This is a genomic window from Nocardioides sp. F233 (genome assembly GCF_057813895.1).
On the sequence record NZ_JBVASH010000001.1, the window covers coordinates 916,241 to 971,546 of the forward strand.

Here is a 55,306-nt window from a genome sequence, read left to right on the forward strand (position 1 = left end):
TCTTGGCGATCTTGGAGGTCATGCCGGAGGGGAGCACGACGACCTCGTCGCCCGGCTTGAGGATGCCACCGGCGACCTGGCCGGCGTAGCCGCGATAGTCGTGGAACTCGTCCGACTTGGGCCGGACGACGTACTGCACCGGGAACCGGGCGTCGATCAGGTCGCGGTCGGAGGCGACGTGCACGTGCTCGAGGTGGTGCATGAGCGTGGGACCGGAGTACCACGGCATGTTCTCGGAGCGGGTCACGACATTGTCGCCCTGCAGCGCCGAGATCGGGATGACCTCGAGGTCGGGCACGTTGAGCTTGGTCGCGAACTGCGTGAACTCGGCGTAGATCTTGTCGTAGACGGCCTGGTCGAAGTCGACGAGGTCCATCTTGTTCACGGCCAGCACGAGGTGCGGGACGCGGAGCAGCGACAGGATCACCGCGTGCCGGCGGGACTGCTCGGTGAGGCCCTGGCGGGCGTCGACGAGCACCAGGCCGAGGTCGGCGGTCGAGGCGCCGGTGACCATGTTGCGCGTGTACTGCACGTGGCCCGGGGTGTCCGCGATGATGAACTTGCGGTTGGGCGTCGCGAAGTAGCGGTACGCCACGTCGATGGTGATGCCCTGCTCGCGCTCGGAGCGCAGGCCGTCGGTCAGCAGCGCGAGGTCGGTGTAGTCGTACCCCTTCGCCTCGCTGGTGGCCTCGACCGCCTCGAGCTGGTCCTCGAAGATCGCCTTCGAGTCGAGCAGCAGGCGCCCGATGAGGGTCGACTTGCCGTCGTCGACCGAACCAGCGGTCGCGAAGCGGAGCAGGTCCATGTTGGTGCCGGCCATCAGAAGTAGCCCTCCTTCTTGCGGTCCTCCATGGCAGCCTCGGAGAACCGGTCGTCGCCGCGGGTCGCGCCGCGCTCGGTCTTGCGGGCGACCGCGACCTCGTCGATGATCTCGGCGATCGTGGACGCCGTGCTCTCGACGCAGCCGGTCAGCGTGATGTCGCCGCAGGTGCGGAACCGGACGGTCCGCTCCTCGACGACCTCACCCTCGCGCAGCGGGTTGAGCGGGGTCTCGCTCATCAGCATGCCGTCGCGCTCGAAGACGCGGCGCTGGTGCGAGTAGTAGATGTTCGGGATCTCGATGCCCTCGCGGCCGATGTAGTCCCAGACGTCGAGCTCGGTCCAGTTGGAGATCGGGAAGATCCGCATGTGCTCGCCCTCGTGCAGGCGGCCGTTGTAGAGGCTCCAGAGCTCGGGGCGCTGGTTCTTCGGGTCCCACTGGCCGAACTCGTCGCGGTGGGAGTAGACGCGCTCCTTGGCGCGGGCCTTCTCCTCGTCGCGGCGACCGCCACCGAAGGCGGCGGTGAAGCCGTTCTCCTCGATCGCGTTGAGCAGCGTCGGGATCTGGAGGCGGTTGCGGCTGATCTTCGCGGCGTCCGGGATGATCCCGTTCTTGATCGCGTCGTCGATGCTCGCCACCACGAGGTTCACGCCGAGCCGGCTGACCCAGCGGTCGCGGGTCTCCATGACCTCGGGGAAGTCCAGGCCGGTGTCGACCTGCAGGATCGAGAAGGGGATCTTCGCCGGGTAGAAGGCCTTCTCCGCCAGCCGCAGCATGACGATGGAGTCCTTGCCGCCCGAGAACATCAGCACGGGCTTCTCGAACTCGGCCGCGACCTCGCGGAAGATGTGGATCGACTCTGCCTCCAGCTGGTCCAGCTGGCTGAGGCGGTAGTCGCTGTGCGTCTGAGTCATGCCTTGGCGACCTGTCCTTTCAGGGTGCATCCGGTGCCTGGGAGGTCATCTGTACCCCTCGGGCCCGGTCATCGTGCCACGCATTCCCTGTCAGCGGGACATCGCTGGCGGTTCGATAGACAAATCGACGAGTTTGGCAGCGGGAGGCCCTAGGCTTGCTGCCCGTGGCCGCCGACTTCGTCGCCCGTCTGGGCTCCCGGGGAACGGTCCCGGGTGACCTGCGGACCGCCTGGGACCTCGAGCGGTACGTCGCCGCGACGGCCCGCGCCGTGACCGACGACGAGCTGCAGCGGATCGCCCGGCGGGCCCGTGCGGTCCGACGTACCGACCCGGCACGGCTGGCTGCACTGCTGTCAGCGCTGGCGGACCCGCCGATGGGCGAGCTCAACAAGGCCCGGCTCGGTGCAGCGGCGGGCATCCCGCCCACCACGCTCCAGCCGTACGTCGACGTGCTCGTCGAGATCGGCGTGCTCCGCCTGCTGCCGGGATCACGCTCGTCGGCGGCGAAGCGCGCCATCGGCCGCCCCCAGGTGGTCTTCGAGGACCCCGCCCTGGCCCGGCACCTGGCCGGCCACACGCCCGCCGACCTCGTCGCCTTCTCCGGCCGGAGCGAGCTGGCGCCGCTGCTGCTCACGATGGTCGCGGCCGAGCTGCTGCGCCAGCAGGAGACCAGCGCCGTCGAGCACCGGGTCGCCTACCTGCGCGAGCGCAACGGACTCGAGGTCGACCTGGTCGTCGAGCTGCCCGACGACAGCCTCTTCGGGATCGAGGTGCGCACCGCCGCGAGCCTGCGCCCCCACCAGTTCACCTCGCTGCACGCGCTCGCCCGGCGCGCCGGCGGACGGTTCCGGGGCGGGGTCGTGCTCAACACCGCGCACCGCGGGCACGTCTACGGGCCGCGGCTGTGGAGCCTGCCGATCGCGACCCTGTGGGACCAGTGAACGGCTCGACACTGGTCTCCTGACCGTCATCGGGCGGCCACCCCCACACCCGCGTCCGTTCAGGGACCGCGCTCAGCCTCGAAGCATGAAGATCACCGTGGTGGGGGCCGGCTACGTCGGCCTGTCCAACGCCGTGCTGCTCGCGCAGCACAACGACGTGTGGGTGCTCGACGTCGACGCAGCCCGGATCGAGGCCGTGAACGAACGCCGTTCGCCGATCGTCGACACCGAGCTCGAGGAGCACCTGCGCCGCCCCGAGCTGTCGCTGCGGGCAACCCGGGACGCGAAGGCGGCGTACGCCGACGCGTCGTACGTCATCGTCGCGACGCCGACGAACTACGACCCCGAGACCGACCGCTTCGACACGTCCACCGTCGAGCGGGTCACCAAGGCGGCGCTGGCGGCGAACCCCGCGGCGACGGTGGTCATCAAGTCGACGGTGCCGGTCGGCTACACCAACACGCTGCGCGAGCGGCACCCCGGCGCGTCGATCCTGTTCAGCCCGGAGTTCCTGCGCGAGGGCCGGGCGTTGCACGACAACCTGCACCCGTCGCGGATCGTCGTCGGCTCGGACACCGAGTCCGGTCGGCTGTTCGCCAAGCTCCTGCTCCAGGGCGCGGTCGAGGACGACGTACCCGTGCTGTTCACCGGCTCGACGGAGGCCGAGGCGATCAAGCTGTTCGCCAACACCTACCTCGCGCTCCGCGTCGCGTACTTCAACGAGCTCGACACGTACGCCGCCACCCACGGTCTCGCGACCCGGCAGATCATCGAGGGCGTCGGCCTCGACCCGCGTATCGGCGGGCACTACAACAACCCTTCGTTCGGGTACGGCGGCTACTGCCTCCCGAAGGACACCCGCCAGCTGCAGGCCAACTACCGCGACGTCCCGCAGAACCTGATCAGCGCGATCGTCGACGCCAACACCACCCGCAAGGACTTCATCGCCGACGACGTGCTGCGCCGCGACCCGAAGGTCGTCGGGATCCACCGGCTCACCATGAAGGCGGGCTCGGACAACTTCCGCGAGTCGGCCGTGCAGGGCGTGATGAAGCGGATCAAGGCCAAGGGCGTGAAGGTCGTCGTGTTCGAGCCCGAGCTGGACCAGAAGCGGTTCTTCGGCTCGAAGGTGATCAAGGACCTCGACACCTTCAAGGAGAAGGCCGACGTGATCATCGCGAACCGCCGTACCGACGCCCTCGACGACGTCGCGGACAAGGTCTACACGCGGGATGTGTACGGGCGCGACTGACCCCCCGATGTGACTACGGGGTGTCCGCCGATCAGAGGACGGAATCGCTCGGACCGCGGGAGTACCGTGGAGGCAGTTCTAGGGGGACTGCCATGGAGATGCTCATCGGAATCGCGGGCGGCGTGTGGGTCGCCGCGGCCGCCGTGCTCACGCTCGGGCTGGCGCGAGCCGCCGCCCACGAGCGGCCCTTCTTCGCCGAGGAGCAGCGCCAGCTCGGTCTGGTGGGCTGACCGCTCAGGCGCGGGTGCGCTTCTTGTCCTGGCTGCCGAAGGACTCGATCTCGGCGACCGTGGGCGCGCCGAACATCGACATCCCGAGCTGCTTGCGCAGCAGGCCCCACACGAGCGGGACCAGCACCAGCATGGCGACGCCGACCGCGGCGACCAGGACGGCCTCGAGGGTCTCGTGGCCCTCGCCGAACGGGTGCAGGCCGGCCTTGAACAGCAGGGCCACGCCCGACATGGTCAGCACGATCACGATGCCGCGGCGGATGAACGACTGAGGCACGCGCGGCGCGAGCCGGGACCCGAGCAGGGTGCCGGGGACCGAGCCGATGACCAGCGGGATGACCAGGTCCCACTCGAGGCCGTGGATCGCGATGTTGGCCAGCGCGGCGCTGAGCACCAGCGGCACGGCCTGGACCAGGTCGGTGCCGACCAGCCGGACGGCCGACAGCCCGGGGTAGAGCATCAGCAGCGCGATCATGATGACCGAGCCGGAGCCGACACTGGTGACGCCGACGAGCAGGCCGCCGAGCATGCCGACCAGCAGGGTCGGGATCGGCCGGATCCGCGGGTTGTCGTCGGGGAGCGCGCCGCCGCGGCGTACCCGCTTGAGGTTGATGTAGAGACGCAGGGCGTACGTCGACGCGGCGAACAGCAGCGCGATGCCGATGCAGAGCTTGAGCGTCTTCTCCAGCTCGGTCGGGTCGTCGGTGATCGCCTTGACCAGCCACGGGCCGAGGAAGGCCATCGGTACCGAGCCGAGGATCAGCCAGCCCGCGAGTCGCAGGTTGGGTGAGCCCTCCTTCGCGTGGGTCAGCGCGCCACCGGACTTGTAGACCGCCGCGGCGGTCAGGTCGGCGGTGACGATCGACGCGGTGTGGCCGACGCCGAGGAAGATCAGCGCGGGCGTCATCAGCGCGCCGCCGCCCATGCCGGTCAGGCCGACGACGATGCCGACGAAGAAGCCGGCGGCCGCGATGGAGAGCGCGGTCAGGGTGAGGAGGTCGTCCACTACTCGTCGCCTGTCTGTGCGGAGGTCGGGGCAGTCGCGGGCAGCGCCAGGCGGCGCAGCACGGACTGGAGGAGGGCGTCGATCTGGTCGGCCGAGACCTCGGCCGCCGCCTTGCCCCGCCGGTACGGGTCCCGGATGTCGTGGTGGTCGGCCGTGCCCGCCCGGCGGTGCCCGACGGCGGTCACGAGCTCGGCGCCGTGCAGGTCCGCGTCGACCCGCTCGACCGACTCGGCGAACTGGGCGAGCGTGAAGGCCTTGCGGAACGCGCCCGGCACCTCCTCGAGCACGAACTGCCGGTGCGACGCCTCGGCGGTCAGCACCAGGTCGGCCGCCTCGATCAGGTCGTCGGTGAGCGGCCGGCTGGCGAAGCCGTTGAGCAGGTCGGCGCTCACGCCGCGCTCGGCGAGCACCTCGGCCATGGTCCGGTCGACCCGGTGCGCGTTGAAGCCGTGGGTGCCGGCGCTGGCGAACTCGATGCCGCTGTCGGCGCCGGCGAGGGCCCGCGAGCGGAGCTCCATGTACGGCGAGCGGCAGATGTTGGCCGTGCAGACGAAGAGCACCCGCAGCGGGCGGGCACCGCCGGTGGCGGTGCGGGCGCCCGTGGGCTCCTCGTCGACGGGCTCGGGGGTGGCGTCCGGGCCGGCGGCGACGATCTCAGCGATCTCGGGCCCGGGCGCGGTGGGCGGTGCCACGGTCGCGGGCGGCTCGGGAGCCGTCAGGTCGACGTACCCGGCCGAGCGCAGCGCGAGCACGACGTCCTCGAGGGCGTCCTCGATCGTGCGGCCCGTGGTGTCGACGCGTACGTCGGCGTCGTCGGGCTCCTCGTAGGGCGAGGAGATGCCGGTGAACTCGGGGATCTCGCCACGCCGGGCCTTGGCGTACAGGCCCTTGCGGTCGCGCCGCTCGCACTCCTCGAGCGGCGTCGCCACATGGACGAGGAAGAACGCGCCGCCCGCCTGGTCCACCATCGCCCGCACCTGCTGGCGCGTCTCGTCGAAGGGGGCGATCGGGCTGCAGACAGCAATCCCGCCGTGGCGGGAGATCTCCGCGGCCACCCAGCCGATCCGGCGGATGTTGGTCTCGCGGTCCTCCTTGGAGAAGGTCAGGCCCGCGGACAGGTTGCGGCGTACGACGTCGCCGTCGAGGCTGGTCAGGCTCCGGCCGCCGTGCTCGAGCAGGCGGTCCATGAGTGCCTGGGCGAGGGTGGACTTGCCGCTGCCGGACAGGCCGGTGAAGAAGAGCACCAGGCCCTGCTGGTCCAGGCGCGGGCGCTCCGCCTCGGCGATGTCGGCGAGGCCGGGGAGCAGGTGACCGCCGTACGCGAGCTCGACGACCGGGTCGGTGTCGGCGTACGACGTCAGCACGGAGATGCGCAGCGCCGGATCGGCGAGCGAGGCGTGGTCGGCGAGTGGTACGGCGACCACGTCGGCGTCGATCGCGTCCGCCACCCGCAGCGTCGCGCGGAGCAGGCCGACCGGGCTGACCGCGGGGGTGCCGGCGCCGACGAGCGCGAGCAGCACCACCGGGCCGAGCCCGCGCAGCTGCTCGACCTGGACGTCGGTCATCAGGTCGGTGACGGGGACGAAGGTGCGCCCGGCGTACTGCTCCCGCACGGCGGCCGGTGACAGGTGCAGGCGGCGGAACGGGCCGTACTGGGCGTGCGTCAGCGGCGTCACCGCGAGGCCGCGCAGCACGCTGGAGACCCGGGCGAGAGGCAGGCCCTCGGGGTCGACCAGCTCGACCTCGTTGCCCTCGTCGAGGTGCGTGAGGAGCTCGTCGGGCAGGGAGAGCGTGAGGGGGCTGCCCGGCTCGTTGAACCCGTGGATCGGGTCGGCTGCTCCGGACGTCAGCAGCTCGAGGTCGTCGAGCTCACGCTGCGTGGGGCAGTGCTGGGGCAGGGGCGGGCGTGACACACGGGTGATCGTACAGAGTCGAGTGAGTTGATCCGATTTGAACAGTGAAAGGTGGGACCAGTCGGCCGTCCTTGAAGGCAAAGAGCTTGTGAACGAGTTCACGCCAGGAGTGCTTGCAACTGCTAACTATTGCTAGCACCATGGTGCCCATGGCCAAGGGCAAGGTGGGGAAGACCGTCGGGTCACTCGGTGACTACCTCAAGGAGCAGCGGGTGTCGTCCCGTCTCTCCCTGCGGCAGCTCGCCGACCAGGCGGGTGTCTCCAACCCGTACCTGAGCCAGATCGAGCGGGGGCTCCGCAAGCCTTCTGCCGAGGTGCTGCAGCAGATCGCGAAGGCACTGCGGATCTCCGCCGAGCAGCTCTACATCAGGGCCGGGATCCTCAGCCCCGATGACGGCGTGGGGGGATCGGTGGAGCTCGCGATCGTGAGCGACACCGGTCTCACCGAGCGACAGAAGCAGTCGCTCCTCGATGTCTACGCATCGTTCCTCGCGCTCAATGCGGCCGACACGGATGGCTCCACGGAGGCCGCGGCGGCGCAGGAGGACGCGCCAACCAACACCGAGACGGACTCTGACGCCGTCGCCAACGAAGGGTGAAACCAGCAATGCCGAAGCTCGAGCTCCCCAAGATCGAGATCCCGACCATCGACCTCAAGAAGGTCGACCTCCCCGAGATCCCCGCGGTCGCCGCGAAGCCGATCTACGCCGGCGTCGGCGTGATCGACCTGGCCGTCGAGGAGGTCAAGACCTACGTCGCCGACGTGCAGGCCAAGGCCATCGCCTACGTCGCCGACGTGCAGAAGGACGTCACCGCCCGCGTGGCCGAGGTGCAGAACACGGTCAAGGGCTTCGAGCTCCCCGAGCCGAAGAGCCTGCAGGGCAAGGCCGTCGCCTCCTTCGCCGAGCGCCGCACCCAGGCCGAGGCCCGCATCGCCGGCTTCCAGGCCGACGCCAAGGCCCTCCCGGCCAAGGTGCAGAGCAGCGTCAAGGGTGCGTACGACGAGAACGTCGCCACCGCCACCGCTCTGTACGCCGACCTCGCCAAGCGCGGTGAGGGCGTCGTCGTGAAGCTGCGCACCGGAGATGCCCCCAAGGCCGCCCCGGCCACGAAGGCCGCCGCGAAGAAGGCTCCCGCCGCCAAGAAGGCCCCGGCCGCGAAGAAGGCCGCTCCGGCCAAGAAGGCGCCGGCCAAGAAGGCTCCCGCCGCCAAGAAGGCTCCGGCCAAGAAGGCCACCCCGGCCAGCTGAACCCGTTGAGCACGAACGGCCCCGAGGCAGCTGCCTCGGGGCCGTTCTGCGTGTTCAGGCCCTCATCTACGCTGGGGACATGAGCGATGCCTTCGTCCCCCCGTTGCCGACCTGGCTCGGCGCGGGAGCCGACATCGAGGCGTGGATCTTCATCGGCGTCTCGTTCGCGCTGCTCGCCATCAAGATCTTCGCCTTCGTCAGCGCCATCCTGTACTCCGCCGAGTCGTACTCCGCGGCCGACAAGATGTCCAAGCCCGCCTGGTGCGCGATCCTCGGGATCGGGCTGCTGATCCAGGTGGTGCCGGTGCCGTTGAGCCTGGTCAACCTCGCGCTGCTGGTCGCGGCGCTGGTCTACCTCGCCGACGTACGACCGGCTCTCGCGGGCCTGCGCCGGCGTTGACCGGCTGACCCGGGGCCCGAGGGCGCCGGGCTCAGAGCAGGTCGAACAGCTGGCCGCGGGCGTCCGTGGCCGGCACGAACGCCTGGGCGATCTCGCCCGTCCCGGCGACCCGCAGCTCGCCGTCGCCGGCGTCGGCGTACGCCACGTCACCGCGGCGCAGGCGCAGCACCTCGTCGCGGCGGTTGGCCAGGGCCACCTCGCCGCCGGTGCAGACCAGCAGGCGCTGGCCCGAGGCCGGGAGCACGACGCCGGCCGGGTCGGCCGGCGAGCTCTGGGTGACCGACAGCGCGAAGTCGCCGCACGGGCTGAAGACGTCGGTGGAGAAGTTGAACACGATCGGCTCGACGCGGGCGGCGCGGGACGTGCCCTCCTCCAGGCAACGGACCAGGCCCTGCGGGTCGACGTGCTTGGTCGTGAGCCCGGCGCGGAGCACGTTGTCGGACGACACCATGACCTCCAGGCACATCCCACGCAGGTGCGCGTGGATGATCCCCGTGGCGAGGTACGCCGCCTCGCCGGCCTGCAGCGTGAGCCGGTTCATCAGCAGCGAGACGATCACGCCCACGTCGCCGGGGTTGGTCTCGGCGAGCTCGACGGCGGTCTCGAAGGCGCGCTTGACGTCGAGGCCCGCGTCGAGCGCCTTCTGGCAGGCCTGCGCGACCTCGGTGACGACCTCGGCGCTCGGCGGTGCGGCGAGCAGGCCCTCGACCAGCCGCACGATGCCCGGGAAGCCGCTGTTCTCGACCAGCCCGGCCATCAGCTCGTCGGCGAGCGGGTGGTCCAGTGCGTGCAGGAGCCGCATGATCTCCGAGGTGCGTCGCAGCCCGACCAGGGTGTCGAAGGTCGAGAGCGCGTAGACCATCTCCGGCTTGGGGTGGGGATCCTTGAAGACCCGCTCGGGTGCGCTGATCGCGATCCCGGCCTCCTCCTCGGCAGCGAATCCGGCGGCGGCGCGGGGCGCGTCCGGGTGCACCTGGATCGACAGCGGCCGGTCCGCGGCCAGCACCTTGAGCATGAAGCCCAGCTCGCCGGCGACCTCGGTCAGTGGCCGCTTCTCGCCGGAGGCGTCGACCACCTGGGCCGTGCCGAGCGGGTGCGTGCCGACCCACACCTCGGCGACCCGTCGGCCGTCGGCATCGCGGCGCAGGAAGCCCGGGATGGCGTCGGCAGAACCCCAGTCGTAGGACTGGGTGGCGCAGTCGAGCGCGAGCAAGGAGACCTCCTGGGGGAGCGGCGGACACGAGGACTTTACTGGCGGGTCACGAACCGCGCGGCGCATCACCCGAACCCGGGCACCCCGGTCTCAGTAGGGTCGGGGCATGAAGGTTCTCGTGACCGGCGGCGCCGGCTACCTCGGGTCGATCACGGCGAAGGCGCTCGAGCAGGCCGGCCACACGCCGGTGGTCCTCGACTCCCTGCTCAGCGGCCCACGGGCGTACGTCGGCGAGCGGATCTTCTACGAGGGTGACGTCGCCGACCGGGCGCTGCTGCGCCGGATCGTGGCCGAGCACCCCGACCTCGACGCGACCGTGCACATGGCGGCGCGGATCGTCGTACCCGAGTCGGTCGAGCTGCCGTACGAGTACTACCGCGACAACGTGGCGAAGTCGCTGGAGATGTTCGACGAGCTCACCGCCCTCGGCAAGCCGCGGATCCTGTTCTCCTCGACGGCCTCGTTGTACGCGCTCACCCCGCAGTTCGAGGTGACCGAGGAGGACGCGGTCGACCCGACCTCGCCGTACGCCCGCACCAAGCGGATGATGGAGCAGGTCCTCGAGGACCTCGCGAAGGCCACCGACCTGCGGGCGATCATCCTGCGCTACTTCAACCCGATCGGTGCCGACCCCGACCTGACGACCGGCTACCACCTGCGCGACGCGACCCACGTGGTGCCGCTGATGGCGCAGACCGCGCTCGGCTACCGGGAGAGCTTCACGCTCACCGGCACCGACCACCCGACCCGGGACGGCACGGGCATCCGCGACTACATCCACGTGTGGGACCTGGCGCGCGCTCACGTGCGTGCGGTCGAGGAGTTCGACGCCGTGCTGGACACGGTCGGGGCGCCGTACACCTACATCAACCTCGGCTCCGGCGACGGCGTGACCGTGCGCGAGCTGCTCGCGGCCGTCGAGCGCGTGGTCGGGAAGCCGGTCCCCGTCGTCGAGGCGCCGGCACGTCCGGGCGATGCGGCCGGTGCGTACGCCAACGCCGACAAGGCGCTCGAGCTGCTGGGGTGGCGCACCGAGCTCTCGCTCGACGAGGCGATCTCCTCCGCGCTGGCGTGGGGGGAGAAGCGCAAGGACGTGCTCGGGTACGCCTGACGCACTAGCCGCGCCCAAGGGCGGCGCAAGTGTCCTCGGTGACGGTGGGTCTCCAGACCACCCGAGCAGGAGGAACCCCGATGGAAGCGACCTACCCAGACCAGCTGCTGCTGCCCGGCCAGGCGGCCGCGCCGGGAGGACCGGTCGACATGACGGTCATGTACCTGATGCACCACGGCTTCCGCCGCGACCTGCGGCGGTTCGCGGACGCCGTACCGGCGACCCCGACCGACGACCTGCCGGCGTGGGCCGCGCTGCAGGCCCGCTGGGAGCGGTTCGCGCGGATCCTGCACGAGCACCACAGCGGCGAGGACGCCGGGATCTGGCCGTGGCTGCTGGCGCGGGCCTCGGCGGAGGAGCGGGCCACGCTGGAGGCGATGGAGGCCGAACACGCCCGGATCGACCCGCTGCTGCAGGGGTGTGCGGAGCTGTTCGTGGCGCTGACCCGCGCTGGTGCCGGAGGGGACGGGCGCAGCCGCGAGGAGCTGCGGGCCGGCCTGTCGGTGCGGCTCGCGGACGCCCGTGACCTGCTCGGCGAGCACCTGCGCCACGAGGAGTCCGGGGCGATGGTCATCCTCCAGCGGCACATGACCCAGGCCGACTGGGAGGGAGTCGAGGCCGAGCACTTCCGCGGCCGGGAGGACGTCCGGTTCATGCTGTACGTCGTCCCGTGGATCGCCGAGGAGCTGCCGGCCGACGTCCGGGCGGCGGTGCTGGCCGAGGCCGGGCTGCCGATGAAGGTCGTGCTCCGGCTGGGCCGGCGCGGCTTCCGCCGGCTGGAGGACCGGGCGTTCCACCGGGTCCTGGCCACCTAGAAGGAGTGGCGCTCCCGCTCGCGGGCGAACCACCGCTCCGCCCGCGGGATCCGCCACTCCCGGATCTGCGCCATCGCGTGCTCGGCATGCCGGGTCGCGGTCGCCTGCTCGCCGGTGGCGGAGGCGGCCAGCGCGAGGTAGGCGTCGACGGGACCGTGGAAGGTGGAGGTCCCGGCCATGACGCAGGTGCCGCGGTAGGGCAGCAGCCGGGCGTACGCCGTCGCGGCGAGCTCGGGCAGGTGCAGGCCGGCGGCGATCTCCGCGCCGAGCGCCCAGAGGAACTCCGAGAACCAGTTGTCGGTCTCGATCGCGATCCCGAACGCGTCGACCACGGCGCGGGCCTCGTCGTGGCGGCCGTGGCGCAGGGCCAGTGCAGCAACGGCCGGGGTGATCGGTGGGGCCTCCGCGTCGACGTACGCGACCAGCTGCTCGGCCGGCGGCATCGGCACCTCGACGTCCCAGAACGGCACGAAGAGCGCGGCGCCGCCGACAGTGTCGGACTTGTACGCCGACGACATCAGCTCGGTGCACGCGACCAGGCGGGCGAAGGCGTCGGCGGCGCCGGCGTCGTCGTCGTGCATCGCGGCCCAGGAGTGCAGGAGCGAGCTGGCGACCATCTCGACGAAGGAGAGCTTCTCGTCGTGGGACTCCCGGCAGATCGCGGCCAGCTCCTCCTCGAGGCCGTCCAGCTCGGCGAGCTCGCAGCGGGAGGTCGCCAGCAACAGCCGGACCGTCAACCGGCTGCGGACGTCGCCGGCGCGCTCGGCCAGCCCGAGCGCCTCGATGCACCAGTCGCGGCGCTCGGCGGCGGTGCTGCGCAGGTGGTTGACCCCGGTCGCGCTGGCCAGGGTCGACAGGAGCAGGGAGTCGTCGCCGATCCGGCGTGCCATGGCGACCGCCTCCCCGCACCAGCGAGGGACGTGGGCGGCGGTCTCGGTGTAGTAGGCCTCCGAGGCGAGCGCCAGCAGCAGGCGGCAGCGGATCGGGCTGTCGCCGTCGGGGATGCGCGCCAGCGCGGCCTGGATCGCGGCGACGACGTCGGGGTTCGTCTCGTCGTACGCGCGAGCCGGCCACAGGGCGTCCCGGGTGCTCACCGACACCGCAGCGACCACGAGCTCCGGGTCGCCGAGCGTGTGGGCGATCACGACCGCCTCGTCGACGGCAGCCCGCATCTCGAGGCGGTGGGTCGACCAGCGGCACGCCTCGGCGTACCGCACCAGCAGGTCGAAGCGCTCGCGCGGCGTGCCCGCGGGGTCGTCGGCGTGCAGCCGGAGTGCGGTCGCGAAGTGGGTGCGGGCCTCGTCGGCGGCGTGGGCGGCGAGCGCCTGGTCCCCGGCGCGGGCGGCGGCCTCGTGGGCGCGGCGGGCGTGCCGGCGCCCGGCGGCCTCCCAGTGCCGGGCGGCCTCGGCGGCCCGCTGGTCGCCGTCCAGCGACTCCTCGACCAGCACGGCCAGCGAGGCGTGCAGCCGTTCGCGGCGTGAGCGGGCCAGGGCGTCGTACGCCGACTCGCGGACCAGCGCGTGCGCGAACCGGAACCGGTCGGCGCCGAGGTCCTGCAGCAGGTCGACGTCGAGCGCGGGCTCGAGGAGGTCGAGCACCTCGAGCTCGTCGTGACCGAGCGCCGGGGCGAGCAGGTCGAGCCCGAACTCGCGCCCGATCGCGGCCCCGGCGGTGAGCGCCGCTGCGGTCGGCTCCGGCAGCTGCGCGATCCGGCGCTGGATCACCGCGGCGACCGTGGGTGGCAGGCCGTCGAGGACCGCGGCCAGGTCGCGGTCCTCGTCGCGGGCCAACCGGCCGTACTCCACGAGGAAGAACGGGTTGCCCTCGGTACGACGGTGCACCGCGCCGGCCAGCGCGGGATCGTCGGCGCCGGTCAGTGCCGTCAGCAGGGTGCCGGTCTCGTCGGCGGACAGGCCGGTCAGCTCGATCCGGGTCGCCTGGTGCCGGGCGAGGGTCTCGACCGTCTCGGCCAGCTGCGGGTGGGTAGCCTCGCTGCCCGGTCGCCAGGTGGCGACCACCATCAGCCGGGTGCCGGGGTCGACGTGGGCGCACAGGTGGCGCAGTACCCGCAGGGAGAACGGGTCGGCCCAGTGCAGGTCCTCCAACCCCAGCAGGACCGGGCGGTCCGCGGCCAGCTCGGTCAGGGTGCAGCGTACCTCCTCGGCGACCGCGAACCGGGCGGCGTCGTGGTCCCCGGACGGATCGGGCGTCCCGCCGGGCGTCCCACCGAGGGCGACGGTCCACGGCCACAGCGGCGGCGCGTCCTCCTCCTGCGAGCAGCGGCCGACCAGGACGAGGGCGTCCTGGTCCTGGGCGCGCAGGGCCAGCTCGGAGCCGAGCCGGGTCTTGCCTGCGCCCGCGTCACCGACCAGCGCGGCGAAGCGGGGGTGGCCGGCTGCGGCGTCGGCGAACAGCCCGGTGAGGGTCTGCAGGTGGGTGGAGCGGCCGACCAGCGGCCAGGGCGGTACGACGACCCGGGCGGGTGCGGGGGTGGGCCGGCTGGGGGCCCGGACCCGGATCGGGACCGGCGTCGCCCCGGGCAGCTCGTGGCGCAGGATCGCGGTCTGCACGTCGCGCACCGCCTCCGAGGGCTCGAGTCCGAGCTCGTCGTCGAGGGTGCGACGCAGCCGGTCGAGCACGGCGAGCGCGTCGGCCTGCCGTCCGGTGCGGGCCAGTGCGACCGCGAGCAGGGACCACGGCCGCTCGCGCAGCGGCTGCTCGACCGTCAACGCCTCCAGCTCGGGGACCGCCTCGGCGTCGCGGCCGGTCGCGACCAGGAGCGCCGCGCGCTGCTCGCGGGCCAGGACGCGCAGCGCCGCCAGCCGGGCCCGCTCGGGGCCGACGGCGTCGGAGTCGGGAAGGTCGGCGTACGGCTCGCCCCGCCACCAGCCGAGCGCCTCGGTGAGGGCATCGACGGACCCGGCTGCCGCCGTACCGTCGGCGACGGCTGGGACTGCGCCGTTGCTGGTGAGCACCGCCTCAGCCGCGCGGACGGCCGTGGCGAAGGCGGTCGCGTCGGACTCGGCGTGGAGGCGGTAGCCGTGCGCCCCGCTCGACAGGTACGACGACGGTGATCGCGCGGGCAGGTCGGGCTCGAGCAGCCGCCGGATCACCGAGACGTAGGCCTGCAGCGTCCCCGGCGCGCTCGGTGGCGGGTCGGCGCCCCAGACCGCGGTGACGAGGGCGTCGGCCGGGACCGGGTGGTCGCCCGCCAGCACGAGCGCGGCGAGCAGCGCCCGGTGCTTCGCTGCCGGCACCGCGACGGGTCGGCCGGAGTCGGACACGACGGTCGGGCCCAGTACGCCGACCCACATGGCGGTGATCCTAGTGGCGCGTCTCGGACGTTGTTGGTCGTTTGCCGTGCTCACGGTGCGTGCATCGCAAGGCGCGGGCGCGCAGCCATACCGGGTCGTCTCGCAAGCGCCCGCAACGCAGCGAGGTGCGTGCTGTGGGTGCGTCGGGCGCTCAAGAACGTCCGAGACGCGCCACTAGGGTGGGGTGATGCCCGCGCAGTGCCGTTTCGCCCGATTCGCGGGAGGGCTGGCGCTGGCCGTTCTCCTGGCGGGGTGTGCGGGCGGACCGCCGGAGCCCGCGCCCCGATCATCTGCACCGGACTCGCCGACCGCGTCGGTCGTGCCGACCACTCCGCCGGCTCCGGCCCCGCGGCCGCTCGCCGGCCGGGTCGTCGTCCTCGACCCGGGCCACCAGCTCGGCAACGCGCGGTTCCCGGCCGAGGTCAACCGGCTGGTCGACGCGGGCGGCTTCGACAAGGCCTGCAACACGACGGGTACGTCGACCGACGACGGCTACCCGGAGGCGACGTTCACCTGGCAGGTGGCGGTGGAGGTACGCCGCCGGCTGCGTGCGCTGGGCGCGCGGGTGGTGCTCACGCGGGACGACAACTCCGCGGCGGAGTGGGGGCCGTGCATCGACGAGCGCGGCCGGATCGGCAACCCGGGGGAGCCGGGGCCCACGGCCGACGTGCGGGTCAGCCTGCACGCCGACGGGGTCTCGACAGGCTCGACCAGCAGGGGCCGCGCGCACGGGTTCCACGTGATCCGGCCCGGCCAGCGGTCCGGCTGGACCGACGACATCGTCACGCCCTCCGAGCAGCTGGCGGTCGCGCTGCGCGACGCCCTCGTCGGCGCGGGGTTCACGCCGTCGACGTACCTCGGCGAGGACGGGATCGACGTCCGCACCGACCTCGGGACGCTGAACCACTCGGAGGTGCCGGTGGTGATGGCCGAGCTCGGCAACATGCGCGACGCCGGCGATGCGGCGGTGATGGAGAGCGACGCGGGCCGTCGTCGCTACGCGCGGGCCGTGGTCAGAGCAGTCCGCGCCTACCTGGGGTCCTGAAAGGACGATCAGTTGCGGGCGTGCCTCCCGAGCGGGGGTGCGGCGAGCGGTGGCGCCGGCATCCGCGCCGGCCCCTCGTTCGACTGCGCGGGCGCGCGTCGCCTCGGGCGGCGGGTGTGCCGCTCGATGTGCGGACAGCCGCGAGGCCCGTGCTTGAGCACGCAGCGCACCTTGCGTCGGAAACGGCGAAACGACATGACCAACTCCAGGGGGAGGGAGCACCCACATTTCCCGAGACCCTTCGACACTAACACCGGGTTCAGGGGTTGGGGAGGCGATCGGACCCTCGAATGCGCGGGGTAGGTTGGCCGTCATGGGCATCCGGGCCGGCCACTGGGACGACTGGGCCCTCGAGGGACTGCTGGGGCGCAAGGCCGCCATCGGCCAGCGCGTCAGCCTCGTCGTACCCGCCCGCAACGAGGCGGCCACCGTCGGCGCCGTCGTGTCCCGGGTCCGCTCGGCGCTGATGGACACCGTGTCCCTGGTCGACGAGGTGGTCGTGATCGACAGCGACTCCGTCGACGACACGTACGCCGTCGCCGAGTCAGCCGGCGCGCGGGTGCACCGCTCCGCCGAGATCCGCCCCGACCTCGGCACCCACCCGGGCAAGGGTGAGGCGATGTGGAAGTCGCTGTTCGTCACGACCGGCGACCTGGTCGTGTTCATGGACGCCGACCTGCACGACTGGGACACCCACTTCGTGCCCGGCCTGCTCGGCCCGCTGCTGCACGACCCCGAGGTGCAGCTGGTCAAGGGCTTCTACGACCGGCCCGGCGCCGACGGCCCGCTCGAGGGCGGCCGGGTCACCGAGCTCGTCGCGAGGCCGCTGATCGCGCTGCTCTTCCCTGCCCTGGGGGGTCTGGTGCAGCCGCTGGCGGGGGAGTGGGCGGTACGACGCTCCTGGTTCGCCGGGCTGAGCGTCCCGACCGGGTACGCCGTCGAGCTGGCCGCTCTCGTCGACACCGTCCGCCTGGCCGGCCCCGAGGCCATCGCGCAGGTCGACCTCGGCGTACGCGCGCACCGGCACCAGGCACTGCGCGACCTCGGCGGCATGGCCACCCAGATCCTCGCGGCCGCCCTGCAGCGGGTCGGCGTGGAGGGGGCCGGTGCCGACGGGGAGGCGGTGCTGCGACAGTACCTGCGCGGGCTCGAGCCGGTGGAGCGCGTCGTACCGACCCTCGAGCGACCGGCGGCGGAGGCGTACCTGTGATGAAGCTCGGACGGCAGGCGTTCGGTGACGACGAGGCGCTGATGATGGCGATCGTCAACCGGACGCCGGACTCGTTCTTCGACAAGGGCGCCACCTGGGCCGAGGACGCCGCGTTCGCGCGGGTCGCCGAGGTGGTCGCCCAGGGCGCGGAGATCGTCGACATCGGCGGCATCAAGGCCGCGCCCGGCGTCGAGATCTCGGCTGCCGAGGAGAAGGACCGGGTCGTCGACTTCGTCGCGCGCGTCCGTGAGACCTACCCGGACCTGGTCATCTCGGTCGACACCTGGCGCGCCGAGGTCGGCGCGGCCGTGTGCGCGGCCGGTGCCGACGTCCTCAACGACGCGTGGGGCGGCGCGGACCCCGAGCTGGTCGACGTCGCGGCCGAGTACGACGCCGCGATCATCTGCACCCACACCGGCGGCGTGACGCCGCGGACCCGCCCCTACCGGATCGAGTACGACGACGTGGTCGCCTCCGCGATCGCCGACACCGTCGCCTACGCCGAGCGGGCGCTGGAGGCCGGCGTCGCGCGCGAGTCGATCGTGATCGACCCGGCCCACGACTTCGGCAAGAACACCTTCCACTCCCTCGAGGTCACCCGCCGGCTGGGGGAGATGGTCGCGACCGGCTGGCCGGTGCTCGTCTCCTTGTCCAACAAGGACTTCGTCGGCGAGACCCTCGGCCTCGAGGTCGGCGAGCGGCTGCTCGGCACCCTCGCCGCCACCTCGGTCTGCGCGCTCGCCGGCGCCCGGATCTACCGGGTCCACCAGGTCGTCGAGACCCGGCAGACCGTCGACATGGTGTGGTCAATCGCCGGGCGACGGCCGCCGCTGCGAGCCATTCGGGGGATTCAGTGATCGCGCTCGTGCCGGGCGTGCCGGCCCTGCTGCCGTCGTACGCATCGCTGGAGGACCCGGTCGGTTCCTTGCGTGCGGCCTGCCTGGCCGCGGTGACTGCGCTGGGACCGCGGGTGCGGGTCGTCGCGTCCGGTCCCTCCGGCTCGCGGGTCGCGGCTGCCCTGGTGGGCGCTGCCGGTGGCGCGGTGGTCGAGGACGGCGAGACCGGCGTGCTCGTGGTCGGCAACGGCTCGGCCAAGCGCACCGAGAGGGCGCCCGGCCACTTCGACGAGCGGGCGGATGCGTTCGACGCCTCGCTGCGCCTGTCCTTCGACGGGATCGACGCCGCACTGGCCACCGAGCTGTGGGCGGACACGGCCTGCCTGGCCGGGTTGCCGCCGCTGGCCGAGGCCGAGGTGACCTACGACGACGCACCGTTCGGTGTGCAGTACTGGGTCGCGACCTGGGACGTCGCGTGAGCGACCTCCGAGCCCGGCCCGGCTGGCAGGTGGCCGCGATCGGGGCCGTCGGGTTCGTCGCGCTCCTGTGGGGGATCGAGCTCGTCGACGTCGCCGCCTCGCACCGGCTCGACGGCTGGGGGATCCGGCCGCGGTCCGGCGAGGGCCTGCTCGGGATCCTCGCGGCGCCGCTGCTGCACGGCGGGTGGGGGCACCTGAGCGCGAACACCGTGCCGGCCCTGGTCCTCGGCTTCCTCACCCTCGCCACCGGCATCGGCCGCGGGCTCGCCGCCACCGCGATCATCTGGTTGCTCGGCGGCCTCGCGGTCTGGCTGGTCGCGGGCAGCCACTCGGTGCACCTCGGTGCGTCCGGGCTGATCTTCGGGTGGCTGACGTACCTGGTCGTGCAGGGCTTCGTGGACCGCAAGCCGCTCGAGATCGTGGTCGGGCTGGGCGTGCTCGTCGTCTACGGCGGCGTGCTGTGGGGCGTGCTGCCCGGCACTCCCGGCGTGTCCTGGCAGGGGCACCTGTTCGGTGCGCTCGCGGGCGTGGTGGCCGCGTTCGTCGTACGCGAGCGATCGGCGTGAAGGCACTGCGCCTGCCGTGGCTGTGGCTGGGGCTCTGGCTGCTGCTGGTGCTCGCGGTCGTCGTGCTGTCGCTGGGCTCGCCGCCGCCGGCGCCCGACGTACCGGCCAGCGACAAGTGGCAGCACCTCGTGGTCTACGGGCTGCTGTCGCTGACCGCGGTGCAGCTGTTCCGGACCGGCCGCCCACTGCTCGCTGTGGCCGGTGCGCTGGTGCTGCTCGGCATCGGGCTCGAGATCGCGCAGGGAACGCTCACCACCGACCGGATGATGGACTGGCGCGACGCCGTCGTCAACGCGCTCGGCGTCGGGCTCGGGCTCCTCACCAGCCGGACGCGGCTGAGGGACGCGCTGCTGGTCGCCGTACCCTCGCGGGCGTGAGTGCTGAGCTGCTGATCGACCGTGACCACCCCGGCGTCGTCGAGGTGACCTTCAACCGTCCCGAGCGACGCAACGCCTTCACCACGGCGATGTACGGCGCGATGCGCGAGCTGTGGCTCGAGCTGGCCGAGGACAGGTCGGTGCGGGTCGTCGTCCTCCGGGGTGAGGGCGGCAAGGCGTTCGCCGCCGGCAACGAGATCTCCGACTTCCTCGAGGCCGACGCGGCCGAGTACGAGACCTGGATCCGCGAGATGCTCGACGGCCTGTTCGCGCTCCCGCAGGTCACCATCGCCGCGGTCGACGGCGTGTGCGTCGGCGGCGGCCTCGCCGTCGCCACCAACTGCGACCTGCGCGTGGCGACCGCCGCGTCCCGCTTCGGGTACCCGATCGCGCGCACCCTCGGCAACGCCCTCTCCTCGCCGGTCCTCCACCGCTGCGCCGAGGTCTTCGGCGAGTCCCTCACCCGCGAGATGCTGCTCGCCTCCCGGCTGGTCGCCGCCGACCGCGCGTACGCCGCCGGCGCGATCCTCGCCGAGGTCGCCGACCGCGCGTCGCTCGATGCCGAGGTGGCCGCGCTCGTCGACGGCATCCTCCAGGCCTCGCCCGTCACCCTGCGCGTCACCAAGCAGCAGCTGCGCCGCCGCGCGTCGATCGCCGAGACCGCGCCGGCGGACGAGGAGCCGCTGCTGCGCGAGGTGTACGGCGGGCCGGACTTCGCCGAGGGCGTCCGGGCGTTCCTGGCGAAGGAGAAGCCGGCGTTCCGCGGCTGAGCCGGGCCGCTTACGCGATCTGTCGCGTCGCGCGTCGCCCCACCCTGGTGCGGCGCGCCAGCGCGATCGCATCGGTGAGCACGGCGGCGACGTAGGCGGCGTCGTACATGACATCGCTGTAGGTGAACCGCACGACGATCCACCCGTTGCGCACCAGCGTGGTGTAGCGGCGGATGTCCGCGTCGTGCTCGGCAGGCCCGGCGTGCCACTGGCGAGACTCAGCCTCGATCACCAGTCCCAGCTCGACGTCGGCCAGGTCCACGCGGTGAGGACCGATCCTGACCTGCGGTCGAACCGTGAGGCCGCGGACGCCCAGGCAGATGGCGCGCAGGCAGGACTCGAACGGGTTGGCTGCACGACCGTCTGCGGCGTGTGCCACCCGAAGCGCGTTGGAGCGGCCCACCCGCGACGACGCGGCCACAGCGGCGAGCAGCTCGTCGCGGCGTACCCGCCCGGAGCGCAGCGCCGAGTCGGCCACGGCCAGGGCAGCATCGAACGGCTCGGTCTTCAGGCAGCCGACCACGGTCTCCAGAGGTGGACTGACCCGAACGCCTCGGTCGTCGATGACGGCCGGCGGCGGCCGGTCCTGCCAGTGGAGGTTCGCCAGCCGGTGCTGCTGCGGTGTGATCCTTCGTCCGCGAGGGAGGGTGAGATGTGGCCGCTCCGGGGGCTCCTTGACCTCGAATCCCCAGGCGAGCGCGGCGCTCAGGTGGGTGACCGTGGCACCGAGCTCGACGGAGAGCCTCGCCGCCTCGTCGATGCCGGGCACTCCGTAGCGGCCCCGTCGTAGGCGGATGATCGTCCGCTCCAGTACTGCCTGCCGGATCCTCCGAGCCGTGCAGCAGCGGCGCAGCGAAGCGGCATCGATGATGCCGCCCGCCTCGCGCACTGCCGCCGCTGGATCCACGGTGTCATCGTTGCCCGCTGGCGCCTTCGATGCCCCCGCTCGTCCACAGGGTCACGAACCGCCCACCGTTCAGCGCGATCCTCGCGATATCCGGACCCTGATCCGCCAACGGTGGATCGTTCGTGACAGGTGATCAGCGCAGCGCGGAGGCCAGCGCGGCCACCTGCTCCAGCGGCGGGTCGTAGCCGGGGAAGTAGCAGCACACCCGCTCCACGCCGGGGATGTCGCCGAAGCGACGGTGGAGCTCGGCGGCGCACTGCTCGGGGGTGCCGGCGACGGCGAGGGTGTCGAGCATCGTGTCGTCGACGAGTGCGGCCATCGCGGCCACGTCGCCGGTCTTGGAGAGGTGGTTGAGCTCGGGCTGCAGGTCGGCCCAGCCCTCGACCTCGAGGACGGGGCGGTACGCCGGGGTGGAGCCGTAGAAGGCGAGCAGCGCCCGCACGCCCGCCCGCGCAGCAGCCACCTCGACCTCGGTGCGGCCCATCGCCACGATGGCCTGGGGGTGCACGGCGAAGTCCCCGGCGGTCCGGCCGGCGAGCGCGAGGCCCTCGGCGATCGCGGGGAGGGTGCGCTCGCGGACGTGGCGGTGGCTGTGGAACGGCATGACCAGCAGGCCGTCCGCAACCTCGGCGGCGGTGCGGGTCATCAGCGGGCCGAGGGCGCCGAGGAGGACCGGCGGCGGGCCGTACGGGTTCGGGCCGGGGACGAAGGTGGGCGGCATCAGGGTGTGGGTGGTGTGCTCGCCGCGGAAGTCGAGTCGTTCGCCGGACTGCCAGGAGTGCAGGATCGCCTTCACGGCGCCGACGATCTCGCGCATCCGCGCGGCGGGCGGCGACCAGCGGGCGCCGTACCTCTTCTCGATGTGGGGCTGGATCTGCGAGCCCAGGCCGAGCCGGAACCGGCCTCCTGACATCAGCTGGAGGTCCCAGGCGGTGTGGGCGAGGTGCATCGGCGATCGCGGCATCGCGATCGCGACGTTGGTCATCAGGTCGGCGTCGACCTGGCCGGCGACGGCGGCGAGGGGGAGGAAGACGTCGTGCGGCCCCTCGAAGGTGAACAGGCCGGCGGCGCCGGCGTCCGCGAGCTCACGCGCGCGGGCGCGCACCCGGTCGGGTGGGGCGTCCAGCTGCAGGTCGAGGAGCACAGGCCCATCCAAGCGGACGGAGCGGTGCTTCGCACCTGGTCGCTTGGTGCGGACGTCGCAGTTTGGTCGCGCGCCGCGAGGGGAACGCGGCTTCCGTGCAGAGCCGACAAGGTGACGCCGTGGTGAAGGACGTGCGCCGGCAGCGACGGCGCGCGGTGGCGAGCCTGGTCGTGGTCCTCGTGTGCCTGGTGCTGATGCTCGGCACCCTGGTGCTGGTCGGAGACGGGCGCGACCGTACGGCCGCGGCGGTGGGCCTGCTGATCGCGGTGCTGGGGGGCTCCATGCTTGCCCTGCTGTTCGTCCAGCCTCGCCCGACGGGTTGGCAGCCGGCCGGCCTGCTCCGGCTGCGGGCCCGCGCCGGGTTCGAGGTCCCGATGCGCGCACTCGTCGTGCTGACCGTGCTTCTCGGCGTCGTCATGGGGCTGTCGATCCCGGCGATGATCGGAGAGCCCGGTCCGGCCCCGGCGATCGGCGTCCTCGCCCGCCTGGTGGTGGCGCTCGGCTCGTTGTGCGCCGTACCGAACCTGCTGCGGATGCTGGTCGGCCGGCTGCCCTGGACGACCCTGGAGCTCGGCCCGCGACTGGTCTACCGCGGCTGGCGGCGCTCCGCCGACCTGGCCTGGAGCGACATCGACGCAATCAGGCGGCATCCGACGGCGTCACACGACATCGTCATCCGGCACGGGCGCGGCGAGGAGCTGCTGCTCCACGCCTCGCTGTTCCCCGGCGCGCGCGGTGAGCTGCTCGACGAGCTGCGCCGCCGCCGGGCGCTCGCTGCCCGTCGTTGAGCGATCCTCAGCCCTCTCCCGCCGCCAGGTCGGCGTGCGCGTCGCGCAGCTGACGCTTGAGGATCTTGCCGCTCGGGTTCTTGGGCAGGGCGTCGGCGAGGACGACGTACTTCGGCGCCTTGTAGCCGGCGAGCACCGATCGCGCGTGGGCGAGCACGTCGTCGGGGGACAGGTCCGCCCCCGCACGGAGTACGACGACCGCCGCGACCGCCTCCACCCAGCGCGGGTGGCTCACCCCGAAGACGGCGACCTCCGCGACGTCGGGGTGGGTGTAGATCGCCTCCTCGACCTCGCGGCTCGCGACGTTCTCGCCACCGGTCTTGATCATGTCCTTCTTGCGGTCGACGACGTAGAGGTGACCGGTGTCGTCGAGGTAGCCGAGGTCGCCCGAGTGGAACCAGCCGCCGCGGAAGGCCTCCGCCGTCTTCTCAGGATCGCGGTAGTAGCCGAGCGTGGCGTGCGGGCTGCGGTGCACGATCTCGCCGACGGTCCCCGCCGGGACGGGGACATCGTGGTCGTCGACGATCCGGGTCTCGACGTTGATCGAGGGGCGGCCGGCCGAGCCGGCGTACGGCAGCTGCTCGTCGGGGCCGAGGATCGTGGCGAGCGGGGCCATCTCGGTCTGGCCGTAGAAGTTCCACAGCGCGACGTCGGGCAGCCGCTGCTGGAGCTCGCGCAGCACCTCGACGGGCATCGGCGAGGCGCCGTAGTAGCCCTTGCGCAGGCTGGACAGGTCGGTCGTGTCGAAGTCGGGGTGCCGCAGCAGCCCGATCCACACGGTCGGCGGCGCGAAGAACTTGGTGACCCGGTGCTCGGCGATGGTGCGCAGCACGGTCGCCGGGTCCGGGCCGGGCAGGATGATGCTGGTCGCGCCGAGGTAGACGTCGGTGCCGAGGAAGCAGTCCAGCTGAGCGCAGTGGTAGAGCGGCAGCGTGTGCAGCTCGACGTCGTCGGCGCCCATCGACCCGTCCAGCGCGCACGAGACGTACTGCCACAGCAGCGACCGGCTGCTCAGCAGCGCACCCTTGGGCCGCGACTCGGTGCCGGAGGTGAACATCATCCGGACCGGGTCGTCGTCGGCCATGGGTACGACGACCGCCGGCCCGTCGTGCTCCAGCCAGCCCGTCAGGTCCGCCCAGCCGTCGGGAGCCGCCTCGCCGGCAACGCAGATCACCCGCCGCTCCCGCACCTGCGGGTCGGCGGCCGCGGCGATCGCGGCATCGGCCACCGCCACCAGCGCGTCCTCGGCGACGAACCCGGTGGCGCCGCTGTGGTCGAGGATGAACGCGATCTCGTCGGCGCCGAGCATGAAGTTGATCGGCACCAGCACCACGCCGGCGCGTGTGGCGGCGAAGTCGAGCACCGCGAACTGCCAGCAGTTGTGGCTGAGCAGCGCGAGCCGGTCGCCCTTGCCGAGCCCGGCCGCCGCGATCGCGGCGGCCGTCCGCTCGACGTACGCGTCCAGCTCGGCGAAGGTCAGCCGCGTGTCCCCGTTGATCACCGCGACCTTGTCGGGGACGCGCTGCGCCGTGCGCCGGGGCAGGTCGCCGAGGGTGTGCTGACGGGCCGAGGAGACGTCGCTCATGCCCCGAGGCTAGAGCGGCGCTGGTTGGTCCGGGGTAGGCGTCAGGTCAGCCGCGTCGCCGCCGCGGTGATCCGTCGTGATCCGGCCCGGGTCTGGCGCGAGGCGACGTACCGGACGGGGCTGCTCGGGTCGGTGCCCTTGTCGACGAGGTACCAGTCGGTCTGCACCCGGTCGCTGGCGAAGTCGACCACCATGCAGCCCGTGCGGAAGCCCTCGGACCAGCGGATCCACGGGTTGGCGAGGGCGTTGTTGGTGGACAGGACGGTGTCGAGGAGGTTGCCGACGCCCGGCGCGACCTGGTTGACCATGGTCTGCAGGGACGGGGAGGCGACGCCCGGGGTCACGTACTCGACGGCGACCGACTTGCGGTCGAGCAGGTAGCGGTTGGGGCGGGCGGGGATCTCGCAGGCGTAGCTCTGGTGCACGTCGCCGGTGAGGATCACGACGTCGTCGATCCCGGCCATGCCGTCGACGATCCGCTGGCGCTGGTCGAGGAAGCCGTTCCAGTCCTCGACGTAGAGCTGCAGCAGCGGGTCCTCGAGCTTCGTGGACAGCGCAGGCCCGAGCAGGTCGGTGATCTGGCCGGGAACCTGGGGCCCCAGGTTCTGCGGGAAGAAGGGCACCTGGTTGCCGAGGACCTTCCAGCGTGCGGTGCTCGCCGCGAGGCCCTGGACCAGCCAGTGCTCCTGCTCGTCGCCGATCATCGTCGCGTCCGGGTCGCTCGAGGAGGAGCCGAGGGCGACGTACCCCAGCAGCATGCTCTTCGGCGGCTGGGTGCGGAAGCGGCGCTCGTCGAGCATCCACAGGTCGACCTGGTCGCCGAACGCCAGGCGCCGGTTGATCCGCTGCCAGTCGTCGGGGTCGGTGTGCCGGATCGGCAGCCACTCGAGAAACGCGCGGCGCCCGGCCGTGGCGCGGGTCGCCCAGTCGCCCTCGGTGGCCGGGTCGTGGTTCTCGGCGCCGTCCTGCCAGGTGTCGTTGGCGATCTCGTGGTCGTCCCAGACCGCGACCATCGGGTGCGCGGCGTGCAGGTCCTGGAGGTTCTGCTCGAGCTTGTAGCAGCCGTGCCGCACCCGGTAGTCCTCGAGCGAGAGGCACTCGTGGAGCGGGTCGGCGTTGCGCGGGTTCTTGGGGTAGCCCGCGAGCACGCCGCCGGGTGCGTACTCGTAGACGTAGTCGCCCAGGTGCAGGATCGCGTGCAGGTCGGTGCGGGCGGCGAGGAACTTGTAGGGCTGGAAGTAGCCCCAGTCGTAGTTGGCGCACGACACCACGCCGAAGCGCACGGCCGACGACGAGCCGGGCGCGGGCGCGGTGCGGGTGCGGCCGGTGCGGGAGGTCGCGCCGAGGGCGGTGAAGCGGTACCAGTACGCCGTCGCGGGGTCCAGGCCGCTGACGTCGACGTGCAGCGTGTGGTCCTGCGCGGCGGAGGCGGTCGTCGTACCCGACTGGACGACCTGGGTGAAGGCCGCGTTGCGGGAGATCTCCCAGGTGACCTCGACGTCGGGGCCGACGCCGGAGCCGGGCGTGGCCTCGACCGACGGGGTGATCCGGGTCCACAGCACGACGCCGCCGGGCAGCGGGTCGCCGGACGCGACGCCGTGCACGAACGGCGCGGACGCGGCCACGGCCTCGGGCCAGGAGGCCAGCGCCAGGGCGGCGCCGCCGCCGAGGGCACCGGCCATCAGCGAGCGGCGGGAGACGCCGCGGGAGTCGGGAGCGGGAACGGGGGAGCTGGGCACGGGGGCCTCCTGCACGCAGTTGTGGAGATCCCTCTCGCAACGAGCCGGGTGTGACCTGCGTTACGTGGCGTCGGCCAGCGGGGTGCCGAGGTCGAGGTCGAAGTCGCGGGCCTCCTCCCACACGCTGAGCGTGCGGGCGCCGAGTGCCTCGGTGGAGCCGGCGACGGTGAGCACGTAGCGCCCGTTGGCCGGACGGGGCACCTCGTAGCGGCCCTCGTGGTCGGTGCGGACCGTGGTGACCAGCTCGCCGGTGGCGCGGGTGAGGACGACCAGCGCGTCGACCACGGGCCGCCCGTCGGAGGCCCGGATGGTGCCGCCGAGGGTGAGCCGCTCGCGCAGCACGATCGGCGGGACGGGCGCGGCGCTGTCGAGCGTCATCATCCGCGAGCGCGGGCGCCAGCCGTCGGCGGAGGTGACGACGAGGTAGTCCGCCGGCTCCGGTACGGCGGCCGTGAACCGCCCCTCCGCGTCGGCCTGGCCCCAGTCGACCGCGCGGCCGTCGGGGGTCAGCACGGTCACGACCGCGTGCCGGATCGGATTGCCCCTGAGGCTGAGCACCTGGCCCTGGACGATCTGCGCTCGCGTGGTGTTCTCTGCGCCCGAGCGGTCCGCCTCCTCGGCGTACTCCCGCATCCGGAGCATGGGTACGCCGATCAGTGCCGTCGCCAGGGCGGCCACGGCGGCGAGCCAGAAGATCACCATCAGCGAGTGCAGGCTCGGCAGCTCGCGCCCGGCCAGGGTGAGCGTCGAGGCCGTGGTGATCGCCGCGGTGGCGGCGCTCGCGGTCGACGTGCCGAAGGAGCGCAGCAGCACGTTGAGGCCGTTGGCCGAGGCGGTCTCGGTGACGGGGACGGCGCGCATCACGAGGGTCGGCAGGGCGCCGTACACCATCGCGGTGCCGGTGCCGACGACCACCGAGCCGATCACGACCTGCGGGAGGTCGGCGCTGTAGAAGGTCCGCCAGACGTACGTCGTCCCCATCAGCAGCGCACCCGAGACGAGGGTGGCCTGCGGGCCGATCCGACGGATCAGCCAGGCCGAGACGGGCGCCATCAGGCCGAACGCGGCGGCGTTCGGGACCATCCAGAGGCCGGTGTGGAGCACGTCGAGGCCGCGGCCGTAGCCGGTCTCGACGGGCAGCTGGAGGAGCTGGGTGGTGACCAGCATGTTGGCGAACATGGCGAAGCCCGCGAACACCGACGCGAGGTTGACCAGCACCACCGAGCGGCGGGCCGCGACCCGGACGTCGACCAGCGGTCGCGGGGTGCGCAGCTCGAGCGGGATCCAGATCGCCAGCACCGCCGCGCCACCGGCGAGGCAGCCCACGGTCGACGCGGAGGTCCAGCCCCACTGGCTGCCCTTGGACAGTGCGAGCAGGACGGCGGTCAGCGCGACCGACAGCAGTGCGGCGCCGCGCAGGTCGAAGGAGCCGCTGGTGCGCACGGGCGACTCGGGCAGCAGGCTCAGCGTCCCGGCGATGAGCACCACCCCGACCACGCCGGTGAGCCAGAACGAGGCGTGCCAGTCCATGTGCTCGACGATCAGCCCGGACAGCGGCAGCCCGACGCCGGCGCCGATCGCGAGCGTCGCGCTCATCAGGGCGACGCCCAGGGGCACCCGGTCGCGGGGGAGCTCGTCGCGCATGATCGCGATCGCGACCGGGATCAGCGCGACGCCGACCCCCTGGAGAGCGCGCGCGCCGATGAGGAGCGGCAGCGCCTGGCTGAGCGCGCCGAGCAGCGAGCCCAGCACAGCGACGCCCAGCGACACGACCATCATCCGGCGCTTGCCGTACATGTCGGCCAGCCGCGAGATCGTCGGCGTCGCCACCGCGCCGCTGAGCAGGGTCGCGGTCACCAGCCAGGAGGCGCTGTCGGCCGACGTACCGAGGATCCTCGGGAGGTCCGGCAGCAGCGGCAGCAGCAGCGTCTGCTGCAGCGAGACCACGATGCCGCAGCACGACAGCATCGCCACGACGACCGCAGGGCTCGTGCGTGGTCGGACCTGGTCGACGGCCACGCTGGAGGCACCTCTTCCTGCGCTCGAACTACGCTGCGATGCGTGCACCGTATCTTCTCGACCAGCGTGGCGTCGGTCTACTCCCACTACGTGGCCAAGGTCGAGAAGAAGGGGCGCACGAAGGCCGAGCTCGACGAGGCGATCTGCTGGCTGACCGGCTTCTCCCCGGCCGAGCTGCAGGCACGCCTCGACGCGGGTACGACGTTCGAGGACTTCTTCGCCGCTGCCCGGCTCAACGCCGCGGCCGTCCTGATCACCGGCGTGGTCTGCGGGATCCGGGTCGAGGACGTCGAGGACCCGTTGATGCAGAGGATTCGGTACCTCGACAAGCTCGTCGACGAGATCGCCCGCGGCAAGGCGATGGACAAGGTGCTGCGAGGCTGACAACTCACCCCAGCCATCACTCGGTGCAGGCGCGGTAGCTCGCGTCGACCGCGAGCCTCCTGCCGTTGCGCAGCTTCACCGTGGCGGTGAGGGTGGCCGGAGCGTTGTCGGCCAGCGGGAGGGCGAGGGAGCTCCCCTTCCTGAGCTTCCTGCCCCTGAGAGTGGCGACCCGCGTGCCGTTGACGGCGAAGGTGACCTTTCGGAGCCGCTTGATGCGCTTCCTCCTCGCGGTCAACCGCGCCGTGGCGTCGTGGGTCGGGCAGGCGCGTGCGCCCGGGAGCCCGACGTACCTGCTCGCCCGGCCCGACGGTGCCTTCGTCGCAGAACCCGGTACGACGAACGCGATCGACAAGGAGGCCGAGCGGGTGGCGGTGACGACGGTGTCGGAGGGGAGGTCCGTGTCGGCGGCGAGGTGGGCCTCGTAGGACCCCGCCGGGACCAGCACGGTCACCGACCCGACGCGGGGGAGGGACCAGCTCGGGTCGGCGGCGCCGTTGCGGAAGACGTCGATCGTGCTCTGGCCGGGACCCTGACCGCTGACCGCGAGGGTCGCCCACAGGGGCGAGGCCAGGGTGAAGTCCGCCAGGAGGTCGGCACCCAGGACCATCGCGGCCCGGCAGTCGGGCGGCGGATCGGTCGCGACCGTGCTCGTCGTACCGCTGACGTCGAGGGTCAGCGACGTCGGCAGGCCTGCCGTGGAGGCGGCCGACGCGGTGCCCCGGAGGGTCGTCGTCGTGGTCACCGAGCGCGCGGGCTCGGACGTGTCGGCCGGGTCGGCGAAGGTCCGGGTCACCGTGTCCGTGATCGAGGCGGGCGGCCCGTTCTCGGTGACGCCGGCGACCTGCGCCGGGAGGTCGGCCGGGTCCGTCTGCTCGCACGGACCCTCGACGTCCTGGAAGGCGTAGCTGGACAGGCTCGCCGTGGTGAGGGCCGGCGCGGCGTGGGCCGCTGGCAGGACGGCGGCTGTGGCGAGGGCGAGTGTGGTGGCGAGACCGGCGCCGAGCAGGCGCGCGTGCGCGAGCGACATGAGGTGCAGTTCCTTGTCCGAGAACCCGAGAGGTGCACCGGCTGCCGCGGGTGCGCCGGGCACGAACCTAGCCCGTACGTCGCGCGCTCAGCTGGTGCAGGCGACGTACCCGGCGCTGACCTTGCGCTTCCTGCCGTTCTCGAGGGTGACGGTCGCGGTGATGTCGGCGGCGGTGTTGTCGGCCAGGGGAAGGACGACGGCCCGCCCCTTCTTGAGCTTCTTGCCCTTGAGGGTGGCGGCCTTCTTGCCGTTGACGGTGAAGGTGACCTTCTCGATCTGCTTGATCCGCTTCTTCCTGGCGGTCAGGGTCGTCGTGGCGCTGTGGGTCGCGCAGTCGCGGGCGCCGGGGAGCGAGACGTACGTGCCCGCCTTGCCGGAGGGGGCCTTGGAGGCGGATCCGATCGGGGCGAACGTGATCGACGCGCTGCCCGAGCGGGTGCCGCTGTAGGCGGTGTTCGTCTGGTGCCAGGCGTCACCGCCCACGGCGGCCTCGTAGTCGCCTGCGGGCAGCAGGACGGTCGAGCTTCCCGCGCCGTCGGTGTCGTCGGACCTGGCGACGTCGAAGTCACCCGACGTCTGCCAGATCTCGACTCCGCTGGAGCCCGGGCCGCGGCCGTCGATGGTGATCGTCGCCCAGGTCGGGGTGGTCAGGGTGAAGCTGGTGGACACCCAGGCGCCGAGCCTCGTGTAGGCGCTGCACTTCGACGACGTGCCCTTGCTGGCGGAGGCCGTGATCGCGCCGCTGTAGCTCATCGCGAACGACGTCGGTCGTCCCCCGGACGTCGTGACCGAGCCTCGGGCCTGGAGCGCAACGGTGTTGGTCACCGTGTCGGTGGGGTCGCTCTGGGCGGCGAACGTCCTGGACAACGCGTGGCTGGCACTCGCGGGGGCCGCGTTCTCGACGAGCGCGACGGACGGGCCGGGCGGCGGCGCTGCATTGCTGGGAGGGCACGTGGTGGTGTATCCGTACCCGCCGCCACCGAACGAGAGGCGGGCGTCGGTGAGGACCGGGGTCGCGTGAGCGGGTGGCGGCGCGACGAGCAGTGACCCTGCGGTGAGGGCGGCCGCGAGGCCGGCGCCGAGCAGGCGCGTCAGGGCGAGCGTCATGAGGAGCATCTCCTTGTCCGAGAACCGAGAGCGCGGCCGAACCTGCCGGGACCGCCGCGCCGAGCACGACCCTAGTGAGGGTTCCTCAGTCGTCAAAGAGAGCGAACGGTCCGCGCACCCGGGTGCGAACAAGTGCTTGCGCGCAGCTAGCACGTCCCATACCCTCGGTATCCGCAACTCTCCGTTGCACCTATCTGCCGCACCAGCGTCGGTGCGGGGAAGAGCGAGGTCGCCATGCTTGCCCACGAACGGATCGGCTCCGGAGAGCCCCTCGTGCTCGTGCACGGGATCGGGCACCGGCGGCAGGCGTGGTACCCGCTGGTCGACCGGCTGGCCCAGGAGCGCGAGCTCATCCTGATCGACCTGCCGGGCCACGGCGAGTCGCCGGCATTGGTGCCGGACGGCCGCCCGGTGCGCGACATCCTGCGCGACATCCTCGAGGACTTCTTCGTCGAGCAGGACCTCGACCGCCCGCACATCGCGGGCAACTCGCTCGGTGGCCGGATCGCCCTCGAGGCGGCGGCCGACGACCTGGTGAGCAGCGCGACCACGCTCGCGCCGGCCGGGTTCTGGCGCAACCAGGTCGACTTCGCCTACATCCGGGCCGTCTTCACGCTGCTCACCGGTGCCGCCACGCTGGCGCAGCCGGTCGCCCCCGCGATCCTCAGGACGGCGCCCGGTCGCGCCGCCGCCTTCGGCCTGCTGATGACCAAGGGCCACAAGCTCAGCCCGGAGGCTGCCCTCGGCGACGTGCGCGGCCTGGTGCACGCACGGCCGGCGCTGGAGACGATCATCGACGGCGGCTTCCCGTTCGACCGCCCGATCGACCCGGCCATCCCGGTCACGGTGGCGTGGGGCACCCGCGACCTCGTGCTGCTGCCGTACCAGGCCGGCCGTGCGCGGCGGGCCCTCCCGAACGCCGAGCACGTGACCCTGCCCAGGTGCGGCCATGTCCCGATGATCGACGACGTCGACCTGGTCGCCGACGTGCTGCTGAAGGGCTCCGCCCACCCGCGCCTCGGCCAGGCGAGGTACGACGTCGCCTGACCGGGGCGCACGGGAGTCACCCCGCGGGGAGGATGGCTGGCGCCCGCCAGCCGGTGCCGTCCTGGATGCCGGGGATCGCGGCGGCCTGGGTGCCAGGTCGCCGAGGCGCGCTCGGGCACCACGTCGGTCGCAGAAGTCCATCCCGGTCGGGAAGGCGGACCGCCTGAATGTCGCACGCCGGCCCGGCTCAGGTCTTGACCTGGCCTGCCTCGTTCTCGACCTTCGCTGACACGGCTCGTGCGGTCTTCCGGACCTGCTTCGGCGGCAGCCCGAACCACCGCCGGCTGGCCCGGGACAGCGCGCTCTGCTCGCTCAGGCCGAGCACGCCGGCGAGCTGGCCGAGCGGCATGTCGGTCTCGCGCAGGTAGCGCTCGGCCTCGTCACGGCGCACCTGGTCGACGAGGGCGGCGAACGAGGTGCCCTGCTCGGCGAGCTGGCGCTGGAGGGTACGGCGGTGCAGCGCCAGCTGGCCGGCGACCAGGTCGAGGTCGAGGGTGCCGGTCGGCAGCATGTGGCGGACCAGCTCGGCGACCGTGTCGGCCGTGGCCGATGCGGTGGGGACCGCGATCGTGCTGAGGTACTGCTGGGCCAGGGCGTGCACGTCCCCGTCATCGGCGAGCGGTCGCCTCAGCACCGCGGCCGGGAACCGGAAGGAGTAGCGGTCGGCGGCGAACTCGACCGAGCAGCCGAAATAGGCGCGGTACGTCGCCGGGTCGCCCAGGGGCTGGTGGCGCAGCTGGACCGACCGCGGCCTGAAGTCCGCGCCCGCGAGCAGCTGGAGCACGCGCAGGGCCACGCCCAGCGCGAGCTCGGCCGCCTGGCGGTGCGGTGGCGCCCGCCGTACGACGATCCGCCACTCGAGCTCGGCCATCCGCGAGCGCGGCGGCGCGGTCACCGTGATCGCGATCGCCGGGCTGTAGACCGTCATGTACTGCTCGATGGCCTGCAGTGCCGCGCCCGTCGTACCGGCCGTGCGCGCCGCGACACCGAGCGGACCGAGGATCTCCAGTCCCTGGCGGGTGGCGAGGCGGCGACCGAAGTCGTCGGTTCCCGTCGCCGCGGCCGCCGCCTCCAGCGCCGTCACGACGCTGCGGTAGCTGACGAAGCTGTCGTGGTCGCCGAGCGCCGCGGCCGGCAGGTGGGCCAGGTCGAGCAGCGTCTGCAGGTCGCCACCCAGCTCGTCGACCAGTTCGGCGTACCCCTGGAGCGCCGTGCCACGGATCAGCGACATGTCGCTCAGGGTCAAGAACGGGTCGCGCGCTGTCAAGACCCGCGGCCCCGATGGAGGTGATCGTGGAGTCATGAGCCGCTTCGACATCACCCAGACCAACGCCGCTGTCCGCCGCCTGATGGAGACGACCACCAACCCGCGCCACCGCTGGCTGCTGGCGGCCTACGACCGGCACCGCAACCTGGAGATGGCCGGTCGCTGGAAGGAGATCTTCGCCCCGGAGATGACCGTCGCGCACCCCGTCTACCACTTCAACGTCTTCGGCATCCAGACCGTGCTCGACGGCGCCGAGGCGGTCCAGGCGGTCTACGAGGAGTGGTCGGGCACGGCCCAGTGCGTCTTCTACACCGATGACGAGCAGCTCGCCGTCGGCGACAACATGATCGTGTCCACCGCGACCATCTACCAGCAGACGCCGGGCTCCGTGCTCGTCGCTGCCGGCGCCCCGGTCGACCCGGCCGCGCACTACCTCGTCGCCAACGTCGAGCACATGATCTGGCCGTACGACGACGAGGGCCGCCTGGTCGGTGAGGACGTGTGGGAGATCGACCAGTCGAAGCGGCAGGTCATCCCGCTCGACCCGTCGGAGGTGCTGACCGTCGAGCAGTCCGGAGCCCTGCTGGCGCCGTACATCAGGGACCTGCCGCAGCGACCCTGGTGAGTAGGTTGGTCCGCGTGACCGACCTCCAGCAGACCACCGCCGACGTCCGCCGCATCATCCCGATCCTCGACGCCATGCAGGTCGAGGTCGTCGAGCTCGAGCGGAACACGGTGGCCGCGCGGATCCCCGCCGCACCCAACGTCAACCACTTCGGTACGGCGTACGCCGGCTCGCTGTTCACCGTCGCCGAGGTCCTCGGCGGCCTGCTCCCGCGCACCTCGCTGGCGGTCGAGGGCGGCGTACCGCTGATCAAGTCGATGACCATCGACTTCCTGCGCCCCGCCACCACTGCGGTCGTCTCGCGTGCCCGCATCGAGGACGAGGAGATCGAGCGGGTGCTCGCGGAGTACGCCGAGCGAGGCAAGTCGGACTTCGAGATGGTCGCCGAGGTCACCGACGAGGAGGGCACCGTCGTCGCGCGGACACGGGGGCTGTACCAGCTGCGCCGGTTCTGAGCCTCAGTGGCTGACTGACACCGTCACCGGTGCGGTCCAGTAGTAGCCGTACGGCTCAGCCGCGCCCGGGGTGTCCCGGGCGACCAGGCTGGTGAGGTGATAGGTCCCTGCTGGTCGGCTGTCGAGGTCGACGGTGACCCGGAAGCGGCCCGTCGCCGGGTCGCGCTCCATCGCCGCGCCGCAGCAGCTGTTCCCGATCAGCGCGACGCCGGCGGCCTGCACGGTGACGCCGGGCGTGGGCGTCAGCTCGAGGGTGACCTTGTTGCCCGTCGTGGCGACGACCGCGAGCGTTCCCGGAACGGTGTCGTCGAGGCGGACGGTCACGGCTGCAGGGGTCGCGTTGCCGAGCGCGTCGGTGAAGGTCGTGCGGACGACGTAGTCACCGCCGGGCAGCCGCTTGCCGTCGGGGCCGGTGCCGTCCCAGGTGAACGACGTGCGGCCGTTGCCGCCCGCGGCGACCGTGTGGTCGACGAGGGTGGTGCCGTCCGCGCTGGTGACCACGAAGTCGGCGGACTGCACGGCCGACTGGTCGCTGACGCCGAAGCTGAAGGTGCCCGCGACGTACTGGTCGGGCAGGCCGAGGTAGAGCCGGGTGCTCGCGGGCTGGGTCACGACCGGACCCGCGGTGTCCTCGGCGAGGACCAGCTCCTGGTCGGGCGTCGTGAAGGTCGTCGACGCCGCGCCCCGCGTGATGAGAGCACGGACCGGGTAGGTCCCCGCCGGGCGGCCGGCCAGGTTGACCACCGAGCGGTAGGTGCCGGTGGCGGCGTCGTACGTCGCCTGCTGCGGAGCGTCGTCGGCGCTGTCCGCCGGCGAGGTGGACACGGCGACGGCGGTGACGCCGGCGCCGGCCTTCGGGGTCACGACGACCTGCCAGCGGTAGCCGTCGATGCGGGTGAGGGCCAGGGTGCCGGGGACGGTGGCGTCGAGGTCGACCGTCACGGCGGGGCCCGTGGTGCGGTAGCCGGCGGCGTCGGTGAAGCGGGTGGTGACCCGGTAGCGCGCGGCGGGCAGCAGGGCGCCGTTGTCCCGGGCGCCGTCCCACTCCAGGCCGAACAGGTGGGTCAGGGGGTCCGCCTCCAGCGCGCCCCCGTCGTCCAGCGTGCCGGTCGCGACAAGGGCACCGACCCCGTTGCGGACCTCGTAGGTCGCCGCGGTGATCGCACTGGCGTCGCGCACCGCGAACCGGGTCGTGGTGGTCTCGTAGGCACCCGGGCGTGCGAGGTGCAGGGTCTGCGACGCGTCGGAGAGGTGCAGCTTCGCCGTCGGCGCGACGCGGTCGACGACGCGTACCGGGATCGTCGTGCTGTAGCCCTGCTGCTTCGCCCCGATCCGGTCGGTGAACTCGAAGAGCGCGCCGGCCAGGCCGCTGTAGGTGCCGCAGTCCGAGACGTTGAACGTCGCCTGGATGCGGCCGCCGAAGCCGGGGGCCTTCGCGTCGCTCACCGCGCACGTCGCAGCGCCGTACCCGTCGCCGACCATGAACCGGGCGCTGACGGGGGTGATGCCGGGACGCGGGCCGATCGACATCGTGGCGTTGGTGGAGTACGTCGTACCGCTGGCCACGCCCTGCAGCGGGACGACGGTGTGCCGGTCGAGCGGCATCGCGTAGTACTCGACGTCACGGGTGCCGTCGGCGTCGACGGCCTCGACCCGCAGCCGGTAGTCGCCCTCGGGTACGTCGTGCCCGGCGGCGTCGACGAAGGTCCAGTCGACGTCCTGGGTGTTCGTGACCGGCACGTCCTGCGCGAGGGTCCGCACCACGGCTCCCGATGCGTCGAGCGCCCGGACGGTGACCGCTGAGGGCCGTGAGACCGACCACGCGACGGACGTGAGCGCGCCCTTGGTGCCGCTCTCGGAGGTCAGCCCCTCCGAGAACGTCACCCGGGGCTGGGTGGTGAACCTGATCTGGACGGCGGGTTCCGCCGCCTGGGCTGCGGGCAGCGCAGCCCCCGAGATCGTCAGTGCGAGGACCGTCGTCCCGATCCGCAGCCAGCGCCCCATGTCACCACTCCTTCGTCGGTCGCTCCCCATCGGCGACCGTCAGGTGCCCAACGCGTCACCATGCGATTTGGTGACGGCTTGGCGGCGTACCGACCGGGTACCGCGTCCCGGATTCCTCAGGACGGAGGTCCCGGTGCCGATCAGCGGAATGCGCGAGTGGTGGCGCGACAAAGTAAAGGGATAGCCTTCAGAGGTCAGCGATCGCTGTGAGAGGGGATCGGCACCTGATGGACCTGGACCAGGATCTCGAGCTCCCGGCCGAGGCGCGCGCGCTGCTGGACGCAGTGGTCGCGATCGGGTCCGACCTGGACCTGCGCGGCGTGCTGACCCGCATCGTCGAGGCGTCCTGCCAGCTCACCGACGCCGAGTACGGCGTGCTGGGGATCGTCGACGACGAGGGTGACTTCATCGACCTGGTGCCCAACGCCGCCGTCGGCGAGCAGTTCACGCAGATCGGGAGGATGCCGGAGGGTCACGGGCTGCTCGGCCTGGTGCCGCGCGAGCGGCGCTCGATCCGGGTCGACCACGTGGCCGACCACCCGGTCTCGACGGGCTCGTTCCCGCACAGCCACCCGGCGATCGACCGCTTCCTCGGGGCGCCGGTGCTGGTGCGCGACCAGGCGTTCGGCCACCTCTACCTCGGCAACAAGCGCGGGCACGAGGAGTTCACCGCGACCGACCAGGCGTTGGTCGAGGCGCTGGCCCGTGCGGCCGGCACGATGATCGAGAACGCCCGCACCTACGAGCAGGTCGAGTGGCGGCGACGCTGGCTGGCCGGCACCGGCGAGGTGGGTCGCGACCTGACCGGCACGACCAGCGTCGAGGAGGCCCTCGACGAGCTCGTCGTCTCGCTGCGCGACCTGTGCGGCGCGCGCCTGGTCGCCTACGTCCGCGTCGACGCCGGCCTGCTCGAGGTCCGCCAGGTCGCCGGCGACACGATGGCCGCGCCGCGCGTCGTCGAGAGGTACGCCGACCAGATCCGCCACGTGACGTCCTCCCGGGTGCCCGAGCGGCTCCCGCACGACCACCACCGCACGACGCTCGTCGTACCCGTGCACACCCGGCTCTCCGGCCCCGGCGCGATCCTCGTCGACCGTGCGGAGGAGACGCCCTCGCTGCGCGACATCATGCTCGACCTGGTGTCGGTGACCGCGGCCCAGCTCGGCCTGATCCTGGACCGGCGGCAGGCATTGAGCGAGCGTGCCCAGCTGCTCGTGGCCCGCGACCGCGACCGGATCGCGCGCGACCTCCACGACCTCGTCATCCAGCGCCTGTTCGCGACCGGCATGCAGCTCCAGGGCGCCCGCGCCCTCGACCCGGCCGAGCTGCGCACCCGGGTCGACGGCGCGGTCAGGGAGCTCGACGGCGCGATCAAGGAGCTGCGCTCGGTGATCTTCGAGCTCGGCACCGGCTCCGGCCGCCCGCTGCTCGACGACGTGCGGGCCCTGCTGGGCGAGTACGCCCCGGTGCTGGGCTTCCGGCCGCTGCTCCGGATCCAGGGCCCGGTCGACCGGGCACTGGTGCCCGAGGCCGGCAGCCACGTGCTCAGCACCCTGCGTGAGGCCCTGTCCAACGTCGCCCGGCACGCCGCGGCGAGCAGCGTCACCGTCGAGCTGACCGCGTCGTCGGCGTGGTTCCGGCTCCGCGTCGTCGACGACGGCGTCGGGTTCGACCCGGCGTCGCAGTCAGTGGGGAGCGGCACCGGCAACCTCCGCTCCCGGGCCGAGGGCCTCGGCGGGCACCTGCTGGTCAGCTCGGCGCCCGGTCAGGGCACCGTGCTGGAGTGGGTCATTCCGGCAGTGGGCTGAGGTCCTCGAGCGGCTCCTGGAAGCCGAACAGGTCGTCGAGGAGCTCCGGCTCGTCGCCTGTCTCCGGCGCCGCCCCGAACGGGAGCCTGTCGTCGACCGTGGCCTCGAGCAGCTCGGGGCCCGGTCCGGCGAGCAGCGGCCACAGGGTGCGCACCACCAGGGCGGCGGCCGTGGCGCCGACCATCACCACGAGCAGCCGGGTCAGCGCCTCGTCGAGGCTCAGCTCGCCGTTGGCGGCGAGGAAGCCGGCGGGAGAGGCGACGAGGGCGGCGAGCACGAAGACGCGCAGGTCGAACATCATGGCTGGTCCTCCTAGGGTGTGGCTCTCGAATCGGCGCCGTCGCGAGCGGCGTTTCCGGCCGATCCGGCAAGGCGGCGGAGCGACGACGTGCCTGGTCGCCCTTCGAGCGACGCCAACGCAGCCGGATCGAGTCGGAAACGTCGCGTAGCAGGCGGGGATTTGGGAGCCGCACCCTAGACCCCTGCGCCGAGCGCCGGACGAGCTCCGGTCGCGGACACGACGGCCACCGAGCGGACCTCGTGGGCCGCACCGAGCTCGGCGTACGAGAAGACGGGGAGGCGTTCGACGGTGGGCGCCACCAGCCGGCGTACGGCGGCCCGCAGCGCCGGCGCGCAGACGAGGACGGGGCGTACGTCGGTGTTCTCGGCCGCCTGCACCGCCTGGGCCAGGCCGAGCAGCACCCGCTGGGCCACGTCGGGATCGAGGACGACGACCGCGCCGTGCTCGGTCGGGCGCAGGCCCTCGAGCATGTGCTGCTCCAGCAGCGGCTCGAAGCTGATCGCGTGCAGCACCCCGTCGGTGACGAAGGGCGCGGCGAGGGCCGGTTCGAGGGCGGCCCGGGCGGACTCGACGAGGCCGTCGAGGTCCTTGCTGACCGCGGCACGCACCGAGAGCGACTCGAAGATCCGGACCAGGTCGCGGATCGGGATCCGCTCCTCCAGCAGGGCGCGGAGCACGCGCTGGACCTCGCCGAGCGAGAGCTGGGTCGGGGTGAGCTCCTCGATGACGACCGGGTGGGTGCGCTTGATGACGTCGGTGAGGAGGCGGACGTCCTCGCGACCGAGCAGGCGGCTGGCGTGCTGGTGGACGACCTCGGCGAGGTGCGTGGTGACGACCGAGGCGCGGTCGACGACGGTCGCGCCGCCGATCTCGGCCTGGTGCCGCAGCTCGGCCGGGATCCACTTCGCGTCCAGGCCGAAGACCGGCTCGCGGGTGGGAGTGCCGGGCAGCGAGCCGAGGAACTCGCCGATCGCCAGCACCGTGCCGCGCGGCGCCTCGCCGCGGGCGACCTCGGCGCCGTACAGCGTGATGGCGTAGGTGTTGGCGGGCAGCTCGAGGTTGTCGCGGGTGCGGACCGGGGGGATCACGATGCCGAGCTCGCCGGCCACCTTGCGGCGCAGCGCCTTGACCCGGTCGAGCAGGTCGCCGCCGGAGCGGCTGTCGACGAGGTCGATCAGGTCGGCGGAGAGCTCGAGGCCGAGCGGGTCCACCCGGATCTCGGCGACCAGGGCCTCCGGGGTGTCGGGGACCTGGGCCAGCTCGCCGGCGGTGGCGTCCGCGTCGGCGCCCGTCGTACCGCTGGCGGCGGACTCGTCGATCCGGCTCGCGCCGAGCAGCATCAGCCCGCCGGCCACGAGGAAGGGCAGCTTGGGCAGGCCGGGGATCGCGCACAGCGCGAGCGCGCCGAAGCCGGCGACGCGCAGCGGCATCTTGCGCGCGAAGATCTGGCCGACGATGTCGGAGCCCATGTCGGAGTCGGCGACCGCGCGGGTCACGATCAGGCCGGTCGCGACGCTGAGGAGGAGGGCGGGGATCTGGGAGACCAGGCCGTCGCCGATCGAGAGCAGCGAGTAGGTGTTGATCGCCTCGCCGAACGGCATGCCGTACTGGGCGACGCCGATGGCGAAGCCGCCGAGCAGGTTGACCAGGGTGATCACGATCGCCGCGATGGCGTCGCCCTTCACGAACTTGGACGCACCGTCCATCGCGCCGTGGAAGTCCGCCTCGGCGTGCACCTCTGCACGCCGGCGCCGGGCCTCCTCCTCGTCGATCAGACCGGAGTTGAGGTCGGCGTCGATCGCCATCTGCTTGCCGGGCATCGCGTCGAGCGTGAACCGGGCCCCGACCTCGGCCACGCGGCCCGCACCGTTGGTGATGACGACGAACTGGATGACGAGCAGGATCGCGAACACGATCAGCCCGACGATCAGGGAGCCGCCGACGACGAAGTGGCCGAAGGTGTCGATCACCTTGCCGGCGTACCCGTCCAGCAGCACCAGCCGGGTCGCGCTCACGTTGAGGGCCAGCCGGAACAGCGTCATCACGAGGATGACCGACGGGAACGCCGAGAACTCCAACGGCTTGTGGATGAACATCGCCACCATCAGCACGAGCAGGGCGCCGGTGATGTTGAGCGCGATCATCAGGTCGAGCACCACCGCCGGCAGCGGCACCACGAGCATGACGACGATCAGGATGATGCCCAGGGGGACACCGAGCCGGGTCAGCGACTTCACGGACATGCGGTGGCTACAGCCTCTCGACCGGTCGCGCCGTCCGTGGCACTGCGGGGTGGCGCCGTCCTGGCGTCGCAGGCTCCATCGGCAGGGCGGGGCTGTGGATGAGGGGTTGAGGCAGGTGCAGGAATACCCGCTTCAGCGGGTATTCCGACAACGTTCCTGACGAAAACCTGCGCTTCCTGGCGGTTGCAACCGTCAGGAAGCGACGGGATACCCGCCTAAGCGGGTATCCCTGCATCCCCGCCGCCCCGCCGGCGGCGGGAGCGGGCGAGCACCTCGGGCAGGTCGTCGGTACGACGGGGGGTGCGGTGCTCCCCGCCGTACTGGCCGGCGTGCCGGCGACTGAGCACGAACGCCAGCACCTGCGCGACGGCGGCCCACAGCTCGCGGGGGATCTCCTGGCCCACCTGGCAGTGCCGGTACAGCGCCCGCGCCAGCGGCACGTCCTGGACGAGCGGCACCCGCTCCTCAGCAGCGACCGACCGGATCTTGGCGGCGATGGCGCCGGCGCCGCGGGCGACGACGCGGGGGGCGCCCTGCTCGGGGTCGTAGCGCAGGGCGACGGCGACGTGGGTGGGGTTGACCAGCAGCACGTCGGCGGTGGCGACGTCGGCGATCATCCGGTTGCGGGCGGCGGCCAGCTGTCGGGCGCGGATGGCGCTCTTGACCATCGGGTCGCCCTCGGACTGCTTGTGCTCCTGCTTGATCTCGCTGTGGCTCATCCGCAGCTGCTTGCCGATCCGGCGGCGCATCATCGCGTAGTCGGCGGCGGCCATGACCAGGCCGGCGATCGCGACGGTGAGCAGCAGGTGGGAGACCTCGGCAGTGACCTGGTGGAGGACGACGCCGATCGGGAGCAGTCCACCGACCAGCGGCATCATCGACTTCACCGCGCCCCACGCGAGGAAGCCGACGACCGTGCTCTTGCCGAGCACCTTCACGCCCTCCCACGCGGCGTGCGGACCGAACAGGCGCTTGGCGCCCTTGATCGGGTCGAGCTTCTTCGGGTCCGGCTTGACGAGCTTGGGGGAGAGGTAGAAGCCGCCCTGCGCCAGCGCGGAGACGACGCCAACGACGAGCATCATCGAGCCGAGGGTGAGCAGGGTGAGGAAGACGTGGCGCGCGGCGTCGCCGAGCAGGGTGAGGGCCAGGGAGATCGACGGGTCCGCCGTGGAGCGCAGCGAGGTGGCCATCATGGTCCGCAGCGCGTTGAGCTCGTGGTCGAGCAGCGGGCCCATCGCCAGCGACACCACCAGCAGTCCCAGCCAGCCGCCGAGCTCGGGGGTGCGCGGGACCTGGCCGTCCTTGCGGGCCTGCTTCTTCCGCTTGGGTGTGGGCTTCTCGGTCTTCTCCTCGCTACCGGCCACCGACGATCACCCCGCTCCGGCCATCGTCGCCATCGCCTGGTTGGCGTAGGAGACCAGGCGCTCGAGGGCGCCGGGCAGCATCGGGAAGGACAGGCCGAGCAGCAGCAGGGTGAGGCCGACCTTGGCCGGGAACATCATGCTGAGCGCGTTGAGCTGCGGTGCGACCTTGGTGAGCAGCGCGAGGGCGAGATCGGCGACGAAGAGCACCGCGATCATCGGCAGCGCCATCTGCACGGCGACGGTGAAGAACATCGAGAACGCCGTCAGCAGCACGCCGTCCCAGCTCGACACGTCGGGCATGCCGGTCAGTGGCAGGTACTTGAAGGTGCTGAGCAGGCCGCCGATCACGATCAGGTGCCCGCCGGAGACGACGAGCAGCGCGGTCGCGAGCAGCTGGTGGAAGCGGCCGAAGACGGTGTTGGAGTTCATCGCCAGCGGGTCCCACGCCGCGGCCAGCGCGAAGCCGCCGAACACGTCGACCAGCGAGCCGGCCGCGCCGATGGCCGAGAACAGCAGCATCGTCACGTAGCCCATGCCCAGGCCGATCAGCGCCTGGGCCGCGGTGGCCATGAGCAGCCCGGGCGTCGTGCCGGGCAGGTCCTGGGCGGCCAGGGTCGGTGCCATCGCCATGGACAGGCCGAGCGCGAGGACCACCTTGGCCATGGTGGGGATGCCCCGCGTCGCGAAGGGAGGTACGACGACCAGCCACGCCACCACCCGCACCGAGGCGAGCAGCAGGGCGCTGAGCGCGGCACCGTCGACGGAGAGGACCACGTCCGCGCCTAGGCGAGCAGTCCCGGGAGCAGGTCGAACAGCTCACGGGTGAAGGTCATCAGGGTGTGCAGCATCCAGTTGCCGCAGAACAGCAGCGCAACGCCGACGCCCAGGAGCTTGGGCACGAACGAGAGCGTGAACTCCTGGATCTGGGTCATCGACTGGAACAGCGAGATGGCGAAGCCGATGACCAGCGAGGTCGCGAGGATCGGCGCCGACAGCTTGAGGGCCACCAGCATGGTCTTGAGGGCGATCTCGATGATCGCGGTGTCGGTCATCGCAGCTAACCCGTCCCGTACGACGCGACGAGGGCCTTGATGACCAGCGCCCACCCGTCGACCATCACGAACAGCAACAGCTTGAACGGCAACGACACCATCACCGGCGGCATCATCATCATGCCGAGGCTCATCAGCGCGCCGCTCACGACGATGTCGATGACCAGGAACGGGATGAAGATGATGAACCCGATGACGAAGGCGTCCTTGAGTTCGGACAGCACGAACGCCGGGATCAGGGTGGCGGTCGAGACGTCGTCGCGGTTGTCGGGCAGCTTGCGGTCGGCGACGCTGGTGAGCAGCTGCAGCTCGCCGTCGTCGGTGTTGTCGAGCATGAAGTCCCGCAACGGCTCCATGCCGTCGTGGAAGGCGGCCGAGGTCGTCTTGTCGCCGTCGAGGTAGGGCTGCACGCCGTCGTCGTTCACCTGCGAGAGGACCGGCGACATGATGAACAGGCTCAGGAACAGGGCGAGTCCGGCGAGCACCTGGTTGTTCGGGGTCTGCTGGAGGCCGAGCGCGTTGCGGGTCAGGCCGAGCACGACGAGCACCTTCGTGAAGCTGGTGCAGGTGAGCACGATCGCGGGCAGCAGGCTGAGCAGGGTCAGCGCCAGGAAGACGAGCAAGCTGTTGCTCGGCTTGTCGGTCATGCCCGACAGGTCGATCTGCACGGTCCCGCCGCCGTTGCCGTTGCCGGGACCGTTCGGGCCCTTGGGCCCGCTGGGGTCGGCGACGACCAGCGCGACCCTCGTCAGCGCGAGGGACAGGGTCGTCACGACGCCCGCTTCCCGGTGACGGCGGCCATGGCGTCCTTCCAGGTCTGCGGCGAGAGGACGGAGCCCGCGAGCGCGCCGGAGGTGGGTACGACGCGCGCCGGGCGCGGCGCGCCCTCGGCGCCCTCGTCGTCGGCTGCGCCGTCCGCTGCGTCGTCGAGGAGCTCCACCGGGGTCAGGTCCAGCCCGATCTCGTCGGGCTCGACCTCGGCCAGCAGCGTGATCTGCTGCTCCGTGGTGCCGAGCACGAGGACCCGGGTGCCGACCGAGATCACGGCGAGGCCCTGGCCGCGTCCGAGCGCCTGGCGCTGCACGACCTGGATCGCCGCACCCGAGGGCGCCTTGAACCGACGGTTGGCGAAGCGGGCGATGAGCAGTAGCAGCCCGACCACGAGTGCCAGCGAGCCGACCAGGCGGACGGCCAGCTCGCCAAGCGACACGTCGCCGACCTGACTCACCATCTCACGCCCCCCGGGCACGCACCTCGCTGCGTTGGCGACGCTCGGAAGACAGCCCGGTATGCCATCGCGCCGCCGCCTTGCGATGCACGCACCCGGAGCACGTGATCTGGCAAGCCAGATCGGCGACCTGTCGCCAGGCTCACGCTGTCGGACATCGGCGTCAGACCGCGGCGTTCGCGTCGAGGATCTCGGTGACCCGCAGGCCGAAGTCCTCGTCGACGACGACGACCTCGCCGCGCGCGACCAAGCGACCGTTCACGAGCAGGTCGGCGGGGCTGCCGGCGGCGCGGTCCAGCTCGAGAACGGCGCCGGGGGTCAGGGCGAGCAGGTCACGCACCGTCATCCGGGTGCGGCCGAGCTCGACGGTGACCTCCATGTCGACGCCCTGGAGCAGCTCCAGGCCGCGCGGCGGGGCGACGGCCGCGCCGAAGGCGGGCACGAACGGCTCGGGAGCGGAGTCGGCGACGGCCTCGGCCAGCACGGACGCGGCGGGCTGGGTGTCCTCGGTGATCGGCTCGCGGGCACCGGCGAGGGTGGCCTCGGGGACCAGGACGGCGGCCGCGATGCCGGCGCCGATGAGCGGCACCGTGCTGAACGGGCCGCCGAGCTCGGCGGTGATGTCGTACCCCTCCGCGTCGAGGTCGAGGGTGCGGGCGCCGCGGGCGTGCGCGCCGAGCTGGCGGGCGGCCGCGTCGAGGGCCGGCTGGACGGCGGCGGCGACGTCCAGCGCGCCCATCGGGCTGCTGGCGAGGGCCTCGACCAGCTCGGTGCCGACGAGGACCACGACCGCGCCGGGCACCCCGCCGTCGAGCTCGGCGATCGCACCACCGGCGAAGGCCGCGGTGACGTGCGGCGAGCCGGGCTGCGCCGGACCGGGCGTCAGCGGCGTGACCGCCGGCAGGGAACCGGCCGCGGCGACCGCGACGGCCTCGGCGAGCAGGGTGGGGTCGAGCACATCGGTCATGGGGATCAGGACTCCTCGGGCGTGGTGACGATGAGGGCGGCGAGGCGCTGGCCACGGGCGCCGGGGGTGGCATGGGCGAAGGTGTTGCCGGCGACGGTCACGTCCAGCGGCGCGGACGCCGGGTGGGTGAGCCGGAGCACGGATCCGGGGCGCAGGTCGGCCAGCGTCGCCGGGTCGACCGGGATCGGGCGGAAGCGCACCGACACCGAGACCGGGACCCGCTGGAACTGCTCCTGCAACAGCTGCGCCGAGTGCGCCCGCTGGGCACGCTCGCGGTCGGAGACCGCACCGTTGCCGGTGGCGTTGGCGAGGTGGGGGAGCAGGCCGCTGAACGGCAGGCACACCGACATCCGGTGGCCGCGCTCGCCGATCTTGAGCTCGAGGGTCACCACGACCATCACGTCGGCGGCGCTGGCGACCTGGGCGAACTGGGGGCTGTACTCGATGCCGGTGACGTTCGGCTCGAGGGTGACGATCCCGTCGAGGGCGTAGCGCATCTCGCCGAGCAAGCGCTCGACCAGGCCGCGGATCACGCCGTCCTCGATCTCGGTCAGCGGCCGGTCGGGCTGCTCGTCGGAGCCGGGCCCGCCGAGCATGTGGTCCAGGCACGACATGGTCGCGAACAGCGGGATCTCCAGCACGCCGGTGCCGGGGATCGGGTCGGCCGTGAACAGCGTCATGTACGTCGACGGGCCGAGGCTGTCGACGTACTCCGCGTAGGTGCGCTGCTCGATGCCCGCCAGGGTCACCGTGCACACCGTGCGCAGCGAGCTGGTGAACACGGTCGTCGCCTGGCGCGCGAAGCTGTCGAACCCGAGCTGCAGGGTGCGTTGGTGCTCGCGTGAGAGCTGGATGGGACGCCGGAAGTCGTACGGCGTGGGTTCGGCCGTGCGGGGTCGACGGCGCGGCCGCTGGAGGGTCACGACGGGCCCATCGTCGCGGCCGGAGCCGACCTGAGGGGTCGTCGGGACGCCGGGCGGTCAGGGTCCCGTGGTCCGTTCGGACTACGGAGGGTCCCGGGGAGGGTCCCGGGGCGGTGCGTGGTACGTCGGCTACTGCGTGACGTACTCGGTGAAGTACACCTCCATCACCTCGTGGTCGTAGCGATCCTTGAGGCGGTCGAGCAGCTGCTTGCGCAGAGCTTCGCGGATGTCGGGCTTGTTGACCTCGCCGACGGGCAGCCCGCTGAACACGGTGATGGCGGCGTCGAGCGCCTTGCTGCCGTCGGCCTCCTTGGTGCCCTCGGTCAGCTGGAGCGCCATGCCCAGACGCAGGTAGTGGCCGCCGGCGAGGTTCACCTGGATCGCCTCGAGCGTGACGACGTCGCCGGGCTTGGGGCCGGTGTCGCCGCTCGGCTTGAGCACGAAGAACCAGGCGCCGCCGCCGAGCAGGGCGAGGAGGAGGACGGCGATGCCGATCATGCGGCCCTTGCCGCCCTTGGCGGCCGCGTTCTCCGCGGTGGCCGTGGGTGGGTTCATGGTCGTGGTCACGGTTGGTCCTCTCTGCTGTCGTCGGTGCGCGGGCGGGTGGGTACGCCGGCCGCGGCGGGGTCCGAGCCGGTGCCGTCGCCGGCGGGGTCGACGGGCAGTCCGTCGAGGCCGGCCTCGCGGCGCAGCTCGGCGTACGCCTCACCCATCAGGGCGCGGGTCTCGGCGGGCTGCTGGCTGAGCACGAGGATGTCGACGCGCTTGTTGACCCGCTGCGAGCCGTGCCGGGCGGGATCGACCAGCGGCTTGGTGTGGCCGTAGCCGGTGGCGCGCAGCCGGCGGGTGGCGATGCCGTGGTCGTCCTCGAGCCGGTGCAGCACGTTGGCCGCGCGGGCCAGCGACAGCTCCCAGTCGGAGGGGTAGTAGCGCGGCTTCACGGGCTCCTGGTTGGTGTGCCCGTCGAGCTCGATCGGCTCGGTCAGCCCGGCCAGCACGGGTGCGATGGTGTCGACGACGCGGCGGCCGCGGTCGGTCAGCTCGGCGATGTCGGGCTCGAACACGACGTGCTGGGAGACCAGGCTGACGACCAGGCCGCGCTCGTCGATGGTGGCGCGGACGTCGTCGCGCAGGCCCTGGTCGCGCAGCGCCTTGTCGATCTTCTTCCAGACCTCGAGCAGCCGGTCGACCTCGGCGCGGGCGGCGCCCTGGGCGCGCTCGTTCTTGAGCCGGTCGGACTCCTGCAGGATCTTCGTGACGGTCTCGCGCTGGGGCTCGGGGACCTGCGCCAGCAGCATCTCGTACGACGCCTCGCCGGGGTCGCTCGCGCCCTTGGCGTTGCTGATCGGGCTGGCGCCGTTGAGGATCGACTGCTCGCGCCCGAAGCCGACGGCGAGCCCGTCCTTGAGCTGCTCGTACTTCTTCTCGTCGACGGTGGACATCGCGAACATGACGATGAACAGCACCATCAGCAGGGTCACCATGTCGGCGTACGTGACCAGCCAGCGCTCGTGCCCGGCCCCGTGCTCCTCGTGGTCCTCGTCGTGGTGACGCCGTCGGGGCGGCCCGGCGCCCTTGCCCGCCTTGCCGGAGGACATCAGGCGGCCTCGCGCTCGACGGTGCCGGTCGGCAGCAGGGAGCGCAGCTTCTCCGCGACCAGGCGCGGGTTGGCGCCGGCCTGGATGGCGGCGACGCCCTCGATGGCGACCTCCATCCGCGCGCACTCCAGCTCGCCGAGCCGCTTGAGCCGGCTCGAGATCGGCAGCCAGATCACGTTGGCCGACATGACGCCCCACAAGGTGGCGACGAAGGCGCCGGCGATGAGGTGGCCGAGCTCGTCGGGGGTGGCGAGGTTCTCCAGCACGTGCACCAGGCCCATGACGGTGCCGATGATGCCGATGGTGGGCGCGTAGGCGCCGGCGTCGCCGAAGAACTTCGCGGCCTGCTTGTCGTCGCGCTTCTTGGCCCGCAGCTCGGCCTCGAGAATGTCGCGGACGTCCTCGGGGTCGGTGCCGTCGATGGCCATCGTGACGCCCTTGACCAGGAACGGGTCGTCGATCTCGCGCAGGCTGTCCTCCAGGGCCAGCAGGCCCTCGCGGCGGGCCCGCTCGGCGAGCGAGACGACCTGCGGGACCAGGGCCTCGGCCGGCTCGACGGACCCGGTGAACGCGCGCTTGATGTCCTTGATCGCGCTCTTGGCGTCGCTCATCGTGCCGCCCGCGACCGTGACCATGACCGTCGTGCCCAGCACCAGGAGCATCGGCGGCAGGAGCAGGAGGCTCATCGGGTTGCCGCCCTCGAGGACGTTGGCCGCGACGATGATCACCAGGCCGACGACGATGCCGACGGGGGTTGCGATGTCCTTCACGGGGTCACTCCTCGCGGGGGTACGGCGGACAGTCGGCCCTGGTGCGTACGTACCGGCGCGACGGTGGACGCGTCCGGCAGGGCCGCACGCGCCACGATGGCCGAGCGGTAGTCGATGACGGCGTCGCGCACGTCGTCGAGGGACTCGGCCACGATGTACTTGGTGCCGTCGACCAGGGTCACCACGGTGTCCGGGGTGCAGTCGACGCGCTCGATCAGGTCGGCGTTCAGCAGGAACGTGGTCCCCGAGAGTCGGGTCAGCGAGATCACCGCGGCACCTCCGTGTGCGTGGATCGATGGGGAGCGCCGTCCGTGGCGTTCCGCAGGTCCCATCGGCCAGGGTCCCGAGACCCTGAGCGCTTGGGACTGTTCGGCGTCAGCGCTTGATGTTGACGAGCTCCTCGAGCACCTGGTCGCTGGTCGTGATCACCCGCGAGCTGGCCTGGAAGCCGCGCTGGGCCAGGATCAGGTTCGTGAACTCGGCCGACAGGTCGACGTTCGACATCTCCAGCGCACCGGCCATGATCTGGCCGCGCTGGCCCTGGCCGGCGACGCCGAGCTGCACGGCGCCGGAGTTGGCGGACTCGCGGAAGGCGGTGTCGCCGATCTTCTCCAGGCCCATCGGGTTGGTGAAGTCCGCGACGGCCAGCTGGCAGATGTCGCGCTGCACGCCGTCGGAGAACACGCCGCGGACCTTGCCGTCCGCGCCGATCGAGTACGACGTCAGGTTCACGCCGGCCGGCAGCGTCGCGTTGATCATGTTGAGGTCGACGTCGACCGCACCGCCGGTGGGCAGGCCGGCGGCGTCGAGGGCATAGCCCTGCACCCGCATGCCGCTCGGCGCGACGAGGACCCCGGTCTGGTCGAAGGTGAACGCGCCGGCGCGGGTGTAGACGTCCTCCGCGCCGTCACGCAGCACGAAGAAGCCGTCGCCCTGCAGCATCACGTCGGTCGGGCGGCCGGTGAGCTGCGCGGAGCCCTGGCCGAAGTTGGCCATGGTCGCGGCGAGCTGGACGCCGAGGCCGATCTGGATCGGGTTGGTGCCACCACGCTCGGCGTTGCCGCCCGAGGCGGCGGTGAGCATCTGGCTGAGGGTGTCGGAGAAGACGGTCGTGCTCGACTTGAAGCCCGTGGTGTTGGCGTTGGCGATGTTGTTGCCGGTGACGTCGAGCATGGTCTGGTTCACGCGGAGGCCGGAGATGCCGGCGAAGAGCGAGCGAAGCATGGTGGTTCTCCTTCTGCGGGTCAGGCGGTTCGGGCGGTGGTGGACGGAGTGCCGCTGGGCGGCACGTAGGTGCCACCACCGCTGGTGGTGGGCGCCTGGATCGTGGGTGCGGTGCCGACGCTGATCACGTCGGTGACAGCGACGGACTTGCCGTCGACGCTGAGGACCGGGCCGGAGGCCAGGTAGGTCGTGCCCTGCACGACACCGGACTGCTCGGCGCCCGTGGCGTCGTACCAGCGCACGGTCTGGCCGATCAGCGAGCTCGCGCCGAACGCCAGCTGGGTGCTCAGCATCATCGCGGTCTGGTCGGCGACGTCCTGCATCTTCTCCAGCGCGGTGAACTGCGCCGTCTGCGCGAGGAACTGCGAGGAGTCGGTGGGGTTGAGCGGGTCCTGGTACTTCATCTGCGCGACCATCAGCTGCAGGAACATGTCCTTGTCGGCCGCCTTCGACGTACCGGACGTGCCGGTGGCGCCCGAGGTCGCCGTACCGGTCACGCCGTAGCCGCCGATGCCTTCGGTGCTGGAGACGGACATCTCTTACTCCTCACAGGGTCCGGTCGAGCTGACCGGCGGGGGTGGTCGCGGTGGTGGTGACGGTCGGAACCGGTGCCAGGGGCGGGGGTTCCGGTACGTCGCGTCGGTGCCGGCGCTGGTCGGGGTCGCCCGAGGAGCGGTCCCAGGTGGAGGCGCCGTCGCGGCCGGCGTCGGCCGAGACGGTGCTGCCGCTCGTCTGGCTGGTGGCGGCGACCGGTGCGCTCGGTGCGGTGGGCTGCGGCGAGGTGGGGCTGAACGGGTCGCGGACCAGCACCCGGGCCTCGGTGGCGCCGGAGCGCTCGAGGAGTCGCTGCAGCTCCGGAACGCCGGCGCTCAGCGCCCGGTGCACGGCCGCGCTGCCGGCCGGGTCGTTGGCGTTGCCGGCCAGGCGCACCTGCACCGCGCCGTCCTTGACGACCAGCGTCACCCGCACCTCACCGAGCTGCTCGGGCTGCAGGGTCAGGGTGATCCGGTGCGTGCCCGGCCGGTCGGTAGGGGTGCTCGTGACCAGGCGGGTGACCTCGGGGAAGACCTGCTGGACCACGGCCCGCTCGACCGTCGGCGTTCCGGCGGTCGAGGTGTGAGGAGCGCCAGCGACGAGCCTCGAGACCTCCGGTGATGATGCCGGGAGGTTCGCGAGGGATTGGCTTCCGGCATCGGATCCGGTGGTTTCGAGGCTCGGCCGCGGGCGGCCTCGCACCTCGACCACCGCAGCTGTGCCCGGGGCCGGGACCTTCGGTGCCGCTGGTGGCGCGGGGGTGGTCGGCGCGGACGCGACCGGCTCCTCCGCGGGAGCGGGGGCGGGCTCGGGTGTCGGGGATCCGGGCGCGGTCGCGGGTGCGACCACCGGCGCGATCGCGGCGGCGACCAGCGGGGCGGCGGCCACCTGGGCGGCGGCGGGCGCGACCGCAGCGCCCGGAGCCGTCGGCACGGCGACCGGCGTGGTCGGCAGCGGGACGGTGGCGAGCAGAGCGGCGGCGAGGGCGTCGCCGAACACGACCCCCAGCTCGCCGGGGTCGCCGGTGGCCGGCGCGCCCGGATCGGTGGGGACCGGGGCCGGGAGGCCCGGCAGGAACGGAGTGATGCTCATCAGCTCACCATCGCCATCACGTTGCGGACGTAGTTCTGCGTCTCCTGGTAGGGCGGGATGCCGCCGTACCGGGAGACCGCGCCGGCTCCGGCGTTGTACGCCGCCAGCGCGAGGTCGGTGCGCCCGAACTTGTCGAGCAGCGAGCGCAGCAGCCGCGCCCCGCCGTCGATCGCCTGGGCCGGGTCGAACGGGTTGGTCACGCCGAGCCCCTTCGCGGTGCCGGGCATCAGCTGCATCAGGCCCTGCGCTCCGGCCGGGCTGACGGCCTGGGCGTTGAAGCCGGACTCCTGCTTCGCCACGGCGGCGAGCAGGTTCGCCGGGACGCCGGTGCGGGCGGCGGCGGCGTTGATCAGGTCGGCGTACGGCGTCCCGGTGGCGGCCCGCGCGGAGACCGGGGAGGCGCCGGTGGCAGGCTGGTCGATGATCCGGCGGATCACGTCGGGCGTGGACGGCACGTCCACGACCCGGATGTCGAGGCCGGTGCGCGGGGCCTCGATCATCTTGCCGCCGCCGATGTAGATGGCGATGTGGTCGACGCCGTTGTTGCGGCTGGAGTTGTCCCACGCGAGCAGGTCGCCGGGCTGCGCCTCGGCCATGCTGGCGACGGGCGTGCCCGCCTTCGCCTGCTGGTTGGACACCCGCGGCAGGTCGTAGCCGAGGTTCTTGTAGACGACCTGGACCAGGCCGGAGCAGTCCATGCCCTTGGTCGGGTCGGTGCCGCCCCAGATGTAGGGGAGGCCGACGTACTTGCGGGCCTCGGCGACGACGGCGTCGCCGCTCACCGAGCCGGCGGTGGCGGTGCCGCCCACCCGCGCGGACAGCTCGGTCGCGAAGCTGCCGCCGGTGCTGGAGGTGGTCCGCACGGTCGTGAACTGCGCCAGCCGGGCCTGGATCTCGCTGATCCGCGTGGTCACGTTGTCGATGCTCATCGATCACCTCGCGCCCAGCGCTGGGCGGCCAGGTCGTCGGCGTCACGGGCGGCGCGCCGTTCGGCTTCCGTACGACGACGCGCGGCCCGGCGCTCGAGGAGGTGCTCGACCGCGGCCAGCCGGGCACGATCGGCGCCCCACCGGGCGCGGGAGTCGGCGGTGACGACCTCCGCGGTCGCGACCCGGTCGCGGGTCTCGCCGACCAGGATGCCGACGTGGGCCAGCTGCGTGCGGGCGGCGACCAGCTCGGCGGCGGTCGTGCTGGCCGGCACGGCCGCGGAGCCGATGCTCGACTCGAGCGAGGCGAGGCGCCCGAGGAGGGCGGCCTCCTCGGCGAGGACGCGCTGCAGGCCGATCCGGCTGTCGGTCTCGCGGACCTCGCGCACCCGGGCGACGGCGGCCAGGCCGCGGTCCTCGCGGTGCACGCGGCTCACGAGGCCACCACCGCGGCCAGCCGGTCCCACGCCTCGGCGCGGGGCGTGATGTCGTCCATGGACTGGCGCAGGAAGTCCTCGATCAGGGGCAGCCGGGCGAGGGCCGCGTCGGCGTCGGCGTCCGCACCGGCGACGTACGCGCCGATCTCGACGAGCTCGCGGACCGAGCGGTGCGCGGCGAGCATCCGCCGCAACCGGCCGGCGTCCTGTTGCTGCTCGGGCGTCGTGACGGCGCGGTGTACGCGGGAGATCGATTCGAGCACGTCGATCGCGGGGAAGTGACCGCCGGTGGCGAGGTCGCGGGAGAGCACGACGTGCCCGTCGAGGATCGAGCGGGCGGTGTCGCCGATCGGGTCCTGGAGGTCGTCGCCCTCGACGAGGACGGTGTAGACACCGGTGATCGAGCCGGCGGCCGACGTACCGGCGCGCTCGAGGAGGCGCGGCAACAGGCCGAAGACGCTGGGCGGGTAGCCACGGGTGGCGGGCGGCTCGCCGGCGGACAGGCCGATCTCGCGCTGGGCCATGGCGACCCGGGTGAGCGAGTCCATCATCAGTACGACGTCGCGGCCACCGTCGCGGAACCACTCCGCGATCCGGGTGGCGGTGAACGCCGCGCGGAGCCGCTCGACGGCGGGGGCGTCCGAGGTTGCGACCACGACGACCGAGCGGGCCAGGCCCTCGGGGCCGAGGTCGCCGTCGATGAACTCGCGGACCTCGCGGCCGCGCTCGCCCACCAGGGCGATCACGTTGACGGCGGCGTCGGTGCCGCGGGCGATCATCGAGAGCAGCGACGACTTGCCGACGCCGGATCCGGCCATGATGCCGATGCGCTGACCGCGGCCGAGCGGGACGAGGGAGTCGAGGGCGCGGACGCCGGTGCCGAGGGGCTCGGTGATCCGCGGGCGGCTCAGTGCGTCGGGGGTGGCGAGCTCGGTCGACACCGTCTCCAGGCCGAGGGCCGGCGCGAGCGCCGGGCCACCGTCGACCGGTCGGCCCAGGCCGTCGAGCACGCGACCGAGGAGTGCCTCGCCGACCTGGATCCGCAGCGGGCCACCGGTCGTGCGGACCAGGTCGCCGGCGCGGACACCGGTCGTCGTACCGAGGGGCAGGCAGATCGCGCTGCCGGGACGCAGCGCGGCGACCTCGGCGAGCAGCGGGCCGGTCGTCGTACGGACCTCGAGGAGGTCGCCCACGGCCACGTCCGGCAGGCCGCGCACCTCGAGGTGCAGGCCGACCAGCTCGGCGACGGTGCCGAGGTGCAGCGGAGCGGCGGCCTCCAGCAGGCGGGCGCGCACGGCGGTGTCGACGCTCATGACAGCACCTCCCGGACCCGGGCCATCGCCTCGCGGATCCGCAGGTCGACGACCGAGCCGTCGACGCCCTCGACCAAGGCGTCGATCGAGCCGAGCGTGGGGTCGGCGACGACCTCCAGACCGCGGTCGGCCAGCTCCTGCGCGGCCGGCGACGCGGCGGCGGACGGGTGCAGCCGGACCCGGCCGACCGGCCCGGGCGGCAGCACCTGCAGCACCCGGGTGACGACGTCCTTCGGGCCCAGGCGTGCGACCTGGGTGCCGACCAGGGTGGTGGTGAGCGACCAGGCGAGGTCGGTCGCCTGGTCCTCGACCGCACGGGCCAGGTCGTCGAGCAGCCCCCTGACCTGCTCGGCGGCCTGGCCCAGTGCGTCGATCGCCGCGCGGTGCTCGACCTCGCGGCGGGTCTCTGCGTCCGCCTGGATGGCGGCACGCTTGGCCTCCTCGACGGCCGCCTGCTCGGCAGCGGTACGACGGCCCTCGGCCCAGCCGACGGCGTACCCCTGGGCGCGAGCGGCGTCCCGGGCCTCCGTGGCGATCCCGTCGAGCAGCGACTCGGTCACCCGGTCGCCGAGGACGCTGTCGCCGCCGAGGCGGGTCCAGGTGCCGACCCGCAGCTCGGGCAGCCCGGGCCGGACGACCTCAGAGGACGAACTCATCGTCGCTCCCGCGCCGGACCATGATCTGGCCCTGCTCCTCGAGCTGGCGGATGGTGCGGATGACGCCCTGCTGGGCCTCCTCGACCTGGGCGAGGCGGACGGCACCGAGCAGCTCGACCTCCTCGAGCAGGTTCTCGGCCGCGCGCTCGGACAGGTTCGACGTGATCTTGGTGCGCACGGCGTCGCTGACGCCCTTGAGGGCCAGCGCGAGCTCGGCGGTGTCGACCTGGCGCAGCACCTGCTGCACCGAGCGGTCGTCGAGGCCGGTGATGTCCTCGAACATGAACATCCGGCTCTTGACCTCGTCGGCG

At 72.4% G+C, this 55,306-nt stretch carries 57 protein-coding genes (2 of these 57 cut by a window edge); 21 read left to right on the forward strand and 36 right to left on the reverse strand.

What is annotated here, in order from left to right; translation table 11 throughout:
• Positions 1-820, reverse strand: partial view of a sulfate adenylyltransferase subunit 1 gene (locus ACZYRU_RS04360; RefSeq protein ID WP_488955850.1) — the 5' portion only. It extends 440 nt beyond the left edge of the window; the window shows 820 of its 1,260 coding nt (coding positions 1-820); the start codon lies at positions 818-820; the stop codon falls past the left edge of the window.
• A complete protein-coding gene (gene cysD / locus ACZYRU_RS04365) occupies positions 820-1,734 on the reverse strand; it encodes a sulfate adenylyltransferase subunit CysD (RefSeq protein ID WP_488955851.1) in 915 nt (304 codons plus the stop codon). Before cysD ends, ACZYRU_RS04360 begins: the two co-directional genes overlap by 1 nt.
• A gap of 164 nt (positions 1,735-1,898) precedes the next feature.
• Here cysD and ACZYRU_RS04370 point away from each other — a divergent pair, with 164 nt between their 5' ends.
• From ACZYRU_RS04370 to ACZYRU_RS04380, 3 genes are all read left to right on the forward strand, one after another.
• Positions 1,899-2,675 (forward strand): DUF4143 domain-containing protein, encoded by a 777-nt coding sequence (locus ACZYRU_RS04370; protein WP_488955852.1) that lies wholly within the window; start codon positions 1,899-1,901, stop codon positions 2,673-2,675.
• An 85-nt stretch (positions 2,676-2,760) separates the two neighbouring features.
• Positions 2,761-3,927, forward strand: coding sequence for a nucleotide sugar dehydrogenase (locus ACZYRU_RS04375; protein ID WP_488955853.1), 1,167 nt, complete (start codon positions 2,761-2,763; stop codon positions 3,925-3,927).
• A 92-nt stretch (positions 3,928-4,019) separates the two neighbouring features.
• On the forward strand, positions 4,020-4,157 hold the full coding sequence (locus ACZYRU_RS04380; RefSeq protein WP_488955854.1) for a hypothetical protein: 138 nt from the start codon (positions 4,020-4,022) through the stop codon (positions 4,155-4,157).
• Between the two features lie 4 nt (positions 4,158-4,161).
• Here the strand turns inward: ACZYRU_RS04380 and ACZYRU_RS04385 are convergent, their stop codons facing one another.
• The gene (locus tag ACZYRU_RS04385) at positions 4,162-5,163 is read right to left on the reverse strand and encodes a sulfite exporter TauE/SafE family protein (protein ID WP_488955855.1); all 1,002 of its coding nucleotides are present in this window, start codon (positions 5,161-5,163) and stop codon (positions 4,162-4,164) included.
• Entirely contained in the window at positions 5,163-7,076 is a 1,914-nt protein-coding gene (gene cysC, locus ACZYRU_RS04390) for an adenylyl-sulfate kinase (RefSeq protein WP_488955856.1), read from the reverse strand. Before cysC ends, ACZYRU_RS04385 begins: the two co-directional genes overlap by 1 nt.
• A gap of 149 nt (positions 7,077-7,225) precedes the next feature.
• Here cysC and ACZYRU_RS04395 point away from each other — a divergent pair, with 149 nt between their 5' ends.
• From ACZYRU_RS04395 to ACZYRU_RS04405, 3 genes are all read left to right on the forward strand, one after another.
• Positions 7,226-7,675 (forward strand): helix-turn-helix domain-containing protein, encoded by a 450-nt coding sequence (locus ACZYRU_RS04395; protein WP_488955857.1) that lies wholly within the window; start codon positions 7,226-7,228, stop codon positions 7,673-7,675.
• A gap of 8 nt (positions 7,676-7,683) precedes the next feature.
• Positions 7,684-8,325, forward strand: a complete 642-nt coding sequence (locus ACZYRU_RS04400; protein ID WP_488955858.1) for a hypothetical protein — start codon at positions 7,684-7,686, stop codon at positions 8,323-8,325.
• 79 nt (positions 8,326-8,404) lie between these two features.
• Positions 8,405-8,725 (forward strand): DUF2516 family protein, encoded by a 321-nt coding sequence (locus ACZYRU_RS04405; RefSeq protein ID WP_488955859.1) that lies wholly within the window; start codon positions 8,405-8,407, stop codon positions 8,723-8,725.
• A gap of 31 nt (positions 8,726-8,756) precedes the next feature.
• Here ACZYRU_RS04405 and manA read toward each other — a convergent pair whose 3' ends face one another.
• On the reverse strand, positions 8,757-9,938 hold the full coding sequence (gene manA / locus ACZYRU_RS04410) for a mannose-6-phosphate isomerase, class I (RefSeq protein ID WP_488955860.1): 1,182 nt from the start codon (positions 9,936-9,938) through the stop codon (positions 8,757-8,759).
• Positions 9,939-10,044: 106 nt separating this feature from the next.
• Here manA and galE point away from each other — a divergent pair, with 106 nt between their 5' ends.
• Entirely contained in the window at positions 10,045-11,049 is a 1,005-nt protein-coding gene (gene galE / locus ACZYRU_RS04415) for a UDP-glucose 4-epimerase GalE (RefSeq protein ID WP_488955861.1), read from the forward strand.
• An 80-nt stretch (positions 11,050-11,129) separates the two neighbouring features.
• Positions 11,130-11,864: a hemerythrin domain-containing protein gene (locus ACZYRU_RS04420; RefSeq protein WP_488955862.1), complete on the forward strand. Its 735-nt coding sequence runs from the start codon at positions 11,130-11,132 to the stop codon at positions 11,862-11,864.
• On the opposite strand, the gene ACZYRU_RS04425 is transcribed toward ACZYRU_RS04420, so the two are convergent.
• Positions 11,861-15,178: an ATP-binding protein gene (locus tag ACZYRU_RS04425; RefSeq protein ID WP_488955863.1), complete on the reverse strand. Its 3,318-nt coding sequence runs from the start codon at positions 15,176-15,178 to the stop codon at positions 11,861-11,863. The genes ACZYRU_RS04420 and ACZYRU_RS04425 overlap by 4 nt on opposite strands.
• Before the next feature lie 319 nt (positions 15,179-15,497).
• Between ACZYRU_RS04425 and ACZYRU_RS04430 the strand changes: the two genes are divergently transcribed.
• The 7 genes from ACZYRU_RS04430 to ACZYRU_RS04460 all read left to right on the forward strand — a co-directional run bounded on the left by ACZYRU_RS04430 (position 15,498) and on the right by ACZYRU_RS04460 (position 20,461).
• Complete coding sequence (locus tag ACZYRU_RS04430) at positions 15,498-16,223, forward strand: N-acetylmuramoyl-L-alanine amidase family protein (RefSeq protein WP_488955864.1); 726 nt, start codon at positions 15,498-15,500, stop codon at positions 16,221-16,223.
• A gap of 313 nt (positions 16,224-16,536) precedes the next feature.
• Positions 16,537-17,433 (forward strand): glucosyl-3-phosphoglycerate synthase, encoded by an 897-nt coding sequence (locus ACZYRU_RS04435; protein ID WP_488955865.1) that lies wholly within the window; start codon positions 16,537-16,539, stop codon positions 17,431-17,433.
• Positions 17,433-18,290 (forward strand): dihydropteroate synthase, encoded by an 858-nt coding sequence (gene folP, locus ACZYRU_RS04440; RefSeq protein WP_488955866.1) that lies wholly within the window; start codon positions 17,433-17,435, stop codon positions 18,288-18,290. The genes ACZYRU_RS04435 and folP overlap by 1 nt, the downstream gene beginning before the upstream one ends.
• The gene (locus ACZYRU_RS04445) at positions 18,287-18,748 is read left to right on the forward strand and encodes a hypothetical protein (RefSeq protein ID WP_488955867.1); all 462 of its coding nucleotides are present in this window, start codon (positions 18,287-18,289) and stop codon (positions 18,746-18,748) included. Before folP ends, ACZYRU_RS04445 begins: the two co-directional genes overlap by 4 nt.
• On the forward strand, positions 18,745-19,314 hold the full coding sequence (locus ACZYRU_RS04450; protein WP_488955868.1) for a rhomboid family intramembrane serine protease: 570 nt from the start codon (positions 18,745-18,747) through the stop codon (positions 19,312-19,314). Before ACZYRU_RS04445 ends, ACZYRU_RS04450 begins: the two co-directional genes overlap by 4 nt.
• On the forward strand, positions 19,311-19,691 hold the full coding sequence (locus tag ACZYRU_RS04455; RefSeq protein ID WP_488955869.1) for a VanZ family protein: 381 nt from the start codon (positions 19,311-19,313) through the stop codon (positions 19,689-19,691). Before ACZYRU_RS04450 ends, ACZYRU_RS04455 begins: the two co-directional genes overlap by 4 nt.
• Positions 19,688-20,461, forward strand: a complete 774-nt coding sequence (locus ACZYRU_RS04460; protein WP_488955870.1) for an enoyl-CoA hydratase-related protein — start codon at positions 19,688-19,690, stop codon at positions 20,459-20,461. The genes ACZYRU_RS04455 and ACZYRU_RS04460 overlap by 4 nt, the downstream gene beginning before the upstream one ends.
• 10 nt (positions 20,462-20,471) lie before the next feature.
• On the opposite strand, the gene ACZYRU_RS04465 is transcribed toward ACZYRU_RS04460, so the two are convergent.
• Together ACZYRU_RS04465 and ACZYRU_RS04470 are read right to left on the reverse strand one after the other, a co-directional pair.
• Entirely contained in the window at positions 20,472-21,368 is an 897-nt protein-coding gene (locus tag ACZYRU_RS04465; protein ID WP_488955871.1) for a DUF559 domain-containing protein, read from the reverse strand.
• A 133-nt stretch (positions 21,369-21,501) separates the two neighbouring features.
• Positions 21,502-22,512 (reverse strand): TIGR03617 family F420-dependent LLM class oxidoreductase, encoded by a 1,011-nt coding sequence (locus ACZYRU_RS04470; protein ID WP_488955872.1) that lies wholly within the window; start codon positions 22,510-22,512, stop codon positions 21,502-21,504.
• Between the two features lie 119 nt (positions 22,513-22,631).
• Between ACZYRU_RS04470 and ACZYRU_RS04475 the strand changes: the two genes are divergently transcribed.
• A complete protein-coding gene (locus tag ACZYRU_RS04475) occupies positions 22,632-23,300 on the forward strand; it encodes a hypothetical protein (protein ID WP_488955873.1) in 669 nt (222 codons plus the stop codon).
• 7 nt (positions 23,301-23,307) lie between these two features.
• Here the strand turns inward: ACZYRU_RS04475 and ACZYRU_RS04480 are convergent, their stop codons facing one another.
• From ACZYRU_RS04480 to ACZYRU_RS04490, 3 genes are read right to left on the reverse strand one after another with little or no spacing between them, the layout of a single operon-like run.
• Entirely contained in the window at positions 23,308-24,885 is a 1,578-nt protein-coding gene (locus ACZYRU_RS04480) for a fatty acyl-CoA synthetase (protein WP_488955874.1), read from the reverse strand.
• Between the two features lie 41 nt (positions 24,886-24,926).
• Positions 24,927-26,624: an alkaline phosphatase D family protein gene (locus ACZYRU_RS04485; RefSeq protein WP_488955875.1), complete on the reverse strand. Its 1,698-nt coding sequence runs from the start codon at positions 26,622-26,624 to the stop codon at positions 24,927-24,929.
• Between the two features lie 60 nt (positions 26,625-26,684).
• A complete protein-coding gene (locus ACZYRU_RS04490) occupies positions 26,685-28,643 on the reverse strand; it encodes an MFS transporter (protein WP_488955876.1) in 1,959 nt (652 codons plus the stop codon).
• A 42-nt stretch (positions 28,644-28,685) separates the two neighbouring features.
• Here ACZYRU_RS04490 and ACZYRU_RS04495 point away from each other — a divergent pair, with 42 nt between their 5' ends.
• The gene (locus ACZYRU_RS04495; RefSeq protein WP_488955877.1) at positions 28,686-29,027 is read left to right on the forward strand and encodes a DUF2200 domain-containing protein; all 342 of its coding nucleotides are present in this window, start codon (positions 28,686-28,688) and stop codon (positions 29,025-29,027) included.
• 16 nt (positions 29,028-29,043) lie between these two features.
• Here the strand turns inward: ACZYRU_RS04495 and ACZYRU_RS04500 are convergent, their stop codons facing one another.
• Complete coding sequence (locus ACZYRU_RS04500; protein ID WP_488955878.1) at positions 29,044-30,054, reverse strand: hypothetical protein; 1,011 nt, start codon at positions 30,052-30,054, stop codon at positions 29,044-29,046.
• A gap of 87 nt (positions 30,055-30,141) precedes the next feature.
• On the reverse strand, positions 30,142-31,161 hold the full coding sequence (locus ACZYRU_RS04505; RefSeq protein ID WP_488955879.1) for a hypothetical protein: 1,020 nt from the start codon (positions 31,159-31,161) through the stop codon (positions 30,142-30,144).
• Between the two features lie 234 nt (positions 31,162-31,395).
• Here ACZYRU_RS04505 and ACZYRU_RS04510 point away from each other — a divergent pair, with 234 nt between their 5' ends.
• The gene (locus ACZYRU_RS04510) at positions 31,396-32,208 is read left to right on the forward strand and encodes an alpha/beta fold hydrolase (RefSeq protein WP_488955880.1); all 813 of its coding nucleotides are present in this window, start codon (positions 31,396-31,398) and stop codon (positions 32,206-32,208) included.
• Between the two features lie 187 nt (positions 32,209-32,395).
• On the opposite strand, the gene ACZYRU_RS04515 is transcribed toward ACZYRU_RS04510, so the two are convergent.
• Positions 32,396-33,439, reverse strand: a complete 1,044-nt coding sequence (locus ACZYRU_RS04515) for an AraC family transcriptional regulator (protein WP_488955881.1) — start codon at positions 33,437-33,439, stop codon at positions 32,396-32,398.
• Positions 33,440-33,509: 70 nt separating this feature from the next.
• Here ACZYRU_RS04515 and ACZYRU_RS04520 point away from each other — a divergent pair, with 70 nt between their 5' ends.
• Positions 33,510-34,100, forward strand: coding sequence for a hypothetical protein (locus tag ACZYRU_RS04520; RefSeq protein ID WP_488955882.1), 591 nt, complete (start codon positions 33,510-33,512; stop codon positions 34,098-34,100).
• Positions 34,101-34,114: 14 nt separating this feature from the next.
• Positions 34,115-34,555: a YiiD C-terminal domain-containing protein gene (locus ACZYRU_RS04525; RefSeq protein WP_488955883.1), complete on the forward strand. Its 441-nt coding sequence runs from the start codon at positions 34,115-34,117 to the stop codon at positions 34,553-34,555.
• Positions 34,556-34,558: 3 nt separating this feature from the next.
• Here ACZYRU_RS04525 and ACZYRU_RS04530 read toward each other — a convergent pair whose 3' ends face one another.
• Complete coding sequence (locus ACZYRU_RS04530; RefSeq protein WP_488955884.1) at positions 34,559-36,559, reverse strand: FlgD immunoglobulin-like domain containing protein; 2,001 nt, start codon at positions 36,557-36,559, stop codon at positions 34,559-34,561.
• 227 nt (positions 36,560-36,786) lie between these two features.
• Here ACZYRU_RS04530 and ACZYRU_RS04535 point away from each other — a divergent pair, with 227 nt between their 5' ends.
• Positions 36,787-38,367, forward strand: coding sequence for a GAF domain-containing sensor histidine kinase (locus ACZYRU_RS04535; RefSeq protein ID WP_488955885.1), 1,581 nt, complete (start codon positions 36,787-36,789; stop codon positions 38,365-38,367).
• Here ACZYRU_RS04535 and ACZYRU_RS04540 read toward each other — a convergent pair.
• From ACZYRU_RS04540 to fliG, 21 genes are all read right to left on the reverse strand, one after another.
• Positions 38,348-38,668 carry a hypothetical protein gene (locus ACZYRU_RS04540; protein ID WP_488955886.1) on the reverse strand — a complete coding sequence of 107 codons (321 nt, stop codon included), beginning with the start codon at positions 38,666-38,668 and terminating at the stop codon, positions 38,348-38,350. The two genes, ACZYRU_RS04535 and ACZYRU_RS04540, sit on opposite strands and share 20 nt — an antisense overlap.
• A 173-nt stretch (positions 38,669-38,841) precedes the next feature.
• Complete coding sequence (flhA, locus tag ACZYRU_RS04545; RefSeq protein ID WP_488955887.1) at positions 38,842-40,911, reverse strand: flagellar biosynthesis protein FlhA; 2,070 nt, start codon at positions 40,909-40,911, stop codon at positions 38,842-38,844.
• 215 nt (positions 40,912-41,126) lie between these two features.
• Positions 41,127-42,275 (reverse strand): EscU/YscU/HrcU family type III secretion system export apparatus switch protein, encoded by a 1,149-nt coding sequence (locus ACZYRU_RS04550; RefSeq protein WP_488955888.1) that lies wholly within the window; start codon positions 42,273-42,275, stop codon positions 41,127-41,129.
• 6 nt (positions 42,276-42,281) lie between these two features.
• Positions 42,282-43,049 carry a flagellar biosynthetic protein FliR gene (locus ACZYRU_RS04555; protein ID WP_488955889.1) on the reverse strand — a complete coding sequence of 256 codons (768 nt, stop codon included), beginning with the start codon at positions 43,047-43,049 and terminating at the stop codon, positions 42,282-42,284.
• Between the two features lie 8 nt (positions 43,050-43,057).
• On the reverse strand, positions 43,058-43,327 hold the full coding sequence (gene fliQ, locus ACZYRU_RS04560; protein WP_488955890.1) for a flagellar biosynthesis protein FliQ: 270 nt from the start codon (positions 43,325-43,327) through the stop codon (positions 43,058-43,060).
• A 5-nt stretch (positions 43,328-43,332) separates the two neighbouring features.
• Positions 43,333-44,100 (reverse strand): flagellar type III secretion system pore protein FliP, encoded by a 768-nt coding sequence (fliP, locus tag ACZYRU_RS04565; protein WP_488955891.1) that lies wholly within the window; start codon positions 44,098-44,100, stop codon positions 43,333-43,335.
• A complete protein-coding gene (locus ACZYRU_RS04570; RefSeq protein ID WP_488955892.1) occupies positions 44,097-44,558 on the reverse strand; it encodes a flagellar biosynthetic protein FliO in 462 nt (153 codons plus the stop codon). The genes fliP and ACZYRU_RS04570 overlap by 4 nt, the downstream gene beginning before the upstream one ends.
• A gap of 160 nt (positions 44,559-44,718) precedes the next feature.
• Positions 44,719-45,522 (reverse strand): flagellar motor switch protein FliN, encoded by an 804-nt coding sequence (gene fliN / locus ACZYRU_RS04575; RefSeq protein ID WP_488955893.1) that lies wholly within the window; start codon positions 45,520-45,522, stop codon positions 44,719-44,721.
• Between the two features lie 5 nt (positions 45,523-45,527).
• A complete protein-coding gene (locus ACZYRU_RS04580; RefSeq protein WP_488955894.1) occupies positions 45,528-46,445 on the reverse strand; it encodes a flagellar motor switch protein FliM in 918 nt (305 codons plus the stop codon).
• A 129-nt stretch (positions 46,446-46,574) separates the two neighbouring features.
• Positions 46,575-47,012 (reverse strand): flagellar basal body-associated FliL family protein, encoded by a 438-nt coding sequence (locus tag ACZYRU_RS04585; protein ID WP_488955895.1) that lies wholly within the window; start codon positions 47,010-47,012, stop codon positions 46,575-46,577.
• Positions 47,009-48,043 carry a flagellar motor protein MotB gene (locus ACZYRU_RS04590; RefSeq protein ID WP_488955896.1) on the reverse strand — a complete coding sequence of 345 codons (1,035 nt, stop codon included), beginning with the start codon at positions 48,041-48,043 and terminating at the stop codon, positions 47,009-47,011. The genes ACZYRU_RS04585 and ACZYRU_RS04590 overlap by 4 nt, the downstream gene beginning before the upstream one ends.
• Positions 48,043-48,813, reverse strand: coding sequence for a motility protein A (locus ACZYRU_RS04595; protein WP_488955897.1), 771 nt, complete (start codon positions 48,811-48,813; stop codon positions 48,043-48,045). Before ACZYRU_RS04595 ends, ACZYRU_RS04590 begins: the two co-directional genes overlap by 1 nt.
• Positions 48,810-49,082 (reverse strand): flagellar FlbD family protein, encoded by a 273-nt coding sequence (locus tag ACZYRU_RS04600; RefSeq protein ID WP_488955898.1) that lies wholly within the window; start codon positions 49,080-49,082, stop codon positions 48,810-48,812. The genes ACZYRU_RS04595 and ACZYRU_RS04600 overlap by 4 nt, the downstream gene beginning before the upstream one ends.
• Positions 49,083-49,188: 106 nt before the next feature.
• Positions 49,189-50,037 carry a flagellar hook-basal body complex protein gene (locus ACZYRU_RS04605; RefSeq protein ID WP_488955899.1) on the reverse strand — a complete coding sequence of 283 codons (849 nt, stop codon included), beginning with the start codon at positions 50,035-50,037 and terminating at the stop codon, positions 49,189-49,191.
• Between the two features lie 20 nt (positions 50,038-50,057).
• Positions 50,058-50,573 carry a flagellar hook assembly protein FlgD gene (locus tag ACZYRU_RS04610; RefSeq protein WP_488955900.1) on the reverse strand — a complete coding sequence of 172 codons (516 nt, stop codon included), beginning with the start codon at positions 50,571-50,573 and terminating at the stop codon, positions 50,058-50,060.
• A gap of 10 nt (positions 50,574-50,583) precedes the next feature.
• Positions 50,584-51,663: a flagellar hook-length control protein FliK gene (locus ACZYRU_RS04615; RefSeq protein ID WP_488955901.1), complete on the reverse strand. Its 1,080-nt coding sequence runs from the start codon at positions 51,661-51,663 to the stop codon at positions 50,584-50,586.
• Complete coding sequence (locus ACZYRU_RS04620) at positions 51,663-52,592, reverse strand: transglycosylase SLT domain-containing protein (protein WP_488955902.1); 930 nt, start codon at positions 52,590-52,592, stop codon at positions 51,663-51,665. The genes ACZYRU_RS04615 and ACZYRU_RS04620 overlap by 1 nt, the downstream gene beginning before the upstream one ends.
• Positions 52,589-53,026 (reverse strand): flagellar FliJ family protein, encoded by a 438-nt coding sequence (locus ACZYRU_RS04625; protein ID WP_488955903.1) that lies wholly within the window; start codon positions 53,024-53,026, stop codon positions 52,589-52,591. Before ACZYRU_RS04625 ends, ACZYRU_RS04620 begins: the two co-directional genes overlap by 4 nt.
• Positions 53,023-54,339 carry a FliI/YscN family ATPase gene (locus tag ACZYRU_RS04630; RefSeq protein ID WP_488955904.1) on the reverse strand — a complete coding sequence of 439 codons (1,317 nt, stop codon included), beginning with the start codon at positions 54,337-54,339 and terminating at the stop codon, positions 53,023-53,025. The genes ACZYRU_RS04625 and ACZYRU_RS04630 overlap by 4 nt, the downstream gene beginning before the upstream one ends.
• Entirely contained in the window at positions 54,336-54,995 is a 660-nt protein-coding gene (locus tag ACZYRU_RS04635) for a FliH/SctL family protein (RefSeq protein WP_488955905.1), read from the reverse strand. The genes ACZYRU_RS04630 and ACZYRU_RS04635 overlap by 4 nt, the downstream gene beginning before the upstream one ends.
• Positions 54,979-55,306 carry the 3' portion of a flagellar motor switch protein FliG gene (fliG, locus tag ACZYRU_RS04640; RefSeq protein WP_488955906.1) on the reverse strand. Its footprint extends 704 nt past the window's final position, so only the last 328 of its 1,032 coding nucleotides appear in the window; its start codon lies off the right edge, out of view — the gene reads right to left on this strand; the stop codon is at positions 54,979-54,981. Before fliG ends, ACZYRU_RS04635 begins: the two co-directional genes overlap by 17 nt.

Excerpts from the sequence above, each read along its gene's own strand:
- cysD (WP_488955851.1), bottom strand. The coding sequence starts at position 1,734 with ATGACTCAGACGCACAGCGACTACCGCCTCAGCCAGCTGGACCAGCTG.
- ACZYRU_RS04375 (WP_488955853.1), top strand. The coding sequence starts at position 2,761 with ATGAAGATCACCGTGGTGGGGGCCGGCTACGTCGGCCTGTCCAACGCC.
- ACZYRU_RS04380 (WP_488955854.1), top strand. The coding sequence starts at position 4,020 with ATGGAGATGCTCATCGGAATCGCGGGCGGCGTGTGGGTCGCCGCGGCC.
- ACZYRU_RS04395 (WP_488955857.1), top strand. The coding sequence starts at position 7,226 with ATGGCCAAGGGCAAGGTGGGGAAGACCGTCGGGTCACTCGGTGACTAC.
- ACZYRU_RS04400 (WP_488955858.1), top strand. The coding sequence starts at position 7,684 with ATGCCGAAGCTCGAGCTCCCCAAGATCGAGATCCCGACCATCGACCTC.
- ACZYRU_RS04405 (WP_488955859.1), top strand. The coding sequence starts at position 8,405 with ATGAGCGATGCCTTCGTCCCCCCGTTGCCGACCTGGCTCGGCGCGGGA.
- galE (WP_488955861.1), top strand. The coding sequence starts at position 10,045 with ATGAAGGTTCTCGTGACCGGCGGCGCCGGCTACCTCGGGTCGATCACG.
- ACZYRU_RS04420 (WP_488955862.1), top strand. The coding sequence starts at position 11,130 with ATGGAAGCGACCTACCCAGACCAGCTGCTGCTGCCCGGCCAGGCGGCC.
- ACZYRU_RS04425 (WP_488955863.1), bottom strand. The coding sequence starts at position 15,178 with ATGTGGGTCGGCGTACTGGGCCCGACCGTCGTGTCCGACTCCGGCCGA.
- ACZYRU_RS04435 (WP_488955865.1), top strand. The coding sequence starts at position 16,537 with ATGGGCATCCGGGCCGGCCACTGGGACGACTGGGCCCTCGAGGGACTG.
- folP (WP_488955866.1), top strand. The coding sequence starts at position 17,433 with ATGAAGCTCGGACGGCAGGCGTTCGGTGACGACGAGGCGCTGATGATG.
- ACZYRU_RS04480 (WP_488955874.1), bottom strand. The coding sequence starts at position 24,885 with ATGAGCGACGTCTCCTCGGCCCGTCAGCACACCCTCGGCGACCTGCCC.
- ACZYRU_RS04500 (WP_488955878.1), bottom strand. The coding sequence starts at position 30,054 with ATGTCGCTCGCGCACGCGCGCCTGCTCGGCGCCGGTCTCGCCACCACA.
- ACZYRU_RS04505 (WP_488955879.1), bottom strand. The coding sequence starts at position 31,161 with ATGACGCTCGCCCTGACGCGCCTGCTCGGCGCCGGCCTCGCGGCCGCC.
- ACZYRU_RS04510 (WP_488955880.1), top strand. The coding sequence starts at position 31,396 with ATGCTTGCCCACGAACGGATCGGCTCCGGAGAGCCCCTCGTGCTCGTG.
- ACZYRU_RS04515 (WP_488955881.1), bottom strand. The coding sequence starts at position 33,439 with ATGTCGCTGATCCGTGGCACGGCGCTCCAGGGGTACGCCGAACTGGTC.
- ACZYRU_RS04520 (WP_488955882.1), top strand. The coding sequence starts at position 33,510 with ATGAGCCGCTTCGACATCACCCAGACCAACGCCGCTGTCCGCCGCCTG.
- ACZYRU_RS04530 (WP_488955884.1), bottom strand. The coding sequence starts at position 36,559 with ATGGGGCGCTGGCTGCGGATCGGGACGACGGTCCTCGCACTGACGATC.
- ACZYRU_RS04535 (WP_488955885.1), top strand. The coding sequence starts at position 36,787 with ATGGACCTGGACCAGGATCTCGAGCTCCCGGCCGAGGCGCGCGCGCTG.
- ACZYRU_RS04540 (WP_488955886.1), bottom strand. The coding sequence starts at position 38,668 with ATGATGTTCGACCTGCGCGTCTTCGTGCTCGCCGCCCTCGTCGCCTCT.
- flhA (WP_488955887.1), bottom strand. The coding sequence starts at position 40,911 with ATGTCCGTGAAGTCGCTGACCCGGCTCGGTGTCCCCCTGGGCATCATC.
- fliQ (WP_488955890.1), bottom strand. The coding sequence starts at position 43,327 with ATGACCGACACCGCGATCATCGAGATCGCCCTCAAGACCATGCTGGTG.
- ACZYRU_RS04570 (WP_488955892.1), bottom strand. The coding sequence starts at position 44,558 with ATGGTGAGTCAGGTCGGCGACGTGTCGCTTGGCGAGCTGGCCGTCCGC.
- fliN (WP_488955893.1), bottom strand. The coding sequence starts at position 45,522 with ATGACCGATGTGCTCGACCCCACCCTGCTCGCCGAGGCCGTCGCGGTC.
- ACZYRU_RS04590 (WP_488955896.1), bottom strand. The coding sequence starts at position 48,043 with ATGTCCTCCGGCAAGGCGGGCAAGGGCGCCGGGCCGCCCCGACGGCGT.
- ACZYRU_RS04605 (WP_488955899.1), bottom strand. The coding sequence starts at position 50,037 with ATGCTTCGCTCGCTCTTCGCCGGCATCTCCGGCCTCCGCGTGAACCAG.
- ACZYRU_RS04610 (WP_488955900.1), bottom strand. The coding sequence starts at position 50,573 with ATGTCCGTCTCCAGCACCGAAGGCATCGGCGGCTACGGCGTGACCGGT.
- ACZYRU_RS04615 (WP_488955901.1), bottom strand. The coding sequence starts at position 51,663 with ATGAGCATCACTCCGTTCCTGCCGGGCCTCCCGGCCCCGGTCCCCACC.
- ACZYRU_RS04620 (WP_488955902.1), bottom strand. The coding sequence starts at position 52,592 with ATGAGCATCGACAACGTGACCACGCGGATCAGCGAGATCCAGGCCCGG.
- ACZYRU_RS04630 (WP_488955904.1), bottom strand. The coding sequence starts at position 54,339 with ATGAGCGTCGACACCGCCGTGCGCGCCCGCCTGCTGGAGGCCGCCGCT.
- ACZYRU_RS04635 (WP_488955905.1), bottom strand. The coding sequence starts at position 54,995 with ATGAGTTCGTCCTCTGAGGTCGTCCGGCCCGGGCTGCCCGAGCTGCGG.